At 52.4% G+C, this 51,138-nt stretch carries 31 protein-coding genes (1 of these 31 cut by a window edge); 14 read left to right on the plus strand and 17 right to left on the minus strand.

Annotated features, from left to right (window positions below):
• Together CA13_RS32420 and CA13_RS32425 are read right to left on the minus strand one after the other, a co-directional pair.
• On the minus strand, positions 1-276 hold the 5' portion of the coding sequence (locus tag CA13_RS32420; protein ID WP_419195253.1) for a ferritin. Its footprint begins 231 nt before the window's first position; 276 of the gene's 507 nt are visible here — the first part of the coding sequence; its start codon is at positions 274-276; its stop codon lies off the left edge, out of view.
• A 367-nt stretch (positions 277-643) separates the two neighbouring features.
• Positions 644-6,379 carry a Calx-beta domain-containing protein gene (locus CA13_RS32425; RefSeq protein WP_146404250.1) on the minus strand — a complete coding sequence of 1,912 codons (5,736 nt, stop codon included), beginning with the start codon at positions 6,377-6,379 and terminating at the stop codon, positions 644-646.
• A 272-nt stretch (positions 6,380-6,651) separates the two neighbouring features.
• On the opposite strand from CA13_RS32425, the gene glf reads away from it, so the two are divergent.
• Positions 6,652-7,773: a UDP-galactopyranose mutase gene (glf, locus tag CA13_RS32430; RefSeq protein ID WP_146404251.1), complete on the plus strand. Its 1,122-nt coding sequence runs from the start codon at positions 6,652-6,654 to the stop codon at positions 7,771-7,773.
• 20 nt (positions 7,774-7,793) lie between these two features.
• Here the strand turns inward: glf and CA13_RS32435 are convergent, their stop codons facing one another.
• The 3 genes from CA13_RS32435 to CA13_RS32445 form a co-directional block, all read right to left on the minus strand.
• The gene (locus CA13_RS32435) at positions 7,794-8,894 is read right to left on the minus strand and encodes a Gfo/Idh/MocA family protein (protein WP_146404252.1); all 1,101 of its coding nucleotides are present in this window, start codon (positions 8,892-8,894) and stop codon (positions 7,794-7,796) included.
• A 128-nt stretch (positions 8,895-9,022) separates the two neighbouring features.
• On the minus strand, positions 9,023-10,489 hold the full coding sequence (locus CA13_RS32440; protein WP_146404253.1) for a DUF1501 domain-containing protein: 1,467 nt from the start codon (positions 10,487-10,489) through the stop codon (positions 9,023-9,025).
• Between the two features lie 9 nt (positions 10,490-10,498).
• Positions 10,499-12,997: a PSD1 and planctomycete cytochrome C domain-containing protein gene (locus tag CA13_RS32445; RefSeq protein WP_419195254.1), complete on the minus strand. Its 2,499-nt coding sequence runs from the start codon at positions 12,995-12,997 to the stop codon at positions 10,499-10,501.
• Positions 12,998-13,253: 256 nt separating this feature from the next.
• Here CA13_RS32445 and CA13_RS32450 point away from each other — a divergent pair, with 256 nt between their 5' ends.
• Together CA13_RS32450 and CA13_RS32455 are read left to right on the plus strand one after the other, a co-directional pair.
• Positions 13,254-13,946, plus strand: a complete 693-nt coding sequence (locus CA13_RS32450; protein ID WP_146404254.1) for a lysophospholipid acyltransferase family protein — start codon at positions 13,254-13,256, stop codon at positions 13,944-13,946.
• Between the two features lie 68 nt (positions 13,947-14,014).
• Complete coding sequence (locus CA13_RS32455; protein WP_419195255.1) at positions 14,015-15,268, plus strand: prepilin peptidase; 1,254 nt, start codon at positions 14,015-14,017, stop codon at positions 15,266-15,268.
• A gap of 15 nt (positions 15,269-15,283) precedes the next feature.
• On the opposite strand, the gene ftsH is transcribed toward CA13_RS32455, so the two are convergent.
• Entirely contained in the window at positions 15,284-17,305 is a 2,022-nt protein-coding gene (ftsH, locus tag CA13_RS32460; RefSeq protein ID WP_419195320.1) for an ATP-dependent zinc metalloprotease FtsH, read from the minus strand.
• A 374-nt stretch (positions 17,306-17,679) separates the two neighbouring features.
• On the opposite strand from ftsH, the gene dxr reads away from it, so the two are divergent.
• From dxr to CA13_RS32495, 7 genes are all read left to right on the plus strand, one after another.
• On the plus strand, positions 17,680-18,909 hold the full coding sequence (dxr, locus tag CA13_RS32465; protein WP_419195321.1) for a 1-deoxy-D-xylulose-5-phosphate reductoisomerase: 1,230 nt from the start codon (positions 17,680-17,682) through the stop codon (positions 18,907-18,909).
• Positions 18,910-18,917: 8 nt separating this feature from the next.
• Positions 18,918-21,068: a site-2 protease family protein gene (locus CA13_RS32470; RefSeq protein ID WP_146404258.1), complete on the plus strand. Its 2,151-nt coding sequence runs from the start codon at positions 18,918-18,920 to the stop codon at positions 21,066-21,068.
• Positions 21,069-21,434: 366 nt separating this feature from the next.
• On the plus strand, positions 21,435-23,045 hold the full coding sequence (locus tag CA13_RS32475) for a DUF1549 domain-containing protein (RefSeq protein ID WP_419195322.1): 1,611 nt from the start codon (positions 21,435-21,437) through the stop codon (positions 23,043-23,045).
• A 65-nt stretch (positions 23,046-23,110) separates the two neighbouring features.
• Positions 23,111-24,385, plus strand: a complete 1,275-nt coding sequence (locus tag CA13_RS32480) for a DUF1501 domain-containing protein (RefSeq protein WP_419195256.1) — start codon at positions 23,111-23,113, stop codon at positions 24,383-24,385.
• Between the two features lie 17 nt (positions 24,386-24,402).
• A complete protein-coding gene (locus CA13_RS32485; RefSeq protein ID WP_146404260.1) occupies positions 24,403-24,786 on the plus strand; it encodes a DUF3859 domain-containing protein in 384 nt (127 codons plus the stop codon).
• Between the two features lie 167 nt (positions 24,787-24,953).
• Positions 24,954-27,062, plus strand: a complete 2,109-nt coding sequence (pta, locus tag CA13_RS32490; RefSeq protein ID WP_146404261.1) for a phosphate acetyltransferase — start codon at positions 24,954-24,956, stop codon at positions 27,060-27,062.
• The gene (locus CA13_RS32495) at positions 27,059-28,186 is read left to right on the plus strand and encodes an acetate/propionate family kinase (RefSeq protein ID WP_146404262.1); all 1,128 of its coding nucleotides are present in this window, start codon (positions 27,059-27,061) and stop codon (positions 28,184-28,186) included. The genes pta and CA13_RS32495 overlap by 4 nt, the downstream gene beginning before the upstream one ends.
• Before the next feature lie 241 nt (positions 28,187-28,427).
• Here the strand turns inward: CA13_RS32495 and CA13_RS32500 are convergent, their stop codons facing one another.
• From CA13_RS32500 to CA13_RS32535, 8 genes are all read right to left on the minus strand, one after another.
• Positions 28,428-30,149 (minus strand): sulfatase family protein, encoded by a 1,722-nt coding sequence (locus tag CA13_RS32500; protein WP_419195257.1) that lies wholly within the window; start codon positions 30,147-30,149, stop codon positions 28,428-28,430.
• Positions 30,150-30,257: 108 nt separating this feature from the next.
• Entirely contained in the window at positions 30,258-31,895 is a 1,638-nt protein-coding gene (locus CA13_RS32505; RefSeq protein ID WP_419195258.1) for a hypothetical protein, read from the minus strand.
• Positions 31,896-32,297: 402 nt separating this feature from the next.
• Complete coding sequence (locus tag CA13_RS32510; RefSeq protein WP_146404263.1) at positions 32,298-33,491, minus strand: GIY-YIG nuclease family protein; 1,194 nt, start codon at positions 33,489-33,491, stop codon at positions 32,298-32,300.
• Between the two features lie 188 nt (positions 33,492-33,679).
• Entirely contained in the window at positions 33,680-35,287 is a 1,608-nt protein-coding gene (locus tag CA13_RS32515) for a hypothetical protein (protein ID WP_146404264.1), read from the minus strand.
• A gap of 70 nt (positions 35,288-35,357) precedes the next feature.
• The gene (locus CA13_RS32520; protein ID WP_146404265.1) at positions 35,358-36,116 is read right to left on the minus strand and encodes a glycosyltransferase family 2 protein; all 759 of its coding nucleotides are present in this window, start codon (positions 36,114-36,116) and stop codon (positions 35,358-35,360) included.
• A 254-nt stretch (positions 36,117-36,370) separates the two neighbouring features.
• Positions 36,371-37,588: an acyltransferase family protein gene (locus CA13_RS32525; RefSeq protein WP_146404266.1), complete on the minus strand. Its 1,218-nt coding sequence runs from the start codon at positions 37,586-37,588 to the stop codon at positions 36,371-36,373.
• Positions 37,589-37,646: 58 nt separating this feature from the next.
• The gene (locus tag CA13_RS32530; RefSeq protein WP_146404267.1) at positions 37,647-38,678 is read right to left on the minus strand and encodes a glycosyltransferase family 8 protein; all 1,032 of its coding nucleotides are present in this window, start codon (positions 38,676-38,678) and stop codon (positions 37,647-37,649) included.
• Between the two features lie 36 nt (positions 38,679-38,714).
• Positions 38,715-39,803 carry a glycosyltransferase family 2 protein gene (locus CA13_RS32535; protein ID WP_146404268.1) on the minus strand — a complete coding sequence of 363 codons (1,089 nt, stop codon included), beginning with the start codon at positions 39,801-39,803 and terminating at the stop codon, positions 38,715-38,717.
• A gap of 255 nt (positions 39,804-40,058) precedes the next feature.
• Here CA13_RS32535 and CA13_RS32540 point away from each other — a divergent pair, with 255 nt between their 5' ends.
• Entirely contained in the window at positions 40,059-41,159 is a 1,101-nt protein-coding gene (locus tag CA13_RS32540) for a glycosyltransferase family A protein (RefSeq protein WP_419195259.1), read from the plus strand.
• Between the two features lie 11 nt (positions 41,160-41,170).
• On the opposite strand, the gene CA13_RS32545 is transcribed toward CA13_RS32540, so the two are convergent.
• The 3 genes from CA13_RS32545 to CA13_RS32555 all read right to left on the minus strand — a co-directional run bounded on the left by CA13_RS32545 (position 41,171) and on the right by CA13_RS32555 (position 45,840).
• Positions 41,171-42,022: a tetratricopeptide repeat protein gene (locus tag CA13_RS32545; protein WP_419195260.1), complete on the minus strand. Its 852-nt coding sequence runs from the start codon at positions 42,020-42,022 to the stop codon at positions 41,171-41,173.
• Between the two features lie 416 nt (positions 42,023-42,438).
• Positions 42,439-44,574, minus strand: coding sequence for a carboxy terminal-processing peptidase (locus CA13_RS32550; RefSeq protein ID WP_146404270.1), 2,136 nt, complete (start codon positions 44,572-44,574; stop codon positions 42,439-42,441).
• Between the two features lie 324 nt (positions 44,575-44,898).
• A complete protein-coding gene (locus CA13_RS32555; RefSeq protein ID WP_146404271.1) occupies positions 44,899-45,840 on the minus strand; it encodes an L-lactate dehydrogenase in 942 nt (313 codons plus the stop codon).
• Positions 45,841-46,039: 199 nt separating this feature from the next.
• Between CA13_RS32555 and CA13_RS32560 the strand changes: the two genes are divergently transcribed.
• The 3 genes from CA13_RS32560 to CA13_RS32570 all read left to right on the plus strand — a co-directional run.
• On the plus strand, positions 46,040-46,792 hold the full coding sequence (locus CA13_RS32560) for an ABC transporter ATP-binding protein (protein WP_146404272.1): 753 nt from the start codon (positions 46,040-46,042) through the stop codon (positions 46,790-46,792).
• A 62-nt stretch (positions 46,793-46,854) separates the two neighbouring features.
• The gene (locus CA13_RS32565; protein ID WP_146404273.1) at positions 46,855-49,773 is read left to right on the plus strand and encodes a Gldg family protein; all 2,919 of its coding nucleotides are present in this window, start codon (positions 46,855-46,857) and stop codon (positions 49,771-49,773) included.
• An 88-nt stretch (positions 49,774-49,861) separates the two neighbouring features.
• Positions 49,862-51,138, plus strand: a 1,277-nt coding sequence (locus CA13_RS32570) for a DUF4340 domain-containing protein (RefSeq protein ID WP_146404653.1), incomplete at its 3' end; no start/stop codon positions are given.

Genomic DNA, 51,138 nt, shown 5'->3' on the forward strand with positions numbered 1-51,138 from the left:
ATGCTCGTACGCTTCTTCAAATGCATCAAGCGGTTTGGACCACTCGATTTTCGGCGTATCAATTTGTTGTAGGACAACACGGCCATTTCGCTCATTGATGAAATCGATGAACTTCATTCCATGGACGTGTTCTTCGTCGGCTTGGATTCGCATCCAACTCGTCATGCCATCGAGACTTTCGGCAGCAAAGTAGTTGCTCATCGAAAGATAGAGATAGGAGGAGTAAAGCTCAGCGTTGAGATGGTCGTTGAATGCAGCTTCGATTTCTTTGTTCACGATCGTTTCCCTTTTCTAATTCCGAGGTGGCAACGCAAGAATCATTTTGCGTTTTGAAATAGGTAGTACCGCCTTCGATGCTCTTCGATAGTAAATCAATCGGCCGGTGGCAAGGGGGGGAGCAAGTTACGGTCAGCCTGGGAGCCCGAAGTGACCTAAACCGGCACGATTCGCATCGATCGCTCCGAATTAGTATTCGCAATCGGCAACCCTTACGCGACAATCGGGCGTTCCCGCCCCATGCCGCGTGCTACGAAAGAGTGCCTACGATGTGATGAGGTTGTCTCGGACAATCAAACCGTGTGCCAATCGATTAGAGGATTTACGTCCGCGGATTAACTACACCACCTCCACTACACCACCTCCACTACACCACCGACCAACGCCCAATTTGTCCATCGGCCAAATCGACGAAGTACATTTCGCCGTCAGGTCCTTGACGAATGTCGACGACATAGTTCGCTCCGGTGGCAAAAGTTTGAACATCCGTGACTTGGCCATCCGCGTTTACCGAAGCTCGGCGTACAATTCCTTGCCCCAACGAATTGAACAAAATATCGCCTTCGTAGAGCAGCCCTAGATTACCGCCGCGGATAACATCCCCCATGATGATCGCGTCGATTCCGTCGGCGGTGTGGCTAAGCGCAATAATTGCGGGCGTCGCCTCGGCTCCGCTGCTAAGGAATTCTTGACCAGCAGGCAAATTGATATAGCCACTGGGGGTGACAATGTTCACACCTTGCCCCCCTTCAAAATAGGGCCAACCGAAATTCGCTCCGGCATCGGCAGTGTTAATTTCTTCCCACCGCGTCCAACCTACGTCGCCGATAAAAAGTCGCCCTGTGACATCATCCACAGCGATTCGGAAGGGGTTGCGAAGGCCAAGTTGGTAAACCTTTGAACGGTTTGCATCGGCGTCCCCGCTGAAGAACGGATTGTCCGAAACCCCTTGCCCAGTGATTGGATCAATCCGAAGCACTTTACCCGACAAACTATCAATGTCTTGGACCCGCACGACTCTCGGGTCCATTTGGTTGTAACTACCACCGTCCCCGATCGAAACGAGGAGATTACCGTCAGGTGCAAATTCGAGTGACGCGATCGTATGGGTGGTCGAATCGCTATTGATGAAGTCACGCATGTACGATCCATCAGGATATTGCCCTGCGGCTGGCTCCGAAATCACGACCACACTATTGGTGAACCCGTTGAAATTCTGCCAGATGCTAGCAGTACCAAGCATAATATATTCGGAACCTTGGACGACGGTCGTGTAGTCGGTCGCGGAATCAAGCGTGTATCGGACGAGCCGACCGGCACGGTTCCCCCTTTGATCCGGGCCGGCATATTCATTACCGACGTAATTCCATACTTCGGGCGGATCGTACGTGTAGAGAACGTACATGTAGGGGTCACTATCGAGATCGGGGTTGATGGCGACATCCAACAATCCACGGTCAGAAAAGTTGTTGACGATCGCAGAAATATCGATCACCGGTGAAGATATCAATTGGCCATCGCGAATGACTTTGACAACGCCACCCTTTTCCGCAACGTAGGTGTTTCGTCCGTCAGCGGACCATGCGATCGCGGTCGGTGCGATCAAGCCACGCTGAACAATTTCGGTTCGCAATTCGCCTGATGGCAACACGGGCGGATCGAGTGCGGGAGCCTCCGTGTCCATCCACCATGATGAGATACGATGGGCATTGGGTTGATCCCAGCTGCCGGCGGTGAAACCGACGAACATCTGGTTGCCGACGATTTTGTCTAGCTCGATCGTCGTTTTCAATGTCGCCAAAGTAGGTTTGTCGTTAGCCTCTGAAATGTAAACGGCCAACACATTGCTTTCGCCGTTGTAGTCGACCCATGCATGATAGACACCGCCACCATTGAGATTGATCGGCGAGCGTGCTTGGGCGACGTGGTTTTGGAAGACACCGTCGGTGACCACTGCGATTTCGTCCTTATACTTATCGCCATCGTTGCGCCAAGTATCGAGTTCGATAGCGACGCTGTTGCCGATTCCGACATAGCCCATTCCGAATGCGTTTTGGCCGATCGCGCCGGTACCTGCGGCCGAGTTCTGAAGCACAAACGCGAGGCCATCTGCACCGCCGGTCCCCGAGCCACCGTTCATCTCAAAATCAAAACTGGTTTGAAAGGAACTGGTACTCGTCACGTCGATCGGAGTCGTGTAGAAAGCCGAACCGGCTTGGAAGGGAGCGTCAGAAATGATTTGCAGCTTCCCCCCGGTGACCGATGCGCCGCCATTGGTGTCAATCAAATCGGTTCCGACGAAGCTCGGGAAATTAGGCAGTGCTTGCTCGTCATCAAGAATCGTGATGGTGGTCGTCCGTGGTGCACCAAGTTCCGCGTTCACCGGATTGTCAATCGTGATGCTGAACGATTCCACGCCTTCTTCGAGGCCATCGTCGAGGATTGGGATCACTACTTGAGCTTCACGTTGCCCATCGTTAAAGCTAACGAGTCCACTGCGGCGTGAGTAATCGTCGCCATCAACGGCAGTTTGATCATAGGTTTGATAATTAATCGAGGCGGCCCCAGTCGCGTCACCAGTTCGCAAAATGGTGATGACGGCTTCACCAGCGGTTTCGCTAAAGGTCTTTTGAATCGATTCAAGGCGGAACGTCGCAGGTCCCGACGTTGGATCATCGGTTTCCATCGACCACGACAAAATGCGATGAGCATTGGGCAACGCATAGTTACCTGCGGTAAAGCCAGCATAAACTTGGTTGCCAACAAAGGCACTTAAATCGATGTTGGTCGTTAATGCTGCGGCACCCGGTTTCGAGTTTGTCGCGGCAACATAAACCGACAATCGGTTTGATTCACCGTCGTAGTCAATCCACGCATAATTGACGGCGCCGGAATTCAAGTTGATTGGTGATGGTGACGAGGCGACTTGACCGCCAAAATCGCCGTTGACTGCAACCGCGATTTCATCACCAAATTGGTCCCAACCGTTATTCCAAGTATCCAATTCAATCGCGACGCTATTGGTGATTCCACCGTAACCGAGCGCGCCGCCAATTTGTCCCAGTGCGGATGCGCCGCTCGGGGAACTTTGCAGGATGAACGTCAATCCATCGGCGCCACCCGCCCCCGGCCCACCGGCCATCTCGAACGCGAAATTGGTTGTGAATGAGGTATCACTGCCGAAAAACATTGGCGAATCAAAATAGGCTGAGCCTGCTTGATAGGTTCCAGTCGAGGTGAGTTCGAGTTTTCCGCCATTGATTGACGCGTTTCCGTTGACGTTGATCGGATCATTCGTGGCGAAGCTACCAAAATCGGGTGATCCAGTTTGGGGCGGCGAAGTGTCATCGTCGTCACGTATCGTCACGATGGTCGTTTCTGTCGAACCAAGATTCGCCCCCACGGCGTTGCTGAGCGTGACCCGAAACGTTTCGTCGCCTTCATCGGCATTGTCGTTGATAATCGGAATGGAGATTTCGGCAACCGTTTGACCCGCGGCAAAGTTCACAGTATCCGATCGTTGCGAATAGTCGCTACCGGTCACGGCGGATTGGTTGGCGGTTTGGTAGTAGATCGAAGCTGGGGCGGAAACGTCCCCGGTTCTCAATACCCGAAGCACCACTTCGCCCGCGTTTTCGTTGACCGTGACTTGGCTCGACTCAAGATTGAAAGTTCCGGGTGTGTTGTTTGGAACGCCAGGCTGAGTGTTCATCGTCCATGACAAAATGCGATGGGCATTGGGTAGCGCATAGTTACCGGCCGAGAAACCCACATAGGCTTGGTCTCCTAGAAAAGCACTCAGATCGACATTGGTCGTTAACGTTGGCGCACCGGGTTTGGCATTGATTGCCGAAACGTAAACGGACAAACGATTCGTTTCGCCGTCGTAGTCGATCCATGCAAAGTTTACAGCACCAGAGTTCAAATTGATGGGCGCAGGAGCGGCGGCGATTTGGTTTTGGCTATTGCCGTTAACGGAAACCGCGATTTCGTCACCAAATTGGTCCCAGGGATTATTCCAAGTATCGAATTCAATCGTAACGCTGTTGGTGATCCCGTCATAGCCAAGCAAGCCACCGATAGCACCAAGCGCATTCGGTCCACTGGGGGAACTTTGCAACAGGAATGTCAAACCATCCGCACCGCCTTGTCCCGCACCGCCGTTCATCTCGAACGCGAAACTCGTTTGGAACGATGAACGACTATCGACTTCAATTGGCGAATTCAAGAATGCCGAACCGGCTTGATAGGCATCATCGGACGTCAATTGCAATTTGCCGCCGGCAATCGCTGCATTGCCATTGAGGTTGATGGGATCAGAACTGCTGAAGCTTGCGAATTGGATATCTCCTTCAATGGCTTGAGTGTCGTTATCCCGGATCGTCACGGTCGCAATGTTGGCATTTAACAGGTCAGCGTTAACGGGATTGCTGAGCGTCACACGGAACGTCTCGGTATCTTCTTCCACACTGTCATTCAGAATAGGAATGGCCACTTCAGCATACGTTTGGCCTTGGCTAAAGTTAACGACACCGGATCGCTGGGAGTAGTCACTACCTGCAACCGCCGACTGATTCGTGGTTTCATACCGGATCGACGCCGCCTCCGAAGCATCGCTGGTGCGGACAATTCCGACCACCGCTTCGCCTGCATCTTCGTCAACCGTGACCTGTGAGTTGTCGATCGCAAACGTCCCGGGATCGGTGTTCGGATCGCTAGGATCATCCGTGTTCATCGACCAAGACAAGATACGATGAGCGTTCGGGACTTCGTAATTTCCAGCCGTAAACCCCACGAAAGCTTCATCGCCCAGGTAAGCACTTAGGTCGATGTTGGTCGTCAGTGATGCGGCGCCGGGTCTCGCATTGACATCGGAAACGTACACCGACAATTGGTTCGTTTCGCCGTTGTAGTCGATCCAAGCATAGTTGACGGCGCCCGAGTTCAAGTTAATGGGCGATGGTGCAGCTGCGATTTGACCGAGGCTATCGCCATTGACGGAAACCGCGATTTCGTCACCAAATTGGTCCCAGGGATTTCGCCAAGTATCGAGCTCGATCGCAACGCTGTTGGCAATGCCGTCATAGCCAAGCAAGCCACCGATATCCCCTAACGCATTGAGACCAGTGGAAGAATTTTGCAACAGGAATGTCAAACCATCCGCCCCTCGTTGTCCCATCCCGCCATTCATTTCGAACGCGAAACTTGTTTGGAACGACGTACTACTATCGATGGCGATGGAGGAGTTCGAGAACGCCGACCCGGCTTGATAAAGGCCATCGGAAGTCAATTCCAATTTGCCGCCAGTGAATGAGGCGTTGCCATTGAGACTAATCGGGTCAGAATCGCTGAAACCGGTGTATTGAAATTCATCACCCACTGCAAGCGTATCTTGATACCGGTTCAACACGGTGATTTCGAATGCCAATCCCGCTTCGATGCGACCGATTGATTTTTCTAATTCCCAGTTCGCACCGGTGATTTTTGATCCACTCACGTCGATCGATGCAGCTACATCGGCACCGGTCAAATCGGATAACGATTGAAGAAGCATACTACCGGACGATCCTGCGCCGACTTCGCATCCGTAGAGCAAGATGTCCGCATCAGGCGACAGGGCAAAGGACCATTTGGCGAGGTCGGCACCACGAGCGTCGACAACATTCGAATCAATGATTTTCCCCGACAATTTCATTTGGCCTGCTTGTCCATGCGACACGATGTGAATCGACGCGACGTTCTTCCGTCGGGAAAGCGTTTCCGTGATTTGCGTAATCGCATCGCGGTCGGCGTCGAGCAAAACGACTTCGGCAGCGTCGGATGCTTGGCTGAGCATATCCGCATCGGTCACATCGGAATCGATAAAGACGATGCCATTGACGGCTTCGGTAATAGCAGCGTCCTGTTGGGATGAATTTGCGACATTTTCGGGCCCCACTTCGGCTGCTTGGTCGGTCGCAATGGGCCCGTCAAACGCCACACCGGCATCCGCAGCGAGCAGCAGTCGTTGTTCTAGACTGGTAACGTTCCAGGACAATCGTTTTCGTCGTTTCGACAGCGACGGATGCCTAGACCGTGTGCGGCGATGTTTTGGGGGAAGCATCGGAATTCGCTCCAAAAGTCAAAAGATGCGTATCATGGAAGTCAGATTTGGAGCAATTCAACGGCTCCAAGGGTATTGATGATTGTAACTCCTTCCCGAAAAGCGACCAGCAAAAATTGCTGATGACGGAAAGTCAAGCAATTTGATAGAGTGCTGTCATCGTTTCAGACGACCTATCCGAAAGCGTCAGGACAATCATTACAGGCAGATCCTGTCGCCGAGGTGCTTTCCTACTAACACTTTTCCACCAAACTCGCAGGGATGGCTCGAGTATGTATGACTATGTGATTGTCGGTGCCGGCCTGTTCGGAGCCGTTTTTGCCCGGCAAATGTGCGACGCTGGGGCAAAATGCCTGATTATCGAGAAACGCAATCACATCGCTGGAAATTGCTACACCAAGGATGTTGGCGGTGTTCATGTCCACCAATACGGCCCTCATATTTTCCACACCAATGACGATGCCGTTTGGCAATACGTCAACCGCTTTGCTCGGTTCAGCCGATTCAGCTATCGGCCCAAGGTAAACTACCGAGGGACGATGTATTCGTTCCCGATCAATTTGACCACTCTTTACCAAATGTGGGGAGTCACGACACCTCAGGAAGCGAAAGCTCGACTGGAATCCGAGCGAGTCGCGATCGAACGTCCTTCCAATTTAGAAGAGTGGGCTCTGTCGCAAGTGGGCCGCCAACTGTACGAGACATTCGTGTACGGCTACACCAAAAAACAATGGGGTCGCGACCCCAAAGAATTACCGACGTCGATTATCCGTCGCTTGCCGATCCGGTTGACATGGAACGACGACTATTTTAACGACGCGTATTGCGGCATCCCGATTGGTGGCTACACCGCGTTATTTAAAGCACTGCTTGAGAACATCCCCGTCGAAACCGAAGCCGACTTTCTTGCCGACCGCGAACGGTTTGAATCGATCGCTCGCAAGATCGTCTATACCGGACCACTCGATCGGTTGTTTGAGTATGAACTTGGCGCGAACGATTGGCGAGGACTGCAGTTCAAACATCAAGTCATCAGCGAGCCTGATTATCAAGGAATCGCGGCGATCAATTACACCGATGCCGATGTGCCGCACACGCGATGTGTCGAACACAAACATTTCGACCCGGTGGAACGTGACCACACCGTGATCACTCACGAATTCCCGTCGGATTGGTCGGTCGGCGACGAAATGTATTACCCTGTGAATAACGAAGCAGGTGAGTCGCTACAAAAACGCTACGCGGCGATGGTACCGAAAAACTATTTGATTGGAGGACGGTTGGCGACGTACCGCTATTACGACATGCACCAAGTCGTCGCTTCGGCACTCCATCTCGCCAAGCAGCAACTCCAAAGCACCTCCGATACCATCCCGCTGAAACGAGCTGCGTGAGCTCGGGGAAACCAACGTCACTATAGCGGCGGAACGGATACCCGTTCGCCGTCGGCGATGGCGCTTCTTCGACAGGCGTCGAGAATCATCTGTGTTTTCAGTGCTAACTCACTGAAACGCGTGTCAACCTTGTTCTCGATCGCGGCGGCTGCTAACCGACGCACCATGTTGACTTCTTGCGCATTGGATTCTCCCGCTGCGTACTCATCTGCCGATTCATCGCTTGTCCGTTTGCGAAAATTCCATCGGCAATTATCGATTTGCAGGTCGTGTTTGTGGGTTGCCCAATGCGTTTGCCCGTCGAGAAACGGCAGCACAAAATCATCGATCGTCAAAAAGCCATCCGAACCGGAAACAATGGCCGTTTGCTGGTTGCCCGAAAGGAACGAACAATAGAACGTCGCCGACAAACCGTTTGCGAAAAACAGCTCTCCCGAAAATTCGCCGGGCACTGGATCTTCACCGAGTGATTCTAATGTCCGAGCCGAAACGTAACGAGGCAATTCCAAACCGGCTAGCCACAGCGAAAAACGAATGCAATACCAACCAAGGTCGCCCAAACATCCGTGCGGTTCGAGTTCACGGTTAGCACGAATATTCGACTCGGCGAAAGCATCATCACTTGGGAATGAAAAATGCGAATGAATCCGGCGTAGCGTTCCTATCGACTTTTGGTCGATTAGTTCATTGCAAACCGTCTGAATACGCTCACCGTGATCAAACATCACGCCGTCCATGAATTGCACATTGGACGCCGCACAGGCATCGATCATTTCGCGAGCTTCGTCGGCGTTGATCGCGATCGGCTTTTCACAGAGAACATGCTTGCCTGCCTCAGCCGCTGCGATAACCCAAGGCTTGCGGATTCCGGTTGGCAGAGGAACATAGACAGCATCGATATTCGGGCTTTCTATCAATTTCCGATACGACTCCATCGCAATCGTTGGTTCGCTCGGAGGAACCTCAGCGGAACATTCATCAATGAATTTCTTGGCCCGTGCAACCGAACGACTGGCGACCGCCGCAACGCGTCCGTTACCGCTCAAGTGCACCGCTTTCCAATTTTTCCGAGCAATCGCGGCGCTACCAAGAAATCCCCATCTGCAAATTGAGTTCGTCATGAATGTTTGTGGTTTGAGGGTGCGGGAGAGTAACTCTAAGAAAATGGCGACGCTCGACCGTAGGTGGATTCGCCGCAAACCACCGTTGGGCGACGACACCTACTTCTCAAACGAGTTCAACGGATCGCTTACGCGATGATTTCGTGTATTGGCTCAACGTGTTCGACGCCGACAAGTTTTTGATCCAAGCCACCGTAGAAATAGGACAATTGATTCGGATCCATCCCCATCTGATGCAGAATCGTAGCGTGTAAGTTCTTCACTTCGAGCGGTTTTTCCACTGCCCGCGACCCGAGCTCGTCCGTTGTACCGTAGCTAATACCACCTTTGATGCCACCACCCGCCATCCACATGGTAAACCCATACGCGTTGTGATCACGGCCAGTTCCTTTCGCGTATTCGGCGGTCGGTTGGCGACCGAACTCACCTCCCCAAACGACCAACGTTTCGTCCAGCATGCCGCGCCGTTTCAGGTCTGTTAGCAATGCGGCGATCGGTTGATCGGTCTCGCCGGCGTGTTTGTTATGGTTCTGTTCGAGGTCACCATGAGCGTCCCAGTTAGCATCATTGTGTGAGCCGCCACTGTACAATTGAACGAATCGCACGCCCCGTTCTACTAACCGGCGAGCGATCAGGCATCGTTTTCCAAAATCGGAAGTTGGTTCTTTGTCGACACCGTACAATTCTCGCGTCGACGCGTCTTCTTGGCTCAAGTCAACCGACTCAGGTGCGTGCGACTGCATCCTATACGCCAACTCATAGCTCGCGATTCGCGAGGACAAATCATCGTTGCCTGGTCGCGAAGCCAAATGGCGGTTATTCGCATTTTGAATCGAATCGATCAATTGACGTTGAACTTCACTGGGAAGATCGCTCGGCGGTGCCAAATCCAAGATCGGTGCACCACTACTGCGGAAAACATTACCTTGGTACGTCGCCGGCATGTAGCCGCTGTTCCAATTTTTCGCCCCGCTAATCGGACCACCACTGGGGTCGAGCATCACGACAAAACCTGGCAAATTCTCATTCTCGCTTCCCAAACCGTAAGTCAACCATGACCCAAGCGCTGGATTCCCCGACAGGATTCGGCCACTGTTCATCATCAACATTGCGGAACCATGAATCGGTGAATCCGCCGTCATCGAGTGCAAAAACGCAATATCGTCGACATGCTTACCGAGGTGGGGAAACAGCGAACTAATGTGTTTTCCACATTGGCCATACGGTTTGAATTTCCAGCGTGGTTCGACGATTCGGCCACCCGCTTTATGGCCACCGCGACCAAAGGTTGTGACGTCCACCGTTTTGCCGTCCATCCCCGTCATGCTAGGTTTGTAGTCAAACGTATCGATGTGACTTGGTCCGCCGTACATGAACAAAAAGATCACGGATTTCGCTTTGGGATCAAAATGGGGCGACTTCGCGGCAAGCGGATTCACAAATTCCGTTGTGGGTGTTTGTCCAGCAGCAGACGCAGATGCAAAGAACCCCTCGCGGGTGAGCATCGAACTCAGCGCCGCAGCACCAAAACCGCCGCCGGTTTGCCAGAGAAATTCACGGCGTGTTCGATTACAAAAGTTCTTTTTGTGAGTCATCGCGTATCCTTAATCCACAAACAAAAATTCATTCCAATTCATCACGCTAAGCGTATACAACTCTGCCGCCCGAGTCCGATCGATCGCCTCGTTTGCACTCAGCGTTTCGATCAAATCGCATCCGTCACCAACTTCAGCATCGGTTGCATCACGACCTAACACGCGTCGGATCGTCCGCCGAACTACTTCGTCATTCGAAACTGCTTGGACGTCAACCGATTTTGCTAACCGACGAGCTTGCTCATGAATGAAGTCACTATTGAGAAGCGACAACGCTTGCCCAGGCTGCAACGTTGTGAACCTTGCTTCGCACGTCAAATCGGGATCAGGAAAATCGAATGCCGTCAATATTGGCGTCAGCAACGAACGTTTGACGTGAATGTAGATGCTGCGTCGATTTTGGTCATCCGGCGACGAGTCACCCCAACCGTAACCGGGCCTTGATTGTCCGGCGAGCACTTCGTCGGATAACTTCTCGTAGAAACTTGGGCCATAGACCGTTCGATTCAACGAACCATTGACGGCCAAGATCGAATCGCGAACTTCCTCGGCACTCAACCGCCTTGAATCAAACCGCCAAAACAGATCATTGTCTGGGTCACGTTGGTTGCCCTCGTCCGTTGTCGCGGATGTCATCTGATACGTTTGACTGTTCATCATCAGCCGATGCATCGACTTGATGTCCCAACCATAGCGGATGAATTCGAGCGCCAACCAATCAAGCAATTTTGGATGCGTGGGCGGTGTTCCCAACCGTCCGAAATTATTGCTACTGCGGACGATCCCACGACCGAAATGGAATTGCCAAATGCGGTTCACCATCACGCGAGCTGTCAAACGGTTGTCATTTTTCGCAATCCAATCGGCGAGGGTGCGGCGTCGGCCCCATGACTTATTGCCAAACGCATCGGTGCGTCGAAAAACAATCTCACCGCTGTCAAGTTCGAGTGGCCCGTCCTCAAAAATCTCAGGAAACGACGGAGTAACTTGATCCGCCGGCGAATGCGGGTTGCCTCGAAACAAGACGAATGTCTTAACAGATTTTTCGATGTAGCGGGCCAACCCCATTACAATTTCGCGAGGCGGCAGCGATTGGGTCTTCGCACGCAATTGTTTCGAATCGTCACGAAGTGCGTCATAGCGAATTTGTTGCTCGGCCGTCAAATTTTGGTGTAGTTGCTCTTTGAGAACTCGTCGTCGTTCCGCTTGGTTGCCTTCGGTGGCGCGTTGATCCACTGCCGCCATCTTGGCAATTCCCGCTTGCTCGATTTCGCGCATCTCCGAATCAAGTCGCTGCTTTTCCAAGTCGGCCTGATGGTATTGCGTATTTAGCTCATCCGACGAGACGTCGATTTGATGGTTGGAAACCTGATCGCCACGATGCCCATAGCGAGTGACATCTTCGAAGAACGCCAACATGCTGTAATAATCGGTTTGCGGGATCGGATCGATCTTGTGATCATGACAACGCGCACAATTGATCGTCAGCCCAAGGAAGGCTTGACCGGTCGTGGTGATCAAATCGTCCAGCTCGTCAAAACGAGCTTGCAATGGGTCGGCCGGTTCATCGTCCCAAATACCGAGCCGATAGTAACCGGTCGCCGTCAACGTTTCGGTGGTCACCGAATCAAGTTCGTCGCCAGCAAGTTGTTCGCGGACAAATTGGTCGTATGGTTTGTTATTGTTGAACGACCGAATGACGTAATCACGATACTTGTACGCGTTTGGTTTCGGATTGTCTCGCTCGAACGAATTCGTTTCGCCGTAATGCACAAGGTCTAGCCAATGGCGTCCCCACCGTTCGCCATAGTGGGGCGAATCGAGCAAACGGTCAACCATCGTTTGGTGAGCGTTCGGATTGGGGTCAGCGATAAAATCATCGACTTGTTCAGGCGATGGCGGCAATCCGGTCAAGTCGTAGTAGGCACGCCGGATCATGACACGGCGATCGGCAGGCGGGTTGGGCGTTAGGTCCACTTCGCCGAGCGATTGGTAGACGAAGGCATCGATCGGATTTTCGCTCCACCGAGGATTGTCGACCGATGGCGGCTTTGGATTTTGCATCGGCTGAAACGCCCAATGCTTGTTCCATTTGGCTCCCTCGTCGATCCAATTTCTCAGTAGTTCGATCTCCGATTGTGAGAGCCGGTCTCCTTCGGGTGGCATTTGCTCATACAGATCGTCAGACGTAACGCGAGCGATCAAAGCACTTGCCTCGACATCGCCAGGCACGATTGCATAGTCACCCGAGTCGGTTTCGGCCGTTGCGGATTCAAAATCGGCAAACGAAACGCCCGCTTCGGATTCGTCCGGCCCGTGACAAACCAAACAGTGCTTGGCCAAAATCGGTTGAATGTCCGATCCAAATTGAATCTGCTCAGCATGCACGACGCCGACACAGCAAACGGCGGCAATCAAACAACCAACTAGGCAGCCGAGGAAAAACAGGCAAGATGCCGCTGCTGAGGTGTTGGTGCGAAACGAGCGGAAGGGTAATAGCATGGTCATCTAGGCGACGGTGAACCCAAGGCGGAACAGGTGGGGGGGGCGGTTTTCATTTGTGGTGCCGATTTAGGATACCAAGCCGAAAAGGCCTCGTCCGCAAAAAAATCGCGTCTCCGTTCGAAAGGAACGGCCACGAATGCCAAAATCGGGATTCCCGTGGATGGCCAGACTTCGTATATCCCATTGGTCCCAAATCGGGAAATCGACGACCTGACTCACATTCCCCTAGCTATTTCGCCCCTGAATCCGATTGTTTTTCATGACAGCCATGAAGAAGTTCGCCGCCTACCTGCTCGGATGCACGATTGGAATCTGCATCTCCGTTTTGCGTCATACCTGCCGATATTGCTATCACGATGATCCGCGTGAAGAGCTAAATGCTCGCGGGCGTGGGCACGCGTACGCGTCCCTACACGCTCATCAAATTGCCGGTTCGATGGCATGTGAGCGACAAACCGTTGCCATGGTTTCGCGGTCAGCGGACGGTGAAGTGGTTGATCCACTGCTGCGAATATGTGGTCACATTCCCGTTCGCGGGAGCAGCGGAGGGGCAAGAAAGGGCGGCACGACGGCTTTGAACCAGATGATTCGGTACGTCAACGAGGGGCATGTAGCAACGATAGCGATTGACGGTCCGCAAGGTCCGCGCGGTCGCGTATCGGGTGGCATTGCATTGTTAAGCAATAAAACGGGCGCGGCGGCGATTCCGGCCATCATCATTCCTTCGCGTCGATGGATTATGAAAACGACTTGGGATCGTCTACAATTCCCGTTGCCGTTTTCGCGAATTGATGCCTATTTTGGCGAACCGCTATTTGAGAAGCCAGGCGAGACGCTTGCCGATTTCACCTTACGAATCGAATTGGAATTGCACCGACTCGAAAAGACATACGATCCCGAAGAGGCGAAGTATTTGGTGGCGCGACCGTGTGAGGCAAAGAAAGCGGCGTGATGTTGGCTGGCTCATCTAAACAAACCTGACAAAGCAAACTTGTGATCAACTTCTGGATCTCTCTCCCGATGCCGCTAAGGCTGATGCTCTTGGCGTTTTTTGGCATTGTTGGAGGGGCAATCGCCAATTACGTCATCTACACGTGGTGCTGGTTCCCTCGTCCGATTGATCCTTGGGCGCCACCACCCAAAGAGGGCTCACCGCGCCGGTCAATGGATCGCGTCCCGATCATCGGTTGGTTTTCGCTTCGACGTGAAGCCGCCTTGCATGGTCGTGGATTCTGGATTCGTCCCTTGCTGATTGAACTTGGCTTGGCAATCACTTTACCGCTGCTGTATTTTTTTGAAACGCAAACCGGCGGTTTGTTGCCAATTGATCAACTTGCCGAGGCGCAAATCCCTGCGGTGCTAAGCGGGTTTGCACGCCCCGGCCACCAAATCTTTTTTGCACATTCCGTGTTGCTATTGTTGATGGTCGCAGCAACATTCATCGACTTTGACGAACAAACGATCCCGGATGAGATCACGATCCCAGGGACGATTTTCGCTTTGATTTTGGCATCCATTTCCTATGGAATATTCATGCCCACGTCGCTGCCGATCGGCGGTGCACCGACAACATTTGAGGCGACAACCTTCGAAATGCCGTGGCAAGTGAATCCAAAGTGGTGGTCTTCGACGGGGCTAATGACGGGGTTGGCGATTTGGACCGGTTGGTGTTTCGCACTTGCCGATCGCAGATTGATTTTGCGCCGCGGCTTGACGAAAGCCATCGAGTTTTTTTTCGCCGGCTTGGTACGTCACCGGACGTGGAAAATACTCGTGGCCATTTGGATCGTGGGGATCGTGGCGATTTCCATTGTGTTTAGCCTCGGCGGGATGCGTTGGTACGGGCTTTTTTCGTCGCTAATTGGTTTAGCGGTTGGTGGCGGCGTGATTTGGGCCATTCGGCTCATCGCATCGAGCGCGATGGGTGTCGAAGCGATGGGGTTTGGCGACGTAACACTGATGGCGATGATCGGCGCGTTTATTGGTTGGCAAGCAGCGGTAATCGCATTCTTTCTATCGCCCTTTGCTGCGATCGCGATCGTCATCGTGCAATACATCGTGACTCGCGAGCCACGTGTTCCGTTTGGACCCTACTTGTGCGCCGGCACCTGTTTGACAGTGATTTTTTGGAACGCCGTGATGAACCAATGGTTCCTGCCGAATCTATTGTTCCTCGGCAGTTTCATCCTTTGGCTGTGCATTGCGATGCTAGGCTTGATGGGAGCGATGCTGTTTGTATGGCGACACATCAAGCGAGCGATTTTCAGCCATTGATTAGCCACTCGTAGATTAGCCATTCGTTGATTCGGCCACCTTATCGGCGTTATCCGGGTTGGGAGGAATCACCGCTTTCGGCTTCTCGTTAACGGTTCCGGGGACTAACCATGGGCCACGAGAATTCTCTTTGACCAAACGCATTAGTTCATCGCTATCGATCGCTTCGACTTCTAGAAGCCGCTGAGTGACTGCTTCCAAAACATCACGGCGCTGTTCCAAAATCTCGCGAGTTTGCACCAACGCATCGTCGATGATTCGAGCGACTTCCTTATCGATCATCTTTGCCATTTCTTCGCTATGGTTCATTTGGTAGCCATCGCCACCGCCGCCGGCCAAAAATGCCGAACGGGAACTGCGGCGAAAATTAATCCGCCCCATTCGGCTCATTCCATAATCCATCACCATGCTGCGGGCGATTTCAGTACATCGTTCCAAGTCATTTTGTGCCCCCGTGCTGATGTCTTGAAAAATCATCTCCTCGGTCAACGTGCCGGCCAACAACACTTTCATGTTGCTTTCCAATTCTGCCTTGGTCATCAAATAGCGTTCCGACTCGGGGCGTTGCATCGTGTAACCAAGCGCCGCCAAACCACGCGGGATGATGCTGACCTTGTGAACGGGATCGGTGTTGGGCAATGCAGCGGCGACGATCGCGTGTCCCGATTCGTGATAGGCAACGCGGATTTTTTCGTCCTCATTCATGACTCGGTTCTTTTTCTCCAAACCTGCAGTCACTCGCTCGACCGCTTCGTTGAACTCTTCAAGCCCGACAGTGGTCTTTTCACTGCGAGCGGCCAAGAGTGCTGCTTCGTTGACGAGGTTCGCTAAGTCCGCACCGACGAAACCAGGTGTAATGGATGCGATTTCGCGGAGGGTAACCGAATCGTCGAGCCGCACATTCTTCACGTGCACCTTCAATATCTCTTCGCGGCCACCGACATCGGGCCGGTCGACCAAAACATGGCGATCAAATCGACCGGGACGCAGCAGCGCCGGGTCGAGCGTCTCGGGGCGGTTGGTGGCGGCGACAATGATGACACCCGAATTGGAATCGAAACCGTCCATCTCCACCAGCAACGCATTGAGCGTTTGTTCGCGTTCGTCGTGACCGCCGACGACGCTGCCGCTTCGGCTTTTGCCCAGTGCATCGAGTTCATCGATAAAGATAATACAGGGAGCTCGGCTGGTCGCTTGTTGAAACATGTCACGAACACGAGCCGCACCAACGCCAACAAACATCTCGACAAAATCACTTCCCGACAGACTAAAAAACGGAACACCTGCTTCACCAGCGATTGCTTTGGCTAGAAGCGTTTTGCCCGTTCCCGGAGGACCGACCAGTAGGACCCCTTTGGGAATCCGTCCGCCGAGAGCCTGGTACTTTTCGCTGTTTTTCAAAAAGTCGACGACTTCGCGGACTTCGTCAATCGCTTCCTCGATGCCAGCGACATCGGCAAACGAAATCGGCAGATCGTCTTGGTCATACAACTTTCCGCGGCTACGCGAGAACGACATCGGCGAGCCCACGCCGCCGATTCGCCGCAACATCATGATCCCCAGAAGGACCAAGACACCAATCATCAACAGCGTTGGCCATTGGTCTTCGAAAAATCGACTCGGTCGATCATTGTCCCAAACGATGCCAGACGCATCAAGAAGTTCGGCTAGTTGACGCGATTCGGTTTCGTTTTGATACGTGCGAACGGTCTCGAATTTAACTCGCACCGGTGCATTAGACGCAGTTTTGTTCTGACTCGACCCATTGAGTTCGCGGAACAACACCGTCCCCGTGATCATGTCCTCGGCGACCTTCAACTGATCTGGTTGGCTATATTCGATTTTCCGAGCGGGATCCGTGATGGAGGTGACGATGATCGTGCGGTCAACGGACTCGGCCGTTTCGGTCAAAGCTGAAGAAGTTGGCTGGTTCGACGAGGCTTCCGACAAACCTAGCTCGTCCGACTGGGATGGCTCGCCGGATGCCTTCTGGGCATTCGTGTTACGGAAAGCTGCCTCTTTCCCCAACAACGCCATCAAATCAGGGTAGCGAACTCGCTTTTCGGTATTTCCAAACAGAAACGCACTGAGCAACACCGCCGAAACGACTGCGGCAAGCACCAACCACATATTGCCACCACCACGTGGTTCGCCGTTGCCCGTTTTCCGTCGTTTATCGTCGCTCATTCCGATTCCTAGATCCAGGTAGGTTTTATTCGATTAAAAGGGTTGTTGATCGTGTATTGATCCCTCCGCCCAGTTTCATCAGGCATTGTTTGATTGCCCATCTTGGAGGGCAAGTCTATCTTGTTGGAACCGTTTTGCGGAGCCGCTCGTAATGATCGTGCGGGTTACGCACTTTCCTACTGTCCCAAGCCCCTTCTGGTTCTCTCGCTCGTTATCCCGTTATGTTGCCAACCGAATCCAACCGCGAGAACCTTAACCGCCAATCCACCCGCCAAACGGCGACCAAAAACGTGGCCGTTCTTGGGGCAACCGGCAGCATTGGGACCGCCACGCTCGACGTTTTGCGTCATCTCGATGCAATCGACACCGAATCACGATGGAATTTGTTCGCCGCGTCAGGGCACGCCAATGTCGAGCGACTTGGTGAAATCGCCGATGGGCTCGACCATCCGCCAGCAAAAATCGCCCTCTCCGACCCCGATTGTGCAAGCCAATTTCGCTCGCGTCACCCCGAAGGTGCTTTTCAAATTTCCTCTGGCCCCGAGGCATTGGTCGATATTGCATGCGACAAGGCGGTCGATATCGTGGTCGCGGCGATCGTTGGTCGAGCTGGGCTGGAAAGCACGATGGCGGCCATTGACGCCGGCAAACGAGTTGCCCTAGCAAATAAGGAAACGTTGGTCGTCGCTGGCTCGCTGGTCAAGACGCGGTTGGCGAATCGGTCGGCCGAAATATTGCCAGTCGACAGTGAGCATTCAGCGATCTTTCAATGCTTGGGCGACAAAACGTGCAAGCCGAAGAAGCTAATTTTGACCGCCAGTGGTGGTCCCTTTCGGTCTTGGACCACCGAACAAATGCAACAAGCCACGCTCGATTCAGCCTTAGATCACCCGACTTGGGACATGGGACCGAAAATCACGATCGATTCGGCCACCATGATGAACAAATCGCTCGAAGTAATCGAGGCACATTGGTTGTTCGATTTGCCAGCCGACGCGATCGAGGTGGTCGTTCATCCTCAATCGATCATCCATTCGATGGTTGAATTCGAGGATGGGTCGGTGATCGCGCAACTCAGCCCACCGGACATGCGTTTACCTATCCAATACGCTTTGACGTATCCTCGCCGGTTGGCTTGTCAAACGCCGCCGCTGGCCCGTGACCAGCAATGGGACTTGACGCTCCAACCGGTTGATCGCGACCGTTTTCCTGCTTTGGACCTTGGTTTTGAGGTCGCCGCGGCCGGTGGAACAGCCGGGGCAGTCGTCAATGCAGCCAATGAAGCCGCGGTCGGTCTATTCCTGGACGGCAAAATTCGCTTTACTGACATAGTACCGGCATGTCGCGCGTGCTTGGAAAGTCACTCGTTTGACCCCAATCCGACGCTTGATATCCTGCTTCGGCTCGATGGATGGGCTCGACGCGAGGTCCATCGAATCATTTCAAAACCTTAAAAACACTTATGTTCATCGATTTATTCACTCAATCGCTGCTGCTCGCCTCTACCGACGATGCGACGTTCTTATCGGTACTTGCCTCTCAAGTCCTTCTATGGGGACGTGTTGCACTTGGCATCGGCTTGGTCATTTTTGTTCACGAGCTTGGACACTTTTTGGCCGCTAAGACCTTCGGCGTCAAATGCGAGAAATTTTATGTTGGGTTTGATGTGCCGATCAAAATTGGCCCAATCAAATTTCCGCGAACATTGGGCAAGTTCAAATATGGTGAAACCGAGTACGGCATTGGCATCATCCCGCTTGGCGGTTACGTGAAGATGCTTGGGCAAGACGACGACCCACGAAAAGCCGAAGAGGAAGCGAAACGAATCCGTGAAGGGGGTACCGACGAAGATTCGCCCGAGACGCTTGATCCGCGCAGTTTTCCTGCCAAACCGGTTTGGCAACGAATGGTCATTATCAGTGCTGGTGTGGTGATGAATTTGATCACCGGTGTTCTGTTCGCTGCGATCGCGTTCGGCTATGGCGTTTCCTACAACCCCGCGATTATCGGCGGCGTGACTCCGGGCGGCCCTGCATGGCGAGCAGGGATCGAACCTGGTGGCCAAGTCATCTCGGTGGGCGGATTAAATGATGACCAAATGCATTTTCGAGAAATGCGAATGGCGATTTTGAACGAAGGACTCGAAAGCCCCGAGGATCCAATCGATATCGCGATTCGCTATGACGATGGTGTTCGCAAATACAAATTGAAAACCGATCCGCATCCTGCAAACGCGGACATGCGAATGATCGGAATATCCAGCCCGGTCTCACTGAAGCTTGACAAAGATTCGCCGGTAATGCCTGGCAGTGCCGCAGAGAACGTACTTGGTGAAAACGACGCCGGCGCGACGATCGTCGCCTACGATGGCATCCCTGTTAAAGCGGATTCGATTGTTCCATCGACACCGTTTTTTGATTACCTCTACTCGCATCCCGATAAACCGATCTCGCTAACGCTCCGGCGAACCGACGATTCCGATCACACTGTCGAATTGCCGCCGCAACAAGGCAAAACGATCGGTTTCCGCTATGGAATCAGCCCCATTCGTGGCTTGGTCGAGGATGGCCCGGCCGCGAAGGCGGGCGTCAAAGTGGGCGACCGAATTATTGCTGTGGGTGGCGACAAAAACATCGACGCGTTTGGTTTGCCGCTGACGCTTTCGTCGACGACAGAACCCATTTCGCTGACACTACTTCGTGGCGAAAGTGATTCTGCGGAACAAGAAGAAATCGAAGTGGAATTGGATCCTGCCCTCTCGCTTCAAACGGTTTCGACCACTTCCGGTTTGGCTGGTGAGATTGCCGTCAACCGATTTGGATTTTCGTACGAACCACTCACGATGATTAGCAGCGTGTTGCCCGATTTGCTGAGTCAATCGACGGCGGCTTCCGATACGAAATTAGAAGTCGGTGACGAAATCCAAGAGATTCGCTTAACTCTTTCGGATGACCAATTGCCCAAGCAACTCAAAGATGAACGCTTCGAACAAGTGGTCGAGCGATTGCGTGAAGGTTGGAAACCGAATAACGAAATACCGCTAGCCAGCTTGGTAGAGACGCTGCAATTGTTGCCCGAAGGGACGCCACTACGAGTCTTGGCAACGCGTTCGCCATCGGGTCGAGTGATCGAAGCGACCGCCACGGTCCAGTTGGACGAACGAGTTTGGAGCGAACGGGGATTGGCGTTAACTGCTAGCGAATCCACACAGACAGCGACGTCCGTTACCAGCGCATTGTCGTTGGGACTACGCGAAGGTAAGCGACGATTGTCAGACGTTTTCCGGTTCTTGCGAATGATCCCACAAGGCCAAGTGAAACTGCGTCACGTCGGCGGTCCGCTGGCGATTGTCGGAATCGCAAAATCCGAGGCCGAACGAGGAATCTCAGCCCAGTTATTGTTCCTGACGATGTTGAGTATGAACTTGGCGATCTTGAATTTTTTGCCGATTCCTGCGCTCGACGGAGGGCATATGGTATTTCTGATTGCCGAAGCGATTCGAGGCAAACGGCTTGACGAGCAATTGGAAATGAAACTGACGATGGCAGGCGTGTTAACGATTCTGTTGTTGATGGTCGTCGTATTTGCCAACGACATCATCCGCGCATTCTAGTGCGGGAGGCTCAGACCCGGCAAACCTTCCGAAGCTGATGAGGGTCTGATCGGAATCCTGAGCTTCCAACGGGCTTCTCGGCATTTCGGTCGGACGGATTGTTTGTTGGACGCTTCACCGTCGGCAGTGGAACGTTCAACAACGCGCGAACCAATTTGGACTAGAATTGGGGCAGATGGGTACATTCGCTTCGAGTGGTGCGTTTCTTTTTGTAGAACCGCCCCGATCGGGCTATTTTTGTCGCCAATCGCCTTCTCTTGACCCCTTTTCCACCTTTTCTGAGTCCGCTGCATGACGTGCATTAAGTTACGTTTTACACCGTTCGCGCTGGCAATCGCTCTGTTTTCGCCAACGATTTACACTGATTTGTCCACGGGTTCCGCTGAGGCGGCCGAGATTGTCGTGCCGTCCCAGGTGGCACTCATTAACGACGCAATCGAACAGGGTTGGCGAGATTACGAAATACGGCCCGCGTCGGAGGCCGACGACGCCACTTGGTGTCGTCGGGTTTATTTGGACATCCTGGGCCGTATTCCAACACTCGAAGAATTGAACGCATTTTTGGCTGATCGCGGCAGCGGTAAACGAGCCAAATTGGTCAACACTCTTCTGTATGACGATCGCTTCACGGAAGAATACGCGGGACATTGGGGGACGATCTGGACAAACATTCTGATTGGCCGATCCGGTGGCACCGAGCGTCGCACGTTGATTAATCGTGATGGGATGCAGAAATATTTGCGTGATGCGTTTGCACAAAATAAACCGTACAACGACTTGGTCTATGAACTCGTCACGGCGGTTGGCTCGACGAAACCAGGAACAAAGAATTTCAACGGAGCGGTCAACTTTCTGGTTGAAAAAGTGAACGAAGAAAAAGCAGTTTTGGCGACTAGCAGCACGTCGCGTATTCTGCTTGGTCAACAAGTTCAATGCACCCAATGCCACAATCATCCTTTCAACCAATGGAAACAACAGAAGTTCTGGGAATTCAATTCGTTCTTTCGCCAAACGCGTTCGTTAAGACGCTTCGTTGATGGTACTCGTGACATCGATCACGCAGAGTTAATCAATGAAGATTTCGCCGGCGAGGCAGGTGATGCTGAGGACGCATTGGTCTTCTACGAGCTTCGCAACGGATTGACGCGAGTCGCCTATCCGGTCTTTACCGATGGAACCGAGATCGCCAAAAGTGGTTACGTCAGTGACGTGAATCGACGTGACGAGCTTGGACGATTGGTTTTGCAAAGCGAATTTCTGGACAAGATGATTGTCAATCGCATGTGGGCGCACTTCCTCGGTTTTGGATTCACCAAGCCGGTCGATGATCTTGGCCCACACAATGCAGCCTCGCATCCTGAGTTGCTAGACGAGTTGGGCAAAGAAGTTCGCCAACACAGTTACGACTTAAAACAATTGATCACTTGGATCACTTTGAGCCGGCCGTATCAATTGTCCGCCGTGCTCGGCAAGGCGAACGAGATCGATGATCCTTCGATTGGAGAGATGCCTAAATTCTCGCGTTTTTACTTGCGTCAAATGAGTGCCGAACAGTTGTATCAATCGCTGGTCACGGCAACCGGAGCTGGCGCAGCCGGAAGTTACGAAGAACAGGAGCAGCAACGACGAAAGTGGATGAGGCAATTTGTGGTCGCGTTCGGTACGGACGAAGGCGGTGAGGCGACGACTTTCGATGGTTCCATTCCACAAGCGTTGATGCTGTTCAACGGTGATTTGACCAAGAATGCAACGAGCACCAAAACAGGCAGCTTCTTGGATCGTATTCAGAAGGGGGGGCGTTCGACGCGAGAGCGTTTAACGTCGTTGTTCATGGCCGCCGTCGCTCGAAGGCCAACCAAGAATGAAGTTTCCGTAGCCGGAAAACTGTATGTGGCTCGAAAGAATAACGAACTCGAGATGCTGCAAGATATGTGGTGGGCTCTGATCAATAGCAACGAATTTATCATGCAACATTAGCGTGGGCGTACTCTTTGACCCCCACGACTCTTTTTAGAATACTTTTCTCCTCAAAGGCAATCTTTATGACCAATCACTGGCAAACTCCCGCTGGGATGACACGACGGCATTTCATGAGTCACTTGGCCGGGTCGAGCGCAGCGTATGCAGCCTCGCTGTCGATGGGCAGTTCCATCTATGCATTTGCCGATGAATTGAAACAGAAGCGTCGCTCGGCAATCATGCTATGGATGGGTGGCGGTCCTGCTACGATTGACCTTTGGGATTTGAAACCCGGTTCGCCCACCGGTGGTCCATTTCGACCGATCTCAACCACCGGCAATATGCAAATCTGTGAACACTTGCCATTGATGGCACAACAGATGAAGCACATGTCAGTCGTCCGCAGCATGTCGACTCGCGAAGCCGATCACGATCGCGGTCGTTACTACATGCACACCGGCTATGTTCCCAATCCCAATATCACTCACCCTAGCTATGGATCGGTGATTGCGCATGAATTAATGTCTCAACGACCGGAGCTCGAGATTCCACCGTTTGTATCGATTGGCGGTGCCAGCGAAGGTCCAGGTTTCTTAGGCATGGCCTGGTCACCATTTTCGGTCTCCAGTAACGGACGGATTCGAAATTTGCAGATGAGCTTAGAGGAATCGCGACTGATGCAGCGAATGGCTGCACTGAACATGATCGAACAGAGCTTTTCAAAACGAACACGCGATTTACCAGCGGTTGAACATTCAAAAGTTTTGAAAAAGACTTACGATTTAATGACTAGCGACCAAATGGAGGCTTTCAAGGTCGACGAAGAACCGGATGATGTAAAAGAACGATACGGCACCAACGGTTTTGGCCAAGGTTGTTTGTTGGCACGCCGATTGGTCGAAGCAGGGGTACCGTTTATCGAAGTTGACCTCGGTGGTTGGGATAACCACCAAGGCATTCACACGATCCTGAAAGACGACAAGCTACCGACTTTGGACAAAGCCATGAGTGCTTTGATCGAGGATTTGAACGCCCGTGGGTTGTTGCAAGACACGGTGGTGATGTGGATGGGCGAATTTGGGCGGACGCCAAATATCAATGCCCAAGCGGGACGCGACCATTTTGCGAGGGCTTGGTCGTGCGTGGTCGGTGGTGCGGATATCCAAGGAGGACTGGCGATCGGCGAAACCAGTCCTGATGGATCGGCGGTTGTAACAGAACCGTTTAGCAGCGAAGATTTGATGACAACGGTGGTGAAAGGTTTGGGCATTTCGTCCGAAAAGACGTTCACCAGCAAAAACGGTCGGCCGATGAAGATCGCCGGCGGTGGAAAAATCATTAAAGATCTTCTCGGGTAATCCATTTCAATAGGCTTATGGCGAAGCGCAAACCGATTGTCCGCATGCGAAGCTACGGCCTTTATTCTCACTGGGATGCCGAATCAAAAGAGTTGCCGCAATTTATGCAATCGACCATTCAAATCGTCGCCAAGATCGGCGTCGAATTTGGATTTGTGATTAATGTCAAAGGTGGAAAGAACGAAGTTCTCGATTATTGCATCGAGCATCCTGGTATTAAGGACGCCAAGGGAAAAGTGAGGGCCCCGTTTGACGGCTGTGTTTACGTCAAACAGAACGACTGGAACTTTTATCTCGGTGACACTATTTGGGAACCGGTCGACGACAAGCGAGGTGATTGGAGAATGTTTGTCGAGATCGACGGAAACATCGTCGCCGAAAAGACTTTTGAGCTGATCTAATCCACCCATTAGACTCCGCTCCGTGTGACCCCGCGGTTTACTCCACCTTGTTAGACTGCGGTTTTGGCGTATCATCGGGACACGGTCGCGTCGGAGTCGATCGCCACCGGTTTTGCAGAAACAATCGGTGTAAAAAACACATAAGATGCTTTTGTGAAGAAACCGTAATGTCCGACAGTCTCTACTTGGCGACCAACGAAAACGCGACGGGAAAACGGATGATCGCGTTGGGGGTGATGGAACTGGCGATACGGCGGTATGAACGGGTTGTTTTCTTTCGTCCCGTCGTCCGAATCGGCCCCGAAGAAGACCAAAGCATCCGATTGATGCGGTCGCGTTATCCGATGTCCGCCACCATCGAGCAAATGCACGGCGTTACCCGCGCCGAAGCTCGAAAAATGCTGGCCGAAGATCGCTATGAGGAATTGATCCAACGCATTCAACAGCGGTTCAAAGCGTTGCAACAGGATGCCGATTTCGCAGTCGTTGAAGGGACCAGTTTCCAAGGCTTGGTTCCGGAGATCGAATTTGAGCTCAATGCGGATATCGCCGTCAATTTGGGGTGTGCGATCATGCCCATCTATTCGGCTTACAACAAATCAATCGAAGACTGTGTCCAATCGATCCGCATTGGAAACGACAGTCTCTCCGATCGAGGGGGACAATTGGTCGCGACCGTGGTCAACCAAATCAAGCCGAACGAGGAGGAAGCGTTTCGCAAAGCCTATCGCGACACGGCCTTGAAGGCGACCACGCCGCTTTACCTGTTACCCGAAGAACCGCTGCTTCGCCAACCCACGGTCCGCGAGATTCAAGCGGGGCTCGGCGCGGAGGTTTACAACGGTGACGAAGCGACTTTTGACCGAGAAGTGACGCGGCTTAAAGTCGCAGCCATGATGCTTCCGGATTTTCTGGAACGCCTCTATCCATCAAGCTTGGTGATCACTCCGGGCGACCGAAGCGATATTTTGATCGGTTGCGCCTTGGCCCGTCTCGATGCCGATGGCCCATCACCGGCCTGTGTCGTTTTGACAGGCGGATTATTGCCGCCGCCTTCGGTCGAACGTTTACTTCGTCAAACCAGCGGCTTGCCGGTGCTGAGAACAGGCGTCGATACGTTTACCGCAGCAAGCCAAGCGTCGATGGTACGAGCCGAAATTGGTGAGCATTCGCCTCGCAAGGTTGAATCGGCAATTGGACTTTTCGAACAATACATTGACTCGGACGACTTGGCCGCTCGTTTGCAGGCACCGGTTGCACATCGTGTGACACCGATGCTGTTTGAGTATTCGCTTATCCAACGCGCCCGTGAAAAACGAGTCAAGATCGTGTTGCCTGAAGGAAGCGAGCCGAGAATCTTGCAAGCCGTCGATGTGCTGCGTCGCCGAGACGTTGCCGATATCGTGCTGCTCGGTGAACCGGCGAAAGTTCGCGCTGCCGCAAGCAAGTTGGGGGTCACTTTGCCCGATTCGAATGAGAAACCGGATTGTGGTATCGAGATCATTGACCCTCGCACGAGCCCGCTGCGAGAAATGTTCGCGCAAGAATATCACCAACTTCGCGAGAACAAGGGTGTTACACTCGATGTCGCGCGAGACCGGATGTTGGAAGTCAGCTACTTCGGCACCATGATGGTCAAACGGGGATTAGCTGGGGGAATGGTATCCGGATCCATTCACACCACCGCCAACACGATCCGACCGGCCTTCGAGTTTGTCCGGACGCGTGAAGGAGTGGGGTGCGTCAGTAGTGTCTTTTTGATGTGCCTAAAACATGGTGTTTTGGTTTACGGCGATTGCGCCGTGATCCCGAACCCAACCGCAGAACAATTGGCCGAAATCGCCAGCAGTAGCGCCGATACAGCGGCCCAGTTTGGTATTGAACCACGAGTCGCGATGTTGTCCTACTCGACGGGCGAAAGCGGGCAAGGCGAAGACGTCCAGCGTGTTCGTGCGGCAACAGCGCTACTAAAAGAAAAACGTCCCGATTTGCTAGTCGAAGGACCTCTTCAATATGACGCCGCGATTGATCCGAAGGTCGCAGCAACGAAACTGCCCGACAGTAAGGTGGCCGGACGAGCGACCGTCTTTATCTTCCCTGACCTAAACACCGGCAACAACACATACAAAGCTGTGCAACGTTCCGCCGGCGCCGTTGCAGTCGGCCCGGTGCTACAAGGACTGCGAAAACCCGTTAACGATCTTTCACGTGGCTGTACGGTTGCCGATATCATCAACACCGTCGCCATCACTGCCATCCAAGCCCAAGCAACATGAACGTCCTGGTTTTTAACGTCGGCAGCACGACTCTAAAGTATGCCCTGATCAATACTGAAACATCCGAGCGATTGAGCGAAGGTTTGGTCGACCGAATTGGACAAACCGGCGGGGACGCAGCCGACCACTTGTCCGCGGCCCAAATTGTACTCGAAAAACATGCAACGCTTGATGTCAATGCGATTGGACATCGGGTAGTCCACGGCAGTGATTTTTTTACCGATTGTACGATGGTGACACGATCCGTCCTTGATGATTTAGCGACGCTCGATTCGATAGCACCGCTGCACAACCCGCCCGCTCGTGCGGTGATCGAGGCGATTACGAATCTCGATATGCCAATCCCACAAGTGATGGTTTTTGACACAGCGTACTTTTCAACGTTGCCTCCGAAAGCGTATCGCTACGCAGTCCCCGAAGAAATCTATCGCGACTACAACGTCCGACGCTACGGGTTCCATGGCACATCGCACCGCTATGTAACCGAGCAAACACTTGGCTTTTTCGAGGGTGACACAAGCCAAACAAAAGTCATCACGTTGCATCTTGGGGGCGGTGCCAGTGCCACGGCATCCGTGGGCGGAACGGCCGTGGAAACGTCACTGGGCATGACGCCTCTTGAAGGATTGGTGATGGCCACGCGGACCGGCGACATTGACGCGTCGGTACCCCTACATTTGATGCGTCAAGCGAAAATGTCGACCGAGGAAGTCGACAAACTGCTCAATAAACAAAGTGGTTTAGTAGGCCTTTGCGGCGACGCGGACATGAGAACCATTTTGTCTCGACGCGATAAAGGCGACGAAGCAGCGAAATTGGCAATCGAGGTGTACGTTCATCGAATACAAAAATACATCGGTAGCTATATTGCCGTCCTAGGCGGGTTGGATGCATTGGTATTCACCGCGGGCGTAGGCGAGAATGCTGCGGCCATTCGAGCTTTGGTTGCAAAACCATTGTCGTGCTTTGGTATCGAGATCGACACAGAAGTCAACGCAAATGCAAGGCCCAAGGGCAAGATCGTGGATCTGTCCACTCCAAACGCAAAGGTTCGTACTCTCATCGTACCGACCGATGAAGAGCAAGCCATTTCCAAGCAAGTGGAAGGATTCCTTGGCCGTTGATCGATTCGCGGTCATCATGTGATGCGAACGGGCTGCTCGATGGGTCCGCCCGCCAGAAGTTGGCCCGCCTCCCGATGATTCGATTTATCCCAACGGCAAAACGCCACTGAGCGGAACCGATCGCTATCGGAGACCGCGTTCGTGGCCCTGGCGACTAAGCGGTAACGGCCCAGTGCGGTAACGGGCCAGTGCGGTAACGGGCCAGTGCGGTAACGGGCCAGTGCGGTAACGGCCCAGAGCGTTAACGACTTGGAGCGCTTCTACCACTGGAAAGGGACTCCTCTAAAATCGCTTGCAACTGCTCCACTATCTCGGGTCGCGATCCCGACAGATTTAGCGTCTCGCCAGGATCAATTTCCATGTCAAACAATTGTCCCGGAGAATTGGGGGCAGTGTCAGCAAAGTGATACTCTGTTAGCATTTTGTGCGTTTCGTAGTTGTTCCCACCCGATCCTTTGTGTGCCAAATATTTCCAACGCCCGCGTCGAATCGCCAAGTATTTCTTTCCTCCAAATCCCTGTTGTAGCAAGTATGGGCGGATCGGGTCCTCTCCCGCCATGCCTAAGAATACCGGCAACATGCTAAAACTATCCTCGGCTGCATCATCAGGCAAAGGTTCGTCGACAATCTCCGCCACCGTTGCCATCACATCGGTCAACGATGTGAGCTGATTGGACGTCGTTCCGGCTGATACTTTTCCGGGCCAACGGACGATCATCGGCACCCGGTGACCGCCTTCCCAATTATCGCGTTTTACGCCTCGCCACGGTCTAGCGCCATCATGGCCTTGATCATGTCGCATGTGATACACCGTGGGGACTTCGGGGCCGTTGTCGCTGGTGAAAATCACCAATGTATTTTCGGCGAAACCTAGTTTTTCAAGTGTGTTCATCAGCTCGCCAACGATGAAATCCAATTCAAAAATGAAATCGCCGTGCGGCCCCGAATCCGTTTTCCCCTTGAATCGATTAGCAGGAAAGGATGGCAGGTGAACCGCTTGCGTGCTGTGAAAAAGGAAGAACGGCTGATCGGGGGTTGCTGTGGCGTGTTGTTCAAGGAATTGTTGGCTCTTTTGAAGAAACAACATATCGACCTCTTCGGGATCAAAATCGGGTGCGATCATCCCACGACGATTGTCGTTGGCGTAAGGATGTTTTGGCAGCTTCGATTGATCAAGCTGTTTCACGGGAGGAGTTGGAATTCGGTTGCCATCAATGAATGCGTACAACCAATCGGTCGTAGGGCAGCACGCGGTTCCGAAAAATTGATCAAACCCGCAATCGAGCGGGCCACCGTCAATCCGACGTGAATAATCAATTCGTTGCACTGACTTGAAATCACCTTGATGGATTGGTTTACCATCTTGATCGAAGAAGGTTAAACCAATGTGCCACTTGCCAAAGCATGCGGTCAAGTAACCTTTCTGACGCAGCATCGCCGGCAAAGTCATGCGTCCAGGAGCGATCAACGACGGCCCGCCAGCTCCTGAGAAAACTCGGCCTCCGTTTGGAACCCGGAAAGCCATTTGCCCCGTCATCAAACTGTAGCGAGTCGGTGTGCAGACGGTACAAGGGCTGTGGGCGTCTGTAAAACGCATTCCCTCGGTCGCCAAGTGATCGAGGTTCGGTGTTGGAATTCTCGATTCAGGGTTGTAACACCCAACATCGCCGTAACCCAAATCATCTGCCAAAATAACGACAATGTTTGGAAGATCGCTAGCGAACACGGAGTTCCCCAAAGCGGCGATGACCACCGTCATCGTGACGAAAAGGGCTAATTTTAGAGTCAATTTCATCGCTTCACATAAATCTTGAGTACAGGTCAGGAACAGGTAAAAGTTACGTGCCTCGGGACTCGCTGGAGCTTTCCACGGCATCGGCATTGCCGAAGCGAGTGCCAAACGCCGGAAATTTTCTTCCTCAAGCCGACCTACTATCGCAATAGCGAGAACAAGCTTGACCATTGTGACGCTGCGGAGAGGAATTCCTTTTTAGGGTTCATCACAAATGCTCCTGGACGAGCATAACAAACACCCTGGTTTCTTTGAGGTCTTCTGCGTTAACTGAACGTGTCACCTCGTTTGTTCTTCTTGACGCGTCGCGATAGGTACATAACCAATCTCCAATCCTTTTGGCGGAGTGACCAGCAATGCCGGGTCGAGGTCCGCCAGCGTACCGAGCGTCGGCGGTGCAAGGTATTCGCGATCTTTGGTCCATGTGCGATGCAGTTTCTCAACCTTTAACTGCATCGCTTCACGCTCTACTTCCGTCAAATCAGCGTTGAGAAGTGCGGGCTGATCGGCGAACCGATACCAGTAGTATGTCACCACACTACCATCACCAAGTTTTGCTTGAAACGGACCCGCCGCAGGACCAGGCTTCTTCCAACAACTCAATGGATCATCGGGGGTAACGTAGGGTTCAGCCATTTTATGATTGGCCCGCTTATCATTGGGGCGATGGAACTGCACGTTAGCCAACCCCGTTTCGACGGGTACCTCAGCAGATGGAACAGGAACCCAAATCGGCTTGTCGGTTTCTACACCATCCAAACGATAGTACTCGGGAAGCGTTACCAGCTGACCATGTTCGGATTCTGTTTTTGTTGCGAGCTCGTAGTTCCAGCGATAACCGTATGAAACGGAGTCAAGCTCGACGGGACTGGCAAACGCGTCCCATGCAATCTTGACCCTCTGTTCTTTTGTTGCCGAACGAGGATAGATTCTCCAAGTCGATCCACCTTTGGACATGAAAGTTTGTGGAGCCGACGCACTTTCATCGATCTTGCCATTAGCCGCGGGTCCCCCGTCAAACCAAGTTTTGACGGCATCCCAAAGGGCGTTTTTGTTGTAAACCAGCATGCGATGCACAACCAATGAGTCTCCGCTGGCATCTCGAGGAAACGATGTCGGCGCAACTCGCGCATAGGTCACACCGTTTGAATCCGTGGCCTGGAATGCAGGTATATACTGAGTTTCCATTTGCAGCGCCTTGTTCGGCTTTGACGGACGGCTATCCAAGAACAAACCACTAAGCGTCGGATCATCGGCGGTCGCTGCGGACCAAAAATAGGGAGTAAAGAAAGCGACTGGCCCCTTGAAATTTCCCGTGTTGAGAAACAGTGTCCAGCAACGATCCCCCGTTGGTACCTGTTTTCCCGCTGTCGTCGATTTGTGCGTCGAAAGCGGAAGCGGAAGATAGCCGTAGCCAACAAGCTCATTGCAAGTCCCTTGTTTCAAATTCAAACCATCCGGTGGCCAAAGAACGGATGAGCTAAGTTGAGCGATACCATACTTGCCTTTGGGCTGGTCCCAATCGCGGCCTTTGCCGGCACCAGGCCCGTTAGCCCATTCACTAAAGTTCAGTGCGACGCCTCCCATGATGAACTTTGGCGTTTCAGTCGCAAATCGCGTGTCACGCCACCAGCCCAAGCCACCTTCAATATCCGAGTACAACTTGCGATCTGGAGTGGCTCCGTCATATTGGGCAAACATCCACGTACCAAACAATCCAGTCTGAAAACGATTTCCTGGATAATGGTTCAAAAGCGGCCAAGCTGTCACATACATCGAGAAACCAGCGTTGTAGGTTTCAGGAGCCTCTTGGTGGGGAACAAGAAGATACCCCGCCATCTCAACCTCCGTCGGCGAATCATCACAACGTCCGACATGGCCTCCCAAAAGAAGCATCCCAAGGATGTAACAAGACACGGCAAAGCTATTTTGACGGTGAGGCAACATGGGCAAGCAATGATTTTTTTGAGTAACAAGCTGGGGAAACGTATCGCAGAATCGTTCGTGACCGGGAAAAAAAATGCACGCACTGGTAACGGTATTAGAGCATATATTTATTGCGTAGTGCGGTGCTATCTTTATTGCGCACGTAGTCCGGTACGACCGCAGGCGAAGCGAGCTACCGCTCGGATTGCGTTCGCCCACTCCCGTTGGTCGCTAAATTCATGTCATGACAACATCGATTTCAGCGACAACGGATGTAGGGGCAGTAAAGCCAGCCGAGATGCTCTGCGGGGTTCTGCTGGGCCTACTGAGTTGCCTCGCTCAATTCCCAAAACGCTCACCGAATGGCAAGACCAATTTGTCGCAAAGCCGACTCTATGATCGCGCAACGATCAACGAAGAGGCTCGAAACCGGCGACGAACGTTCTCGGGGGCAAAGGTCCGTCTTTTCTCATCACGGTTTCTTCGGAACCACGATGCAACGAGTGCCAAAGTATGCGGGAAGGGACCGTGCCCTCGGTCGATCGAGCTTTTTGTAACCGCACGCCATTGACGTAGCTTCGGTTTTAATCCTTCGTAGTCCGCTTCGGTTCTCGGCTCCGCAGCGACATCGGCGACTTCGCCACCATGGATCAAATACCAGGTATTGAGTCCGTCGTAACCGTTCACTGGATAAATGAACGTGTATTCGCGTCTTGCTTTTGCCAATATCGCGAGTTTGCGATGAACATACTCCAACGATTGAAGCGTTCGCCTTGCACTGGCCGCTAACTCGTATTGTTGTTTTGCCGCTGCCCGCTTCATTTGTTCGCTGATTGCAATAATCGGCTCATCGTTGAAGCCATCTAAAAAACTCTCCGCTGCGCTGACTTGCAATTGATAGTCTTCGTGGGTGCATGCGGCAGCACACGGTCCGAGACAGGTATCAAGTTCAAGCCGCAGACATCCGGGACGATGGTCGAGATCAAATAGCTGTAATTGTTCGGCAAAATGGAACAACTGTTTTTGACTACAATCACGAAGCCGAAAGACTTTATTGAGCCCATCGATCGCTCGCTGCATTCGACCGGCGCCATAGAATGGTCCTTCAATAGCGACGCAATCCGCAGGTGCTTTTGCAGACAAGAAAAAATACGGCGCTGGCAACCGGCCAAGACAAAGGTAAACAGGACGCTGACGCTTAGGCACGCCTTGAACGTTCCAACGAGGACTGTGGCGGCGAATCAATTGCTGTTCGCGAAGTAGCGATGCGAACTCGCTCGGTTGGGTCTCCCACTGGATCGCTCGAGTCGACTCAATGATTCGGCCTCCCTTTTCGTCGGAGCTCGAATCGGCGAAGTAGCTCAACAGCCGCGAACGCAGCGATTTACTTTTGCCGACATAGATCAATTCGCCTGTACGATTAAGCATCCCGTAGACGCCGGGAACTCGCGGGCACAACTGCATCACTTGACCGCGAAGCGATTCCTTCGTCTTCCCACCAACCGCTTCGATCCCTCGCGGCGGGTGGGGGTTAAGCGAATCGACACCGAACCCGAACGTCGGTTGATCACGCAAAATCGCTTCCATGCTCGATGCTTTTATCCTAGAGATTGACTCGACTCAGGCCCGCGTTTTCGGCCAACACAATTAAGGGGCACACTGTGGAGGCCCACACACAGTGGAGGCCCCGTACAGTGGAGGCCCCGTACAGTGGAGGCCACACAGCTCGCTGCGATGATTATGCCGAATGGGCGCCATTATGGCAATCAAAAAAGTCAAGCTAGCAAACGCTTGTAGGTTTCCACCAATGTGTCGATTGGAAAAATGCAAAATGGATGTTCACGGCTTTTCAGCACTGCGAGGGAGCCACGCCGCCGAATCGCATTAGCCAATTCGTTCTGCAAGTTCGCAGCAACGTGCTCAAGTTGCGACGCCAATCGCTCGTTGATCGATTCCACCCGTTTGTGCCACTCTCGTTTATCGGTCTTTAACCAGTGCTCGTCTTGAAACGGCACCGAATCGAGTAGCGTCCGCTTCTCGGCCAAAAATACTGGATCGAAATCCGCTTCGTCTCGAAACCGCTCGGGATTGAACCGGACGTCGCGAATTTTGCGTTTTAGCTCGCGTATACGAGCGTCCAAGTCGCTGGGGGAATCGCCGGGCAATTGAACCGTTGCCGAAACGACCATGAACTGGGGCGGATCAATGCCAAAGAACCGCTCGGCAATCCGGTCCCCCAATTGGTCATATTTCCCGCCGCCAATGCCGTGCAAAAACAAGTCGCTTAAGACCAAACGTGCGTACATCGTTGTCAGTAACGCTCGCGGCCGAATCTTCAATTCACTCGTATTTGCCATCGCCAATTGCTCGACTGCGGCAGCAGGCGATTGATCAAGTGATACCCGGCACTCTAATCCCATACGATTGCTAAGGATCAATTCGGTGCTGGTCCGTTTAACCCAACCGGCGTGCCGCTGAGGTGCCGCGTCGGAATAGAGCCATATCGGTGCCTCGTACCAATGGCCGTCAACATCGCCGCCATCGCTAGCCAAATTAGGCACCGGATGTGAACTGCTGCGGATACCGTGAACTTCTCGGTAATACTCCGTCTCGGAGTTATAAATTTCTTGAAAGCGTGGTAAGTCGCTAAGCATCATCAATAGAAACTTTGCAAACGCCTGAGATCGACACACCACGCCAAGCGGAATTTCCAGCGTCGACAACCCGATATCCCCTTCGAGTGCATGCCTTGCTTGGGCGAGCGCGCACCCAGCAACACCGCAGCGTTCGACGGCTTCGCGGGCATGTTGCCAAAGCTTATTCACAAGCGGATGAGGGATAATCGGTGCAACAACCGCGGCCACCGCTTCGTCGAAATGATCAAACCGTTTTCGATCAGTGATCACAGTTTGTTCATAGGGTACGCCACCACCAAACCGATCATACCGAACCGTTTGATAAACGTACTCGCCGCAAGTTTTGTCGATCGTTGGAACACGGATACTACTGCCCGACGCCGCGTCATTGTCGATCACCAAATTGATCGCCACCGCGTCGTGCGATTTACCAAGGGAATCGAGAACAAAGTTTTTGAACCAAACCCCGCTATGAAAAAGCGATGGTTGATGGCCTGCCATGATGATTGGGGCCTCATCACGATTAGCGATCAATTCGACCTTTCGATAAGCCGACGTGTATCGCACCGCATCACTGATTAGTTGACGCCTTGCTTCGGTGCGAAGTTCTTGCCAAGAGGAATCGTGCTGAGAGAGAAGGCTCAAGTTGCTGCGCAGCAAACCACCTGCATCTCCGATGCTCGGATCTGCAAAAGACTCTCCGTGGGATTTAGGAGCACTGTAGTGTCGGAATTCGTCGATAAGCATCAAGGCGGTCACTTCAATAACAGCGTCGCCGTTCACTCAACGAAAGGCGACAATGATTACTTTCCTGAGTCTAGCCAATCACTTGCTTCTTCGCACCGATTTCTGTTCCGAAAGAGGCCCCTTGCTCAGCAGCCACTCGAATCGCATCGTCAAGGACTTGATTGTAATATTGCAACCGCGTCTCGGACTCATCAAGTGACCCACCAAACGATCGGCTCAAATCCAAATAGATCAGAGGAACGGGAATTTCAATGATCCGCAATTTCGCAGCGACCGCTTCGACCCACAACTGCAGTGGCATCGCATAGCCAGTATCGGTAATTCGCATCTCTCGAAGTGCCAAAGTCCGGTAAGCTTTGAAACCGCAAAAGGCATCCGTCAGATTTAATCCAAGTCGCTCATTCAATTCGCCAGTGATTCGCCGATTGATAAACATCCGTTCGGGCGGCGGTGCATCGTCGCCTGCATATTTCTTCAAATAGCGACTACCTGAAACGATGTCTGCCATCGAAGCCGCTTCGATAAACCGAGGAATCCGCTTGGGTTGGTGCTGACCGTCGCAGTCCAACGTCACAACGCCATCGAAGCCTTCTTCGATTGTGTACTGGAACGCGCTCGTCAGTGCCGCTCCATACCCTTTGTTCCCATCATGATGTATGACTCTGATGTCATTTCGGCTGCGCAATACATCCGCTGTCCCATCGGTTGACCCGTCATCCACGACCAACACGTCGGCGGCGTATTTCGTCACTTGATCTAGAATCTCGTTGACAGTACCAACTTCGTTAAAGACAGGAATCGCGGCTAACCATCGTTCACATTTAGACATATTTGCTCGGTCTGCTTTTTGGCGCGTTGTGGTGGAAAAGGAATGGTCCGATGAAGTATCGATGACCGACAAGTGAAGAAACCCGTCACACTCGAACGATTGAGCGTTTTTAGCAAAACCCGTTCCAGAGCCAGTATTCTACCGACGTTTAGATGTCCGTCAATATTTCCGGCCGCTACGGGAAACATTCACGCCGCTATATCAATATTCTCGCCGCCATCTAGCGAATCGGATTCGATTGCACCCGCCTTCTGCTACGCCGCCCTGTGAAATTCGGCAGGCTCACCTTGAGAGCTGACTGCCGTTTTGCCAGCAATTTGTACAACCGGTGGCAACGGACGCCAAAGCGATCTCCCAAACGCGATCGAAGGCATTTCGATCCATCGATACATGAACCGCGATAGGTGAAAAGTAAGCGGATAGAAAACCATCAGCGTCAAAAATTTGGACGTCGCGTTGAAACTCGCATTGGGCGCGACCAATCCGAACAGCTCATCGTGTAAACCGAGCAGCGGTTGGTGGATCAAATAAAAACTGTAGCTGACCACGCCCAACTTCGACATGTGACCCCAGAACCGAGAACCAGAGCCCATTTCTGGGATCGTCCATTGCTTTGTGACGATACGGTCAACCACAATCGATGTCAAAACAGCAAACGCCAAGAACGCAAATTGAGACGTCGGCCGAAACTGGGGAAACGCAAACGCACAAATTGCGGCTGCCCAAAATGAAACATTTGAAAAGTAGGTCGGACGATCTTCAAGGTAACATTCCGCCAAGTAGGCACCGAGTGACCAGCTAAGCCAATACGCGAACGGTGATTCGGTGATGTGGACCGCAAGTGGTGCTCCGTAGTAGACGTCTGTGAATGAAGACACCGACGTGATCACGATTTCGATGCATCCGACATACAACAACGTTTTCTTCCACGACCACCGACGAGTCATCCAAAATAGCAACGGATAGACCGCGTATAGCTGTAGCTCCACAGCGATACTCCAGAACGATCCATTGATCCCGTAGAAGGTTTTTGAATCGAAATTGTGAACCGCCAAAAGGTGCGTACTGAGCTGTGTCCATCCATCCGCAGCACGATCGGCAAATCCTAACAAGGGCCAGACAAAGAAAAAGAGTATTGTCGCTAATAGATACGGTGGATAAATTCGAAAGAAACGTCGGTGTGTAAAACTTCGCCAGCTGGAATCACGACTCTTTTTGTAGCTCAAATGAATACAAAAACCGCTAACCACAAAAAACACCGCAACACCGGCCCATCCGAACGAGAACGGATAGAAGATCATAAACGAACGGCTGGTGGAATAGTCTCGGACCAAACCTGCCCAGGGCAGCTTGTCGTACCAGAATGCTTGACCGAGCGAATGAAAAAGAAAAACCGCTAGGATCGCGACGCCTCGAAGTGCATCAAGTCCTTGGATATGATTGTTCGAATGGCAAGTGTCTTGGTTAGGCATGTTGCGATCCAGTTGTGTTGGTCTTTAAATGCATCCCCACCGGACACAAGCCGATTCGTCATGCCGCGCGTCGTTCATCCGTTTGGAACATCCGACGGATGATCCGTTTGCGGCGACGGAACTTGTTCTTCGCAGTCCGAGTTTGATGCTTCCACCACAGATGAATAAAGTCGCTCGGTCGTTCGGGTTCGTAATCCGCCCAAGCGGTACGCGATAGATAATGCTGAAACTGATACGCTTCAGGATGAGGACAGAAGTAATGCCATGGCTTGAGTGCCGATGTAAAATGGATCACCCATGGGTCATGTTTCAACTGTGAAAACGCCTTCTGATCAAATGGACTTTCGCTTGCTGAGGGGTAAGCGTGAAAATGGGCCCCTTGGTTCCAACGTCCATCCAACTCGCCCCATCGCCCATACATGACAACGTTAAGCGCATATTGGTCCCACCACAAAACATGTTCGCGATGTTCTTGTAAGCAGGAAAATAGTTGTTCATCAATTTTCTCGTGGCGCCAATGATCGACGTCAATCACTAACAAACCAGCGTTGAAGTATTTTGCATCGGGTGACATCGCCAAAGCTTTGTGGTTAGCGACGGGCGTCGGTGAAACAATGTAGTGTTTGCAGTCGTGAAAATTCGAGATCGTCGAGGCACTATCGATATACGGTGCCGCAGCGTCCTGAGCAGCCAACACCGCGTTGCCGTTTAGAGGTGACCTCCACAATTCGGCTAAGTTCTTGCAAATCAACAAGTCCGAATCGAGATAGATCACTCGTTTGACCGATTTTGGCAATACGCTTGGGATCAAAATACGCAAGTACGACGCCGCGCTTACATGCCCACTTACGGGAACATCTTTCAGCATCGCCATGTCGATTTTTCGAAACGCGATCGACACTCGCTCGTCGCGAACAGACTCAGCAATTTTTTGTTGCGACGCTTCGGCAATTCCTCCATCGAAAATGTAGAGTTGGATCGTCTGCATCGGATCCAAGTGGTCAATGACCGAACGCAGCGTAACCGCAAGTGGCATTGCGTACGCTTCGTCACAACCACTGACCACCACAATCGGTTCCACCGTTTTCATTCTCCGACTCCCTGAATTGAATTGCGAGTAGTTTCGCTATGCGGCTCTCTTCCGCGACTCGCTGATATTGATTGGCTCGGCGCGGTTCAATTGTTGCGCCAATATGTCAACCGCCTTCGGCAAATTCTCGATTTTGGTTCGTAGCATTGGACGAGGACGCTTCGAAACCAACATCCGCGTCGCGGTCGAATCCAACATCACGCTCAACCCCTTCATTAGCAAATGCAGTCGCGCCGGACGCAAACGCCATGCCTCGATTAGCAATTGGCCGCCTCGGAATCGATCTGCCGAGGCATCATTTTCTGGTTTCGATCGCCGATGAATTCGCGATGCCTGTTGAAAGACTTTGCATGCATAATCGCGACACGTAGAAGGATCAATTGCGGGCGATCCAATGTATTGGCGAATCGTATAGGCGACCGCTTCAACGACCAACGCCAACTTGGCCGTCGTCGCATCCCCGTGGCATTTACGGTACAAACAATGCGACTGCGGAACATGAGTAAACGAAACGCCTAACGTCGCACAACGCAAAAAGAATTCGTAGTCCTCACAATATTCGTGATTGCTACTCCATTGGCCCGTGCGTTCAAGGACGCTGCGCCGCATCAGGGTTGCCGACGGAGTCAGAAAACCGCGACTAAACAGACTGGTTGGAAAATCAGCGACTTCCTCCGCGGTAGGTCCGTAATTCCCGATCACCCGATCGGTGCCATCTTCCACCATCGTCACGTCGGCGTAGGCAAAATCGCAGCCGGTTCGGACGAGTGTATCCACCATCGTTTGAAGATACTTCGGTAGCCAGCGATCATCCGAATCGAGCGTTGCAATATATTGGCCCTGAGCGACCCGAAAGGCAACATTGCGAGTGTCCGCCGCACCTAGATTCTTGGCGTTGCGAAAGTAACGGACGGAGTTTGGGACCGAGTCGCCAAACTCGTTCACGATTCGTTCGGTCTCGCCGACCGATGCGTCTTCAACAACGATCACTTCCCAATTTGGGTACGTTTGGCTACGAATCGTTTCCAGTGTCGCGCCGATCAAATGGTCGCGGTTGTACGCCGGAATCACGATCGTAACCAATCCTGGGCAGGCTTCCTGATCGTATCTAATCGGTTCAATCATTGGGATGAACACCTTTGTTTCAAAGGTAAATATTGGGTCTCATCCCTCTATTTGTCGGTTTCCGATGGCTTTGAAAACCAATGCTTTTGAGTCCTAAAATCAGAATAGCCAGAACATCCGCTGCCGAATGATCCGTTCGCAGAAGTGAATTCTTGCTTCTTCTGAATCAATGCTTGCATTTTCGACGAACTGATGCTTAGGCGGAAACCTAACACCGTCTCGTGTTCGTTGCTCTCGCACCTCCAACCCTTAGCGATGCAACGAAGTGCTGGGAAATCGTCCGATGGACGGTTACAGGCAAAACTCAATCCATTGTTATGCCCCAACATTGATGCCATGAGAAAGTCCACTGAGTCGACGCGATTGCGAACCAGTTGCGTGGTAAACAATTACAACTATTCCGATTATGTCTGCGAAGCAGTCGAATCCGCGATCGCGCAAGCGTTGCCGTTCGATGAAATCATTGTCATCGATGATGGATCGACCGACGATTCCGTCAATCGCTTGCGACATCAGTTCACGTCGGAGAGCAAGGTGACGATCGTCACCAAGGAAAACGGAGGCCAACTCTCTTGCCTGCACGCTGGACATCATTTGGCGACCGGGGACGTTTTGTTCTTTCTCGATGCGGACGATCGCTATGATCGAAAATTGACACAAAACGCTCTTTTAATTTTCGAAGCTCACCCGGAGATTGATTTCCTAAGCGTTGGTTATCGCAAAATCGGCAATACCAACCGCGGTCCGGTACGGAACAAACCGACTCGGAATTGTGGGATTAGTACGCTCGGGGCAATTTACCACCGCAATTGGATCGGCAACCCCACATCATGCTTGTCAATGCGATCGAACTTGGCCAAACAAGTCCTTCCCTTTCCCGACGAAGCGGCTTGGCGAATCCGAGCTGACGATGTGCTTGTCCTTGGGTCATCGATTGTCGGAGCTAACAAGTATCACCTCGATCTTCCACTGGTTGAGTATCGCATTCATGGAAACAACGGCTTCGCGAACCGGAAGCAGAGCAATCAAGCAAAAATGAAACACGCGATACAGACGAATCGACTGATTCGGTACTATGTCGAAAAGATGGGATACGATCTTAAGTCACTCGCCGAATTATTGCCTCGCGAGTTCCGAACGCTCCAGCGTCCATCGCTTCGTGAACTATTCGACTACGTCCGAATGTGCTCAAGCACCAAATTGCCATGGACGCTGCGGCTGGGTTACGCATTGAAGCTGTTGAGCCATTATCTGAATGACTCGCGTCGTCCGGCCGATGTTCCCGCCGAGGCTGTGATTCCAGCCGAAGCCGTGATTCCAGCCGAGGCGACTGAGCCGATACGAAAAGCAGCGTAACCTCCGCTGGCCTACTTTGCGGTCTGTTTAGCCAATTCCTTTTCAGCGGCTGACAATTGGCTACTGTATTGGGAAAGTGTCATCTCTATTCCGAGTTTTTCGGCCGTGTCACAGAGCAGACGCAATGCGGCGACTCGAATCGGAAGCGGTGAAACGACCGCGCGGCGTGTACCGGCTGCTCGCAAAGCCGACATCGCTTCAACATCTTTCCCCAGTTCCAACAAGCATCGCCCCATCAGCAAATAGGCATGTGGCGAATACTCATCGATCTTGACCAAATCGGTTAGCTCTTCGATCGCTTTTTCTGGTTGATCGCTGTCGTGGTAGGCTTCGGCCAACACCAGATTCAGGTTCAACATTGTCGGATCGCGTTCTAATCTTGCCTTACAGACTTCGATACGCCGAAATGCCCAATCGTCTTGGCTTCGTTTCAGTTCCCGTTCGACTTCGGATGTCTTGAGCCGACTCGCTAGGTCTCTAAATTCACGATATTGTTGTAACGAACGAGCCAATTTTGCTTCTTCGAGCTCCCACAGCAAGACCGACTCGTTGGGAAAAAGTTCCACCGCATCTTTCAGCACACGCGCGGCTTCTTGCGGTCGTTCCTCTTCGCGATAAATTTCCGCCAATTCACGGTAGGCTTCAATGTCGGTCGGTGAAGAGCGAATATGATGCTCAAGTTCTTGGCGTCGATGTCGCTGGACCTTCCCCTCCGGTGCAACCTGATCTTTTTCGATTTGCGGGTTCTTTCTGAGTAGCTCATCCGGTCGAACAGGACGCCAACGCCCACCATCCATCGGATTGCTTTCGTCCGCACCACGAGAGCGACTGGTTGAATCCGCGGGTTTTTCCGAGTTCGACATTCGGCTTGATGGGTTACAGCAAAGGACAGGAAACAGAAGACGACCGGTTCATTTTGGTCCAATCAAGGCCACGAAGCAACCGTTGACGCTCGACATGCTTCCTCCTCCCCTTACGGTGGGGCGATCCAATCGAATTCCCTTGGTGTTTACCAGCGTCACGGGAGGTACGGTAGATATGGGTAGTCTCGTTGTTCTATTGGGAGCAAGCGAATGGGAACAAGCGAACCACAAAAACGAGATGGCAGGGAAGAGGCGGAAATCGATCCGGCCCCTTCCGATCAGCGATTGCCCCGAACTCGCCTCACTTCAGCGGCGTTACAAAAAAACGGCGCTACAAAGTAGCGCCGTTTCGTTTTCATGTAGCCATCGTTGTCAATGCTGACTTCAGCAAAGCCAAAGCTCAAACGAGGTCAACATCACCGTGCGATCGCCAAGTTTTGCTTTCGCAGTCCATCGATGTAGTCATGAGCGATGTTTAGGACTTCACGGTTGTAGAACGTATCACGGAAAACTTCTTCGGTACCCGCTTCCGCTTCTAACTCTTTTTCCTCTTCTTCTTTTTGCGCGTTTAGCTCTTTCCGCCGTGCGATGAACTCAATTTCGTTTAACGAAATCGAGTGATTCTCTTTCTGACGAACGTACAATTCGACGCGGCTCAACAATTCACCAAACTCTTTCTCTTTCGCCACACGTTCCATCGAATCCTTGCGAAGCGTGCCCAACAAATCGGGTGGGACCATGTTGTAATGGTCATGTTTAGCCGGTTGAACGCGGTCGTTCGGTAACGCGTACTTCAGATCCGCTTCGCCCACATCCATTTTGGACGTGATGCTTGGCAAAACGATGTCGGCCCGAACACCGGTTCGCTGAGTGCTTTCACCATCGGGAAGGTAGAATTGTTGCAGCGTCACTTTCAAGGCGCCGTAGTTCGCCCGATTATTGCGGAACAATTGCTGACCCAAATCCATCAAAGTTTGAACCGTACCCTTACCATGAGTCGCAGGGTCGCCGACAACAATTCCGCGATGATAGTCACGAATCGCACCAGCAAAAATCTCACTAGCACTTGCGCTAAACTTACTTGTTAGTACGACCAATGGTCCGTCCCAAGCCGTTCCCGCTTCTTCGTCAGCGTATTGTTGGACTGAACCGTCGGAATTCTTGACTTGAACGACGGGTCCGCGATCGATAAAGAGCCCGGTCAGGTTAATCGCTTCGGTCAAGCTCCCACCACCATTGGTGCCGAGATCTAACACGACCCCATCGACATCTTGGGCGCGGAAGTCATCAAGTATTTTGCGGACGTCGCGTGTGCTGCTGCGGAAATCACGTTTGTTCTCACGTGCTGCTTCCATGTCCAAGTAAAAGCTTGGCAAATTAATGTAGCCGAGTTTAAGCGCAGGGCTCGGAGCTTCGCCCACCTTGTGCTCGATCACCTTGCCGCGCGCGGCTGATTCTTCGAGTTCGATTCGATCGCGTTGGACGCGAAAGACTTCCACTTCGCCTGCACCGCCAGGTCGGACCCCCAATCGGACGATCGAGCCTGCTTTGCCACGGATCAGTGCGACAACATCGTTGAGCGGCATTTCGACAATGTCCACCAACTCACCTTCTTCGCCTTGACCAACACTCACGATAACGTCATCGGTTTTTAGTTTGCCATGACGAGCTGCAGCACCGCCAGGAATCACTCGCATGACGACGGTATTGCCATCTTTCTCGCGCAGCTGAGCACCAATTCCATCGAGGTTCAGACTCATCAAGATTTGAAAATCATCAAGGGAATCGGGCGACATGTACGTTGAGTGTGGATCGTACGCCGTGGTAACCGAAGTGAGATACATTTCTAACAAATCATCGCTGTCGGTCGATCGCCATCGCTTTGCGTAACGAGCGTAACGGCGACGAAGCAGTTCGCGGGCTTCTTCCCCCGCTTTGCCTTCGTCTTTCTGATCCAACATTGCGTACTTGATTTGGCGACGCCAACGGTCGCGAGCTTCGTCGGCGTTGCGAGCGTAAACCGCCGACTCGGGATCGGTGATAATTTGTTCTTCCCGATCGAAATCAAATTCACCGCTGAGCAATTCTTGGGCGATCGCGACGTCTTGCTCAACGCGTTCAATAAATCGGCCGAAGATTTCGTAACCGAACGACAAATCGCCCGCTTGGATCATATCGTCGATACGGTTCGCGTTTCGTTGAAATTGATCGATATCGCTTTGGTAAAAATAGAGCTTCATCGGGTCGAGCGAATTGACAAACAGGTCAAGCGCTCGTTGGCTAATTTCGTCGTTCAGATTCTGTGAAGAAACATGGTTTCGCGGCATCAAGGTCGCAATCAGTCGAGCGACCATGCTGTCGCGAGCCGAAGGAGCGGCCAATTTCGCGATTGGTGCCGCTACAGCCGCTTTCACCACCACGGGCGAATTGGGAACAACAGATGCGGCCGCATGGCCCTCAAGGACCGCTTGGTCGGATTGCCCACAAGCAAAGGATGAGATCGATAGAGCGATCGCAAGGCTAAGAAATGTGGGTAGAGAACGACAATCCATAATGGTTTCCTGAAAATATTTGGTTTTGTGGCTCAAATTGCAGCAAGTGGATCGGCAACGAAGGGACGTGGGGAGCCTTTAGAGCGTCTTAATGCACCCGATGTGATGTTAGGGAAGTATGCGGTTTGCGGCAACTCCGTTTTCTTCTCGTTTTTACGTGAAGCAAGCAACTTTGGTTTCGTTGGCCCCCCAATTTACCACCCAATTGTTACCGATCCCGCCGTTTTCATACGCCAAATGACGCGCAATGGGTGTTCGTTCAGCCACTGCCCTAAAAAGACGAAAAACAGGCCCTAGGCGACCAGGCCCACGCTGCCGCACCTTTTACAAATTGATCGAATCAATTGCTTCACGAATGACCGCGGCGCTTGCCTGCAATGCGCTTTGTTCCGCATTACTTAGGGCGATCGGAATCGAATCAACAAGCCCTTCACCATCGATCAAGTGCGGCATTGCAATCGTAACGTCCTTCACATCGCCAACCGCATCAACACGACCACAAACAGTCAATATCGCGCGTTGATTGTTCAAAATTGCATGCACAATTCGGGCTAGCGCACTACCAATTCCATAGTAGGTCGCCCCTTTGCCTTCAATAATATGATAAGCCGCACGACGGACATTCTCATCAATCGAGTCACGGTGTTCTTGCGTCAAACTCAACTTGCGAACTTCGCAAAACTCCTCAAGCGACATCCCAGCAATCGTCGCCGAGGACCAACTCACTACTTCCGAATCGCCGTGCTCGCCGACCACGTAAGCGTGCACATGCTGAGAATCCACATCGAGGTGGCGGCCTAACAGCGAGCGAAAACGCGCGGTGTCGAGCGTCGTGCCCGATCCGAGAACGCGGCTTTTGGGTACTCCCATCTGAGACGCAAAATGGCTGGCCATATGGGTCATGATGTCGACCGGATTGGTCGCCACGACGATGACCGCGTCTTTTGCCACCGTGAGGACTTCGGGGATCACTTGGCGAAAAACGTCGGCGTTCCGCTGGAGCAATTCCAACCGCGTCTCGCCTGACTTCTGAGAAACCCCCGCAGCCACAATAACGACTCGGCATCCTTTTAAGTCGGCATAGTCGCCTGAAAAGATGTCCAGCGGATGGGCAAACGGGACAGCATGCAAGATGTCGTTTGCTTCGGCAGATGCCCGCTTTTTATCCTTATCAACCAGCACAATTTCGCTGCCAAAACCTCGCATCACCAATGCGTACGCAGCCGTCGAGCCGACCATGCCGGTGCCAACGATACCGATTTTCATCCGAATGTCTCCTCATAAGGGTGCGGTGTTTCGATCATTCTCAAATCCTTTTCAACATTTACGGGGCGCTTTCTGCACTAATTCTTGGCAAAATCTGTGCGAACCGGGCCCAAGTTGATCACGTAGCGGTGTTGAGAAGCGTAGCCAGAGCGTTATATTTCCGCTTTCACCATCCTACCTGTTACCTTTCGATTGCAATATGACGACAGAAACCCAAACCCGAAAGCCGATGATCGAGGCGATTGGGCTAAGCAAGTTTTATGGTCCCTTTGCGGCCGCCCGTGATGTCACTTTTTCGGTCGGCGAAGGCGAATTGGTCGCATTCCTGGGCCCAAACGGGGCGGGCAAAAGTACGACCATGAAGATGTTGACCGGCTACATTGCTCCGAGCGAAGGGGAAGCCCGCATCGCCGGTCACAACATGATGGAAGACCGCATTGCCGGAAGCCGCCAACTCGGCTACTTGCCCGAAAATGGACCGCTCTATCCCGAAATGACTCCTTCAGGAATGCTGAGCTTCTTTGCCGATGCTCGTGGCATGTCTCCGGCCCAGAAAAAAGATCGGATTGATGCGGTCGTCGATATTTGTGACCTCTCGACGGTGATGTTCAAGCCGATCAGCAAACTCTCAAAGGGTTTTAAGCAACGTGTTGGTATGAGCCAGGCACTGCTTCATGAACCGGATGTTTTGATTTTGGACGAACCGACCGCGGGTTTAGATCCAAACCAAGTGCGCGGCGTGCGCAGAACGATGCGTCGGCTGAGCGAAACGAAGACCATTCTGCTCAGTACCCATATTTTGCAGGAAGTCGAAGCAATGGCTTCGCGCGTCGTGATGATTAACGAAGGCCGCTTGGTTTACGACGGCGATGTTAATGGTCTTCGCGAACACGGAAACAATGACCTCGACGATGCGTTCCACGCACTTACCCAAGAAGCGCCCAACCTCTAACGCACGTTTTTTAGTTCTTTACTTCCAACACACACCCTCCCCAATAATTCAAACGAAACGCCATGACGCTCAACAACGTCACTTCCTCGCTCCTAAGTCTGTTTGTTCTCGACTTGATTTTCCTACTCGTGCTGTTGGCGATCGTCGCACTGCTAGCGGGTACGAAAAAGGTCGCCTACGCCGTACTAAAACGGAACTTTGTCGGCTACTTCGGAAACCCGACCGGATACGTGTTCCTTTGTATCTTTGTATTCCTGACCTCGGTCGCCGCGTTTTGGCCCTACGAGTTCTTTAATCAAAACCTCGCCACGCTCGACCAGCTGAATTACTGGTTCCCGTTGATCATGCTGGTCTTCATCCCTGCGATCACGATGAGCATTTGGGCCGAAGAAAGACGGCAAGGAACCGACGAATTGCTGCTGACTCTGCCTGCGGATGACTTTGACATCGTCATTGGAAAATACATGGCAGCCGCGTCGATTTTCACCGCCTCGCTGCTGTTTAGCCAACTAAGCACCTTCGTCACGCTTGCGATTTTGACCGAAGGGGCTGTTGATACGGGACTGATTTTCACGACCTATCTTGGCTATTGGTTTGTCGGCCTCGCGATGATCGCGATCGGCATGATCGCATCGTTCTTGACTGGCAACCTGACGGTTGGCTTTATCCTTGGAGCCCTCTTTAATGCACCGCTGGCATTCGCATCGCTAGCGGATTCGATTAGCCCCAACCAAAAGATTGCTGAATGGTTAGCCGCCAGCGGCATCGCCCGACCCTTCGACGACTTTGGACGCGGCGTGATCAGTCTGTCTTCGGTCAGCTACTTCGTATTAGTCGCGATCGTGGCGATTTACGCTTCGATGGTGCTGATCGGTCGGAGACACTGGACAGGCGGTAAAGACGGTAACACGATGGCATGGCATTACTTGGCACGGGTATTGGCGCTGGTCGTTTTCACGGCCGGAGCCGTCACGTTGTTCCGAAATAAAGACATCATTCGCTACGATGCTACCGAAGAAAAAGTCAGCTCGCTCGCCGATGCAACCAAGCAATTGATCCGCGATCTAGACTCCGATCGACCGATCGTGATCGACGCGTTCATCAGTAGCGAAGTCCCCGAACTCTACGCGCGGACACGCTACGAATTGGTCAACTTGCTAAAAGAGTTTCGCAGCGAAGCCGCAACCCAAGGTCGCGAAATCGACGTCAACCTTTACGACGACATCGAACTATTCAGCGAAGAAGCAGCGTTGGCGGCCGAGCGGTTCGGTATCGAACCGGTCACGCGAATGGTTCGTGAAAAGGGCTCTTTCCAACAGAAACAACTGATTCTCGGTGCGGCGTTCCGGTCAGGATTAGAAAAAGTCACGGTGCCGATTTTTGAGTACGGGATCCCCGTCGAATATGAATTGGTTCGCTCGATCAACACGGTGGCCGAAGGATCGCGAAAACGAGTCGGTATCGTCGCCACGGACGCCCGCTTGATGGGTGGAACCGTGATGCAAGGGATGTCAATGCAACGCGTCGAAAAGCATCCGTTGATCGACGAACTTGCCAAGCAGTATGACGTTGAAGAAGTCGACTTGAGTGGCCCCGTCACGCCCGGCATGTACGACGCGTTGTTCGCCGTTCAACCTTCGTCGCTCGCACCGGATCAATTTGGCCGGTTAGTCGATGCGATCAAATTGGGCGTTCCCGTGGCGATTTTCGAAGACCCACTGCCGTTCGTTAACAGCTATGTAACACCGACCGGAAACCCCAAACAATCGCCTGGATCGATGTTTGGTGGCGGCGGACCGATGCCGAAAGGCGAAATCCGCGACCTGTGGGAAGCCTTGGAAATAGAGTCGCCGGGACGAGCGGGCATGCAAGGCGTTTACGCGCCCGACTTGGTCTGGCAAATGTACAATCCCTACCCCAACCTCGAAATGAACATCAATGAGTTCTGGATCTTCGTCAAAGACGATGCACCCGGACTGCAAAAGGGCGAAGCACTCAGTGGTCAGCATCAAATTACTTCAGGGCTTCGTGAAGTACTCGGCCTTTACCCCGGAGCGGTTCGTGCGAAAGCATCGACGACACTCAAACACACGTCGCTGCTGAACACGGGTTCCGAGAGCGGACTGATTCCGATGGCGAAGGCCCAAAGCATTTTGCAAGGGCAATCAACCATCGCCAGAGAAATCGAATCGGTTAGTCCAAAATTGACCTTGGCGATGGCGATTGAAGGTAGCTCCGGTGATGGCGAAACCGACGCCGATTCGAAGAACGATGACAATGCAGCCGATGGTGAAGAGGATTCGGATGACGAGCTAACGGTCAATCCGATCAAGGCCGTTTACGTTGCTGACTTGGACTTGATGTTACCTGTCTTTCTACAGATCCGGGCTGACCCTGAACAAGCTGCGGAGATGAAATTCCAATTCCAAAACGTCACGTTTATTTTGAACACGATCGATTGGTTGACGGGTGAAACAGAGTTTATCGACGTACGAAAACATGAACCGATTTTTGCTAGTTTGAAGATGATCGACTCGGTCAAGGAACAAGCCAGCACCGAAGGTCGCCGGCAAACAAAAGCCTATCAAGACGAATCGGACGAAGCCGTTCGTGTAGCCCAAGAGAAGATGGACTCGGAACTGAAGTCACTCCGCGAGGAACTCGACAAACTGCAAAAGGAAAGTGCCGATGGACGCATTTCGCGAGCCGAGATGCAAGCCAAAGTCCAGGAATTCCAAACGCGTCAAGAACGTGAACAACGAATGTTGGACGTCAAGCAGACCAAAGCAAATCGCGAATTGCAGCGCAAGGTTCGTGATATCCAACGAGTCGCAGACCAAAAGGTGACCACGATCCAAAACCAAGTGAAAGCGGCCGCAGTGGTGTTGCCATGCATCCCACCGTTGATCATTGGCGTGATTGTCTTCGCCAGTCGTCGACTGCGTGAACGAGAAAACATCAGCAAGAGCCGTTTGAAATAGCTTAAGCCATCTGCCTTTTGCTCGGCAAAAGGCTTCAAAGTGACAATGCGACAAACCTAAGTAAAACAATACCTGAGAGAAGATGACTGTGAACGAAGGAACTAAGACCGGGATTTTCTGGGCCGTTGCGGTGGTAATGCTGGCCATCGGTACGTTCGTCGCTTGGCCAACCAAGTACGAGAGCGAAACGACAACGATCGTTGGGAAACCACTGTTCGGCGAATTCAAAGATCCGCTTGCCGCAGCGAGCATGAAGATCGTGACGTTCGACGAATCCCAAGGAACAATGGCGTCGTTCGAAGTCCGCAAGGATCAAACCTCGGGACTCTGGACAATCCCTTCACGCAAAGGGTACCCCGCGGACGCAGTGGATCAAATGAAACAGGCCGCCAATGCGTTGGTCGACTTGAAGGTATTGGATACTCAAACTGAAAACGCCGAAGATCATGACGACCTTGGCGTGATCGAACCAAAACTTGAAGACCTCGAAATTGGTGATGAAGGTGTCGGGCGGTTAGTCACCCTGAAGGATGAATCGCAAGGTGTTTTGGCGTCTTTGATCATTGGCGACAAGCTGAAAGATGACCCATCCAAAGTCTACGTCCGTCGGCCAGGACAAGACCCAGTCTACGTGGTCAAGCTCGACGAAACACCGCTTAACACTCGTTTCCAAGACTGGATCGAAGAAGATTTGCTTCAACTTAGCAGCATCGATGTGGATCGTTTGCAGATCAAGGACTATAGCGCCTTACTTGGCGCCGGAGGTCAAATTTCGCTGAACCGAAATTACACTGCCGAAGTGCAAATGGATGGCTCGCAGTGGAAACTTGCTAGCCTGAAAGAATACTCCAGTGAAAACCCAATGTCCGATCCTCAAGATGTCGAGCTCGGGTTGGACGAAGAAGTCAATGCGACAAAACTCAATGAAGTCAAAAATGCATTGGACGACTTAAAAATCGTCGACGTGGTCCGTAAACCGGATGGAATGAGCGAGAATCTGAAAGCGGAGAAGGAATTGATTTCGGATAACGCAGCGGTCGAATCACTCATGCGTCGTGGTTTCTATCCTGTGCCGATGGGGGACAACGGCGAAGTCGAAATGTTGTCCGCCAATGGCGAAATGACCGTCTCACTTAAAGATGGCGTTCAGTACGTTTTGCGGTTCGGCAATGTTGCGGGTGTCGCTGCGGATGATCAATCCGAAGACGGCGAAGAAGAGGCGGCTAAACAGGGTGGTGTGAACCGATACTTGCTCGTTACGACGCAAGTTGACGAATCAAGGTTCCCAGTACCTCAACTGCAAGAAGTTCCGCAAACGCTCGAAGAACTCGAAGCACTGTTGAATCCAGTACCCGAAGAGCCAGC

Source organism: Novipirellula herctigrandis, from assembly GCA_007859835.1.
In the GTDB taxonomy this organism is placed as follows: domain Bacteria; phylum Planctomycetota; class Planctomycetia; order Pirellulales; family Pirellulaceae; genus Novipirellula_A; species Novipirellula_A herctigrandis.

Coding starts and splice junctions, on each gene's coding strand:
- CA13_RS32425 (WP_146404250.1), bottom strand. CDS start 6,379: ATGCTTCCCCCAAAACATCGCCGCACACGGTCTAGGCATCCGTCGCTG.
- glf (WP_146404251.1), top strand. CDS start 6,652: ATGTATGACTATGTGATTGTCGGTGCCGGCCTGTTCGGAGCCGTTTTT.
- CA13_RS32435 (WP_146404252.1), bottom strand. CDS start 8,894: ATGACGAACTCAATTTGCAGATGGGGATTTCTTGGTAGCGCCGCGATT.
- CA13_RS32440 (WP_146404253.1), bottom strand. CDS start 10,489: ATGACTCACAAAAAGAACTTTTGTAATCGAACACGCCGTGAATTTCTC.
- CA13_RS32445 (WP_419195254.1), bottom strand. CDS start 12,997: ATGACCATGCTATTACCCTTCCGCTCGTTTCGCACCAACACCTCAGCA.
- CA13_RS32450 (WP_146404254.1), top strand. CDS start 13,254: ATGACAGCCATGAAGAAGTTCGCCGCCTACCTGCTCGGATGCACGATT.
- CA13_RS32455 (WP_419195255.1), top strand. CDS start 14,015: ATGCCGCTAAGGCTGATGCTCTTGGCGTTTTTTGGCATTGTTGGAGGG.
- ftsH (WP_419195320.1), bottom strand. CDS start 17,305: ATGGCGTTGTTGGGGAAAGAGGCAGCTTTCCGTAACACGAATGCCCAG.
- CA13_RS32470 (WP_146404258.1), top strand. CDS start 18,918: ATGTTCATCGATTTATTCACTCAATCGCTGCTGCTCGCCTCTACCGAC.
- CA13_RS32480 (WP_419195256.1), top strand. CDS start 23,111: ATGACCAATCACTGGCAAACTCCCGCTGGGATGACACGACGGCATTTC.
- CA13_RS32485 (WP_146404260.1), top strand. CDS start 24,403: ATGGCGAAGCGCAAACCGATTGTCCGCATGCGAAGCTACGGCCTTTAT.
- pta (WP_146404261.1), top strand. CDS start 24,954: ATGTCCGACAGTCTCTACTTGGCGACCAACGAAAACGCGACGGGAAAA.
- CA13_RS32495 (WP_146404262.1), top strand. CDS start 27,059: ATGAACGTCCTGGTTTTTAACGTCGGCAGCACGACTCTAAAGTATGCC.
- CA13_RS32500 (WP_419195257.1), bottom strand. CDS start 30,149: ATGGTCAAGCTTGTTCTCGCTATTGCGATAGTAGGTCGGCTTGAGGAA.
- CA13_RS32510 (WP_146404263.1), bottom strand. CDS start 33,491: ATGGAAGCGATTTTGCGTGATCAACCGACGTTCGGGTTCGGTGTCGAT.
- CA13_RS32515 (WP_146404264.1), bottom strand. CDS start 35,287: ATGCTTATCGACGAATTCCGACACTACAGTGCTCCTAAATCCCACGGA.
- CA13_RS32520 (WP_146404265.1), bottom strand. CDS start 36,116: ATGTCTAAATGTGAACGATGGTTAGCCGCGATTCCTGTCTTTAACGAA.
- CA13_RS32525 (WP_146404266.1), bottom strand. CDS start 37,588: ATGCCTAACCAAGACACTTGCCATTCGAACAATCATATCCAAGGACTT.
- CA13_RS32530 (WP_146404267.1), bottom strand. CDS start 38,678: ATGAAAACGGTGGAACCGATTGTGGTGGTCAGTGGTTGTGACGAAGCG.
- CA13_RS32535 (WP_146404268.1), bottom strand. CDS start 39,803: ATGATTGAACCGATTAGATACGATCAGGAAGCCTGCCCAGGATTGGTT.
- CA13_RS32540 (WP_419195259.1), top strand. CDS start 40,059: ATGCAACGAAGTGCTGGGAAATCGTCCGATGGACGGTTACAGGCAAAA.
- CA13_RS32545 (WP_419195260.1), bottom strand. CDS start 42,022: ATGTCGAACTCGGAAAAACCCGCGGATTCAACCAGTCGCTCTCGTGGT.
- CA13_RS32550 (WP_146404270.1), bottom strand. CDS start 44,574: ATGGATTGTCGTTCTCTACCCACATTTCTTAGCCTTGCGATCGCTCTA.
- CA13_RS32555 (WP_146404271.1), bottom strand. CDS start 45,840: ATGAAAATCGGTATCGTTGGCACCGGCATGGTCGGCTCGACGGCTGCG.
- CA13_RS32560 (WP_146404272.1), top strand. CDS start 46,040: ATGACGACAGAAACCCAAACCCGAAAGCCGATGATCGAGGCGATTGGG.
- CA13_RS32565 (WP_146404273.1), top strand. CDS start 46,855: ATGACGCTCAACAACGTCACTTCCTCGCTCCTAAGTCTGTTTGTTCTC.